At 72.4% G+C, this 55,132-nt stretch carries 55 protein-coding genes (2 of these 55 cut by a window edge); 29 read left to right on the top strand and 26 right to left on the bottom strand.

Annotated features, from left to right (window positions below; translation table 11 throughout):
* The 3 genes from HCK04_RS04815 to HCK04_RS04805 form a co-directional block, all read left to right on the top strand.
* On the top strand, positions 1 to 789 hold the 3' portion of the coding sequence (locus tag HCK04_RS04815; RefSeq protein ID WP_142645662.1) for an FAD-dependent monooxygenase. The gene continues 438 nt to the left of window position 1, outside the view; 789 of the gene's 1,227 nt are visible here — the last part of the coding sequence; its start codon lies beyond the left edge, outside the window; its stop codon occupies positions 787 to 789.
* A 370-nt stretch (positions 790 to 1,159) separates the two neighbouring features.
* Positions 1,160 to 2,383 (top strand): hypothetical protein, encoded by a 1,224-nt coding sequence (locus HCK04_RS04810; protein ID WP_260617116.1) that lies wholly within the window; start codon positions 1,160 to 1,162, stop codon positions 2,381 to 2,383.
* A gap of 22 nt (positions 2,384 to 2,405) precedes the next feature.
* Positions 2,406 to 2,804, top strand: coding sequence for a hypothetical protein (locus tag HCK04_RS04805; protein WP_142645661.1), 399 nt, complete (start codon positions 2,406 to 2,408; stop codon positions 2,802 to 2,804).
* A gap of 9 nt (positions 2,805 to 2,813) precedes the next feature.
* On the opposite strand, the gene HCK04_RS04800 is transcribed toward HCK04_RS04805, so the two are convergent.
* On the bottom strand, positions 2,814 to 3,233 hold the full coding sequence (locus tag HCK04_RS04800) for a hypothetical protein (protein WP_142645660.1): 420 nt from the start codon (positions 3,231 to 3,233) through the stop codon (positions 2,814 to 2,816).
* Positions 3,234 to 3,376: 143 nt separating this feature from the next.
* Here HCK04_RS04800 and HCK04_RS04795 point away from each other — a divergent pair, with 143 nt between their 5' ends.
* Genes HCK04_RS04795 through HCK04_RS04785 form a run of 3 tightly spaced genes read left to right on the top strand, consistent with a single transcriptional unit; the run spans position 3,377 to position 6,721 of the window.
* A complete protein-coding gene (locus tag HCK04_RS04795; protein ID WP_142645659.1) occupies positions 3,377 to 5,404 on the top strand; it encodes a GAF domain-containing sensor histidine kinase in 2,028 nt (675 codons plus the stop codon).
* Positions 5,401 to 6,039: a response regulator transcription factor gene (locus tag HCK04_RS04790; RefSeq protein WP_142645658.1), complete on the top strand. Its 639-nt coding sequence runs from the start codon at positions 5,401 to 5,403 to the stop codon at positions 6,037 to 6,039. The genes HCK04_RS04795 and HCK04_RS04790 overlap by 4 nt, the downstream gene beginning before the upstream one ends.
* 55 nt (positions 6,040 to 6,094) lie before the next feature.
* Positions 6,095 to 6,721, top strand: coding sequence for an FMN-binding negative transcriptional regulator (locus HCK04_RS04785; protein WP_142645657.1), 627 nt, complete (start codon positions 6,095 to 6,097; stop codon positions 6,719 to 6,721).
* A gap of 44 nt (positions 6,722 to 6,765) precedes the next feature.
* On the opposite strand, the gene HCK04_RS04780 is transcribed toward HCK04_RS04785, so the two are convergent.
* Positions 6,766 to 6,990, bottom strand: a complete 225-nt coding sequence (locus HCK04_RS04780; RefSeq protein WP_142645656.1) for a hypothetical protein — start codon at positions 6,988 to 6,990, stop codon at positions 6,766 to 6,768.
* Between the two features lie 438 nt (positions 6,991 to 7,428).
* Here HCK04_RS04780 and HCK04_RS04775 point away from each other — a divergent pair, with 438 nt between their 5' ends.
* A complete protein-coding gene (locus HCK04_RS04775) occupies positions 7,429 to 8,523 on the top strand; it encodes a winged helix DNA-binding domain-containing protein (RefSeq protein WP_142645655.1) in 1,095 nt (364 codons plus the stop codon).
* A 106-nt stretch (positions 8,524 to 8,629) separates the two neighbouring features.
* On the opposite strand, the gene HCK04_RS04770 is transcribed toward HCK04_RS04775, so the two are convergent.
* Both HCK04_RS04770 and HCK04_RS04765 read right to left on the bottom strand, forming a co-directional pair.
* Positions 8,630 to 9,382: an ABC transporter permease gene (locus HCK04_RS04770; protein ID WP_142645654.1), complete on the bottom strand. Its 753-nt coding sequence runs from the start codon at positions 9,380 to 9,382 to the stop codon at positions 8,630 to 8,632.
* A gap of 153 nt (positions 9,383 to 9,535) precedes the next feature.
* Positions 9,536 to 10,327, bottom strand: coding sequence for an ATP-binding cassette domain-containing protein (locus tag HCK04_RS04765; RefSeq protein ID WP_142645653.1), 792 nt, complete (start codon positions 10,325 to 10,327; stop codon positions 9,536 to 9,538).
* 163 nt (positions 10,328 to 10,490) lie between these two features.
* Between HCK04_RS04765 and HCK04_RS43385 the strand changes: the two genes are divergently transcribed.
* The gene (locus tag HCK04_RS43385; protein ID WP_168065657.1) at positions 10,491 to 11,669 is read left to right on the top strand and encodes a histidine kinase; all 1,179 of its coding nucleotides are present in this window, start codon (positions 10,491 to 10,493) and stop codon (positions 11,667 to 11,669) included.
* A complete protein-coding gene (locus tag HCK04_RS04755; RefSeq protein ID WP_260617115.1) occupies positions 11,644 to 12,291 on the top strand; it encodes a response regulator transcription factor in 648 nt (215 codons plus the stop codon). The genes HCK04_RS43385 and HCK04_RS04755 overlap by 26 nt, the downstream gene beginning before the upstream one ends.
* A gap of 231 nt (positions 12,292 to 12,522) precedes the next feature.
* On the opposite strand, the gene HCK04_RS04750 is transcribed toward HCK04_RS04755, so the two are convergent.
* The 3 genes from HCK04_RS04750 to HCK04_RS04740 all read right to left on the bottom strand — a co-directional run bounded on the left by HCK04_RS04750 (position 12,523) and on the right by HCK04_RS04740 (position 15,616).
* Complete coding sequence (locus HCK04_RS04750) at positions 12,523 to 13,506, bottom strand: aldo/keto reductase (RefSeq protein ID WP_142645650.1); 984 nt, start codon at positions 13,504 to 13,506, stop codon at positions 12,523 to 12,525.
* 17 nt (positions 13,507 to 13,523) lie between these two features.
* A complete protein-coding gene (locus tag HCK04_RS04745) occupies positions 13,524 to 14,561 on the bottom strand; it encodes an NAD-dependent epimerase/dehydratase family protein (protein WP_205829861.1) in 1,038 nt (345 codons plus the stop codon).
* A gap of 233 nt (positions 14,562 to 14,794) precedes the next feature.
* The gene (locus tag HCK04_RS04740) at positions 14,795 to 15,616 is read right to left on the bottom strand and encodes an alpha/beta hydrolase (RefSeq protein ID WP_142645648.1); all 822 of its coding nucleotides are present in this window, start codon (positions 15,614 to 15,616) and stop codon (positions 14,795 to 14,797) included.
* Between the two features lie 79 nt (positions 15,617 to 15,695).
* Here HCK04_RS04740 and HCK04_RS04735 point away from each other — a divergent pair, with 79 nt between their 5' ends.
* Entirely contained in the window at positions 15,696 to 16,157 is a 462-nt protein-coding gene (locus HCK04_RS04735) for a helix-turn-helix domain-containing protein (RefSeq protein ID WP_142645647.1), read from the top strand.
* Positions 16,158 to 16,294: 137 nt separating this feature from the next.
* Here HCK04_RS04735 and HCK04_RS04730 read toward each other — a convergent pair whose 3' ends face one another.
* On the bottom strand, positions 16,295 to 17,593 hold the full coding sequence (locus HCK04_RS04730; protein ID WP_142645646.1) for an endo-1,4-beta-xylanase: 1,299 nt from the start codon (positions 17,591 to 17,593) through the stop codon (positions 16,295 to 16,297).
* Positions 17,594 to 17,750: 157 nt separating this feature from the next.
* Positions 17,751 to 18,383 carry a maleylpyruvate isomerase family mycothiol-dependent enzyme gene (locus HCK04_RS04725; protein WP_142645645.1) on the bottom strand — a complete coding sequence of 211 codons (633 nt, stop codon included), beginning with the start codon at positions 18,381 to 18,383 and terminating at the stop codon, positions 17,751 to 17,753.
* Positions 18,384 to 18,527: 144 nt separating this feature from the next.
* On the opposite strand from HCK04_RS04725, the gene HCK04_RS04720 reads away from it, so the two are divergent.
* Together HCK04_RS04720 and HCK04_RS04715 are read left to right on the top strand one after the other, a co-directional pair.
* Positions 18,528 to 19,214, top strand: coding sequence for a TetR family transcriptional regulator (locus HCK04_RS04720; protein ID WP_142645644.1), 687 nt, complete (start codon positions 18,528 to 18,530; stop codon positions 19,212 to 19,214).
* The gene (locus HCK04_RS04715; RefSeq protein ID WP_142645643.1) at positions 19,211 to 20,254 is read left to right on the top strand and encodes a hypothetical protein; all 1,044 of its coding nucleotides are present in this window, start codon (positions 19,211 to 19,213) and stop codon (positions 20,252 to 20,254) included. Before HCK04_RS04720 ends, HCK04_RS04715 begins: the two co-directional genes overlap by 4 nt.
* A gap of 181 nt (positions 20,255 to 20,435) precedes the next feature.
* Here HCK04_RS04715 and HCK04_RS04710 read toward each other — a convergent pair whose 3' ends face one another.
* Together HCK04_RS04710 and HCK04_RS04705 are read right to left on the bottom strand one after the other, a co-directional pair.
* Entirely contained in the window at positions 20,436 to 21,674 is a 1,239-nt protein-coding gene (locus HCK04_RS04710; protein WP_142645642.1) for an RNA polymerase sigma factor, read from the bottom strand.
* A complete protein-coding gene (locus tag HCK04_RS04705; RefSeq protein WP_142645641.1) occupies positions 21,671 to 21,994 on the bottom strand; it encodes a YciI family protein in 324 nt (107 codons plus the stop codon). The genes HCK04_RS04710 and HCK04_RS04705 overlap by 4 nt, the downstream gene beginning before the upstream one ends.
* A 190-nt stretch (positions 21,995 to 22,184) precedes the next feature.
* On the opposite strand from HCK04_RS04705, the gene HCK04_RS04700 reads away from it, so the two are divergent.
* Positions 22,185 to 22,955 (top strand): sporulation protein, encoded by a 771-nt coding sequence (locus tag HCK04_RS04700; protein WP_260617114.1) that lies wholly within the window; start codon positions 22,185 to 22,187, stop codon positions 22,953 to 22,955.
* A 49-nt stretch (positions 22,956 to 23,004) separates the two neighbouring features.
* On the opposite strand, the gene HCK04_RS04695 is transcribed toward HCK04_RS04700, so the two are convergent.
* Positions 23,005 to 24,057, bottom strand: a complete 1,053-nt coding sequence (locus HCK04_RS04695; protein WP_240971028.1) for a cation diffusion facilitator family transporter — start codon at positions 24,055 to 24,057, stop codon at positions 23,005 to 23,007.
* A 21-nt stretch (positions 24,058 to 24,078) separates the two neighbouring features.
* Between HCK04_RS04695 and HCK04_RS41985 the strand changes: the two genes are divergently transcribed.
* The 3 genes from HCK04_RS41985 (at position 24,079) to HCK04_RS04685 (ending at position 26,892) form a co-directional block, all read left to right on the top strand.
* Positions 24,079 to 24,405, top strand: coding sequence for a hypothetical protein (locus tag HCK04_RS41985; RefSeq protein WP_240971003.1), 327 nt, complete (start codon positions 24,079 to 24,081; stop codon positions 24,403 to 24,405).
* Positions 24,406 to 24,758: 353 nt separating this feature from the next.
* On the top strand, positions 24,759 to 26,135 hold the full coding sequence (locus tag HCK04_RS04690) for an FAD-binding oxidoreductase (RefSeq protein ID WP_142645638.1): 1,377 nt from the start codon (positions 24,759 to 24,761) through the stop codon (positions 26,133 to 26,135).
* A gap of 10 nt (positions 26,136 to 26,145) precedes the next feature.
* Positions 26,146 to 26,892 carry a DUF429 domain-containing protein gene (locus HCK04_RS04685; protein ID WP_142645637.1) on the top strand — a complete coding sequence of 249 codons (747 nt, stop codon included), beginning with the start codon at positions 26,146 to 26,148 and terminating at the stop codon, positions 26,890 to 26,892.
* A gap of 58 nt (positions 26,893 to 26,950) precedes the next feature.
* Here HCK04_RS04685 and HCK04_RS04680 read toward each other — a convergent pair whose 3' ends face one another.
* Complete coding sequence (locus HCK04_RS04680) at positions 26,951 to 27,706, bottom strand: SRPBCC domain-containing protein (protein WP_142645636.1); 756 nt, start codon at positions 27,704 to 27,706, stop codon at positions 26,951 to 26,953.
* Complete coding sequence (locus HCK04_RS04675) at positions 27,706 to 28,308, bottom strand: helix-turn-helix domain-containing protein (protein ID WP_185948917.1); 603 nt, start codon at positions 28,306 to 28,308, stop codon at positions 27,706 to 27,708. Before HCK04_RS04675 ends, HCK04_RS04680 begins: the two co-directional genes overlap by 1 nt.
* A 130-nt stretch (positions 28,309 to 28,438) precedes the next feature.
* Between HCK04_RS04675 and HCK04_RS04670 the strand changes: the two genes are divergently transcribed.
* Complete coding sequence (locus HCK04_RS04670) at positions 28,439 to 28,954, top strand: hypothetical protein (RefSeq protein ID WP_142645635.1); 516 nt, start codon at positions 28,439 to 28,441, stop codon at positions 28,952 to 28,954.
* Here the strand turns inward: HCK04_RS04670 and HCK04_RS04665 are convergent.
* The 4 genes from HCK04_RS04665 to HCK04_RS04650 form a co-directional block, all read right to left on the bottom strand.
* Positions 28,945 to 29,715, bottom strand: coding sequence for a hypothetical protein (locus HCK04_RS04665; protein ID WP_142645634.1), 771 nt, complete (start codon positions 29,713 to 29,715; stop codon positions 28,945 to 28,947). The genes HCK04_RS04670 and HCK04_RS04665 overlap by 10 nt on opposite strands.
* A gap of 5 nt (positions 29,716 to 29,720) precedes the next feature.
* Complete coding sequence (locus HCK04_RS04660) at positions 29,721 to 31,856, bottom strand: hypothetical protein (RefSeq protein WP_142645633.1); 2,136 nt, start codon at positions 31,854 to 31,856, stop codon at positions 29,721 to 29,723.
* Positions 31,856 to 32,668, bottom strand: coding sequence for a hypothetical protein (locus tag HCK04_RS04655; RefSeq protein ID WP_142645632.1), 813 nt, complete (start codon positions 32,666 to 32,668; stop codon positions 31,856 to 31,858). The genes HCK04_RS04660 and HCK04_RS04655 overlap by 1 nt, the downstream gene beginning before the upstream one ends.
* Positions 32,669 to 32,744: 76 nt before the next feature.
* Positions 32,745 to 33,455 carry a Crp/Fnr family transcriptional regulator gene (locus HCK04_RS04650; protein WP_142645631.1) on the bottom strand — a complete coding sequence of 237 codons (711 nt, stop codon included), beginning with the start codon at positions 33,453 to 33,455 and terminating at the stop codon, positions 32,745 to 32,747.
* A gap of 170 nt (positions 33,456 to 33,625) precedes the next feature.
* Between HCK04_RS04650 and HCK04_RS04645 the strand changes: the two genes are divergently transcribed.
* From HCK04_RS04645 to HCK04_RS43380, 3 genes are all read left to right on the top strand, one after another.
* On the top strand, positions 33,626 to 34,243 hold the full coding sequence (locus HCK04_RS04645) for a hypothetical protein (RefSeq protein ID WP_142645630.1): 618 nt from the start codon (positions 33,626 to 33,628) through the stop codon (positions 34,241 to 34,243).
* Positions 34,244 to 34,265: 22 nt separating this feature from the next.
* A complete protein-coding gene (locus HCK04_RS04640; RefSeq protein ID WP_142645629.1) occupies positions 34,266 to 34,550 on the top strand; it encodes a hypothetical protein in 285 nt (94 codons plus the stop codon).
* A 157-nt stretch (positions 34,551 to 34,707) separates the two neighbouring features.
* On the top strand, positions 34,708 to 36,888 hold the full coding sequence (locus HCK04_RS43380; protein ID WP_142645628.1) for a S8 family serine peptidase: 2,181 nt from the start codon (positions 34,708 to 34,710) through the stop codon (positions 36,886 to 36,888).
* Positions 36,889 to 37,195: 307 nt separating this feature from the next.
* Here HCK04_RS43380 and HCK04_RS04630 read toward each other — a convergent pair whose 3' ends face one another.
* A complete protein-coding gene (locus HCK04_RS04630; protein WP_142645627.1) occupies positions 37,196 to 37,465 on the bottom strand; it encodes a DUF1876 domain-containing protein in 270 nt (89 codons plus the stop codon).
* Between the two features lie 157 nt (positions 37,466 to 37,622).
* Here HCK04_RS04630 and HCK04_RS04625 point away from each other — a divergent pair, with 157 nt between their 5' ends.
* Positions 37,623 to 38,483 carry a universal stress protein gene (locus HCK04_RS04625; RefSeq protein ID WP_142645626.1) on the top strand — a complete coding sequence of 287 codons (861 nt, stop codon included), beginning with the start codon at positions 37,623 to 37,625 and terminating at the stop codon, positions 38,481 to 38,483.
* 333 nt (positions 38,484 to 38,816) lie between these two features.
* On the opposite strand, the gene HCK04_RS04620 is transcribed toward HCK04_RS04625, so the two are convergent.
* Positions 38,817 to 39,248 carry an Hsp20/alpha crystallin family protein gene (locus HCK04_RS04620; RefSeq protein WP_142645625.1) on the bottom strand — a complete coding sequence of 144 codons (432 nt, stop codon included), beginning with the start codon at positions 39,246 to 39,248 and terminating at the stop codon, positions 38,817 to 38,819.
* Between the two features lie 101 nt (positions 39,249 to 39,349).
* Between HCK04_RS04620 and HCK04_RS04615 the strand changes: the two genes are divergently transcribed.
* Both HCK04_RS04615 and HCK04_RS04610 read left to right on the top strand, forming a co-directional pair.
* The gene (locus HCK04_RS04615) at positions 39,350 to 40,033 is read left to right on the top strand and encodes a methyltransferase domain-containing protein (RefSeq protein WP_142645624.1); all 684 of its coding nucleotides are present in this window, start codon (positions 39,350 to 39,352) and stop codon (positions 40,031 to 40,033) included.
* A gap of 40 nt (positions 40,034 to 40,073) precedes the next feature.
* Complete coding sequence (locus HCK04_RS04610) at positions 40,074 to 40,472, top strand: cupin domain-containing protein (RefSeq protein WP_142645623.1); 399 nt, start codon at positions 40,074 to 40,076, stop codon at positions 40,470 to 40,472.
* Here the strand turns inward: HCK04_RS04610 and HCK04_RS04605 are convergent, their stop codons facing one another.
* Positions 40,473 to 41,015 (bottom strand): dephospho-CoA kinase, encoded by a 543-nt coding sequence (locus HCK04_RS04605; RefSeq protein ID WP_142645622.1) that lies wholly within the window; start codon positions 41,013 to 41,015, stop codon positions 40,473 to 40,475. It abuts the gene before it with no gap.
* 329 nt (positions 41,016 to 41,344) lie between these two features.
* Positions 41,345 to 41,635, bottom strand: a complete 291-nt coding sequence (locus HCK04_RS04600; RefSeq protein WP_142645621.1) for a hypothetical protein — start codon at positions 41,633 to 41,635, stop codon at positions 41,345 to 41,347.
* Positions 41,636 to 41,788: 153 nt separating this feature from the next.
* Here HCK04_RS04600 and ppgK point away from each other — a divergent pair, with 153 nt between their 5' ends.
* From ppgK to hrpA, 3 genes are all read left to right on the top strand, one after another.
* Entirely contained in the window at positions 41,789 to 42,547 is a 759-nt protein-coding gene (gene ppgK, locus HCK04_RS04595) for a polyphosphate--glucose phosphotransferase (protein WP_142645620.1), read from the top strand.
* 201 nt (positions 42,548 to 42,748) lie between these two features.
* Positions 42,749 to 43,252, top strand: coding sequence for a winged helix-turn-helix domain-containing protein (locus tag HCK04_RS43375; protein WP_142645619.1), 504 nt, complete (start codon positions 42,749 to 42,751; stop codon positions 43,250 to 43,252).
* Between the two features lie 72 nt (positions 43,253 to 43,324).
* Entirely contained in the window at positions 43,325 to 47,374 is a 4,050-nt protein-coding gene (gene hrpA / locus HCK04_RS04585) for an ATP-dependent RNA helicase HrpA (RefSeq protein ID WP_142645618.1), read from the top strand.
* Positions 47,375 to 47,552: 178 nt separating this feature from the next.
* Here hrpA and HCK04_RS04580 read toward each other — a convergent pair whose 3' ends face one another.
* The gene (locus HCK04_RS04580) at positions 47,553 to 49,082 is read right to left on the bottom strand and encodes a gamma-glutamyltransferase (protein WP_142645617.1); all 1,530 of its coding nucleotides are present in this window, start codon (positions 49,080 to 49,082) and stop codon (positions 47,553 to 47,555) included.
* A gap of 64 nt (positions 49,083 to 49,146) precedes the next feature.
* On the opposite strand from HCK04_RS04580, the gene HCK04_RS04575 reads away from it, so the two are divergent.
* Positions 49,147 to 49,800, top strand: coding sequence for an HAD family hydrolase (locus tag HCK04_RS04575; RefSeq protein ID WP_142645616.1), 654 nt, complete (start codon positions 49,147 to 49,149; stop codon positions 49,798 to 49,800).
* Positions 49,801 to 50,118: 318 nt separating this feature from the next.
* On the opposite strand, the gene HCK04_RS04570 is transcribed toward HCK04_RS04575, so the two are convergent.
* Entirely contained in the window at positions 50,119 to 50,691 is a 573-nt protein-coding gene (locus HCK04_RS04570; RefSeq protein ID WP_142645615.1) for a hemerythrin domain-containing protein, read from the bottom strand.
* A 131-nt stretch (positions 50,692 to 50,822) separates the two neighbouring features.
* On the opposite strand from HCK04_RS04570, the gene HCK04_RS04565 reads away from it, so the two are divergent.
* Positions 50,823 to 51,884, top strand: coding sequence for a LacI family DNA-binding transcriptional regulator (locus HCK04_RS04565; RefSeq protein ID WP_142645614.1), 1,062 nt, complete (start codon positions 50,823 to 50,825; stop codon positions 51,882 to 51,884).
* Here the strand turns inward: HCK04_RS04565 and HCK04_RS04560 are convergent.
* Together HCK04_RS04560 and HCK04_RS04555 are read right to left on the bottom strand one after the other, a co-directional pair.
* Positions 51,868 to 53,385: a serine/threonine-protein kinase gene (locus tag HCK04_RS04560; RefSeq protein ID WP_205829859.1), complete on the bottom strand. Its 1,518-nt coding sequence runs from the start codon at positions 53,383 to 53,385 to the stop codon at positions 51,868 to 51,870. The genes HCK04_RS04565 and HCK04_RS04560 overlap by 17 nt on opposite strands.
* A gap of 35 nt (positions 53,386 to 53,420) precedes the next feature.
* Positions 53,421 to 54,734 (bottom strand): SGNH/GDSL hydrolase family protein, encoded by a 1,314-nt coding sequence (locus tag HCK04_RS04555; protein ID WP_142645612.1) that lies wholly within the window; start codon positions 54,732 to 54,734, stop codon positions 53,421 to 53,423.
* A gap of 277 nt (positions 54,735 to 55,011) precedes the next feature.
* Here HCK04_RS04555 and HCK04_RS04550 point away from each other — a divergent pair, with 277 nt between their 5' ends.
* A protein-coding gene (locus HCK04_RS04550; RefSeq protein WP_142645611.1) for a tyrosine-protein phosphatase crosses the window boundary here: on the top strand, positions 55,012 to 55,132 show its 5' end (the start). 677 nt of this gene lie beyond the right edge of the window; the window shows 121 of its 798 coding nt (coding positions 1-121); its start codon is at positions 55,012 to 55,014; its stop codon lies off the right edge, out of view.

The following is a 55,132-nucleotide window of genomic DNA, read 5'->3' as shown; positions in this document are numbered from 1 at the left end:
GGCCACGGGGTCGACGTCACCTTCAAGGGGGGCGGCAGCCGCACCTTCGACCTGGTGATCGCCGCGGACGGCATGCACTCGCACACCCGGGAGCTGGTGTTCGGACCGGAGGAGCCGTTCCACCGCTACCTCGGCTACTCCTTCGGCATCCTCTCCATGCCCAACCTCCTCGGTCTCAAGAACGAGGTCGCGATGTGGAACGACCCGGGCAGGGCCGCGGCCTTCTACGCGACCGGTGACGAGGTGAACGCCCTCCTGACCTTCGCCTATCCCGAGACGCCGTTCCACGCCTTCGGCAACCTGCAGGCCCAGCGCGATCTGATCAGCGAGATCTTCGCCGGTGTCGGCTGGGTGGTGCCGGACATGCTGGCCGCGCTGCGGGAGGCGGACGACCTGTTCTTCGACGCGGTCGCCCAGATCCGCGCGCCCCGCTGGTCCAGTGGCCGTGTCGCGCTGGTCGGCGACTCCGCGTTCGCGCCGTCGTTCCTCACCGGGCAGGGCACCAGCCTCGCCCTCGTCGGCGCCTACATGCTCGCGGCCTCCCTCGCGCATGGGGACTACGTGGAGGGCTTCGCCGCCTACGAGCGCGACACCCGTGGTTTCGTCACCGCGAACCAGGACCTGGTCGGTGAGGGCCGCATCACCCTCATGCCGACCACCGCCGAGGACCTGAGGCGGCGCGACGAGAGGCTGCGCAATCTCAGCGAGATGCCGCCCTCGGAGGGGAATCCGGTCCATTCGGCGCTCGTCCTGCCCGAACCCCCGGTCGTGGAACGGCCGTCGCGGTAGGCCATCGCTCCCGCCTCCTCAGCCGCGCCGTCTCCTCCGCCGGGCTGTCTCCCAGCCGGGATGCCGTTCAGCGGGCGCTCGCTTCACCGGGCGCTGCAACTTTCATCCGGGGCGCCGGTCGCTCCGGCTCGTCACGGGTGAAACCCGAGGTCATCGCGGCTCGCGCGGACGGCTCCGGAGCCCGCTCTGGCGCGGCGCCGCGCGTGATTGACATCATTGCCGATCATGGGCGCGGCCGCCCGCCGCGTACGGCCCAGAGGGAGTGACAGCGGTCCGGGAGGCGGGCCCGCTTCGGGGCGGTAAGGCACCGTGCTCCGAAGCGGTGGGGCACCGCGCGGCGATGACCGGCGGGCGCGAGAGGAGACGGCACGTGACGGCTTTCGTCCAGGAAGCTGAGCACGACCCCGAACGCGGGGAGCGACCCGGGCCGGACGAGGAGGCTCCGGGGCAGACGGGTCTCCCCGGCGGCGAGACCGCCGCCGAACCGCTGTGGCGCAGCGCCACCGTCCGCGACGCCCTGCTGCTGTGGGTGGGCACCAGGGCGGGCATGCTCCTCGTGGCGCTCTACGGCGTGCTGATCGTCTCCGGTCAGAACCACGCCCCGCTGCTGGAGCGGTGGAAGTTCTGGGACGTCGACCTGTTCCGGAAGATCGCGCAGTTCGGCTACGACGGCGACCCCAACCTGGAGCCCGACCCGGGGCTGCCGGCGTTCTTCCCCGGCCTGCCGCTGGCGCTGCGGCTGGTGCACCTGGTGGTGGACGACTGGACGCTGGCCGGGCTGATCATCTCCTTCGTCGCCGGTGCGGTGGCCGTCGTGGCGCTGGCCAGGCTCGCCGACCTGGAGGGGCCCGCGGGTGCGGGGCGCTGGGCCGTACTGGCGCTGCTGCTGTGTCCCCCCGCCGTCTTCCTGTTCGCAGGCTATTCCGAGGCGCTCTTCCTCGCCTTCGCGCTGCCCGCCTGGCTGGCGGCCCGCCGCCGCGCCTGGCCGCTGGCCTGTGCCCTGGCCGCCGGGGCGTCCTGCGTACGGATCACCGGCCTGTTCCTGGCCGTCGCGCTGATCGTCGAGTTCGTGGTGAGCCGCATCAGGAGGGACGGCTGGGCGGGCTGGTGGCGGGGGGCCTGGCTGGCGCTGCCGTTCGCGCCGATCCTCGCGTACGCCGCCTACCAGTACTCCCGTACGGGGGACTGGCTGGCCTGGAACAACGCGCAGCTGACCGGGTGGGGACGCAAACCCGTCTGGCCCTGGGAGGCGTTCCGCACCACGTGGGACTCGACCGGCGGTGACGAGGGGTTCGGGCCGATGTTCCGGCTGGAGATCGCGGCGGCCATCGTGGGGGTGCTGCTGCTCGTCTGGCTGCTGGTCACCCGCCGCTGGGCCGAGTTCGTCTACGTCGGGCTGCAGCTGGGCGCGCTGGTGACCTCCACGTTCTACATGTCGATCCCCAGGTCGGCGCTGCTGTGGTGGCCGTTGTGGGTGCTGATCGGCAGGGCGGGCGCCCGACATCGATCCGTGATCATCGTGTACGCCGCGGTGATCGGGCCGCTCATGGTGCCGATGCTGATGTCCTTCCTCAACAGCTCCTGGACCGGCTGAGCCGCCACCCCGCCCTGTCATTGTGGGCTCGACGCACGCCTTCGGCGGGCTGACGGAGACGATGGAGGCGCTCGCCCGGTTCGTACGGCCCGGCGGCCTCGCACTCGTGGGGGAGGGCTACTGGGAACGCCCTCCCGCTCCCGAGGTCGCCGAGGCGATCGGCGAATATCCGGACCTCGCGGGCACGGTGGAGCGCGCCGAGTCCAAGGGATGGCTGACCGTATACGCCCACGTGAGCGACCTGGCGGAATGGGACGAGTACGAGTGGTCGTGGACCGGCACGCTGGCGCGCTGGGCCGCGGACAACCCGGGGCCCGATGGTGAGCAGGCCCTCGCCGTGATGCGGGAGCATCGCGACATGTGGCTCGGCGGCTATCGAGGGAGCCTCGGTTTCGTCACCCTGCTCCTGCGGCGCATCTGACGCCGGGCGTCAGCGGCGCGGCAGCCGTACGAGGTGGAACGCCGCGAGGACCCCGACTCCGAGGTGGGCCGTGACGAGGGCGATCTGGAAGACCCGCTGACCGGTCGTGAGGTCGGCGGCGTAGCCGCCGTCGTAGAAGCCGGACACGAAGGCGAGCACTCCGGCGAGGGCGAGGAGGGCCGAGGCGGGAACGGCGATGCCGCGGCGACGCCGGGTCGCGCCGGCGACGAGCAGGACCTGCGCGATCATCATCGGGATCGGCGCCGACAGCCGGGCCTGTGGCCCGAGGGCGTCGAGCAGGGTCGGGCTGAGGCCCGCGGACAGGGAGATGACCGCGCCGGCGACGTCCATGGCGAGCAGCACGCCCACCCCTGCGACGAGCGCGGTCGAGAGAGCGGCGGGTTTGACGGTGGGGGTGGTGGCGGACATGACCTTCCCTCGAAGAGCGCCGTGGATGAGTGCGGTTCAAGGATCCGGCGGGCGACGTCCTGCCGGCATGAGCCGCCGGTCCCGCGTGGGACGGGACATCTCGTCCCGTGACGACGGGACTCACGGATGGCAACATGCCCCTCATGACGGACAGATCGGTCCGGCGCGCCGCAATGGCGGCGGGCACGCTGCTCGTCCTGGTCATCGGGACGCTGGTCGTCGAGCCCAGGCTGCGGCAGCTCGGTGTGACGGGGATCGTCGAACGGTTCGACGCCTTCCGCGCGGTCGCGGCGCTGTCGTTCGGCGTGCCCGGCCTGTTCGTGGTGGCGCAGCGGCCGGGCAGCCGGGTCGGCTGGGTGATGGTGGCCGTCGGGACGTCCCAGGGGCTCGGGCTCGCCCTCGGGGCGTACGGCCTGCTCGGCATCAACGTCGGTTTCAACGGCGGTGACGGCGACAGCGGCCTGCCGGGGGACGACTGGGCGATGTGGGTGTCCAACTCGCTGTGGGTCCCCGCCTACCTCCTCGTCCCGACGATCTTCCTGCTGATCTTCCCGGACGGCCGCCTGCCCTCCCGCCGCTGGTGGCCCGCGCTCGCCGCGGCGTACGCCGGTATCGGGGTGAACACGCTCGACTGGATGCTCCGTCCGGTGACCTACGAGCAGGTCCCCGGGCTGTTCCCCCAGGGGTACGCCGGTGTGCTGGCCGGGCTCACCGGGGTGCCGGACGCCCTCATGGCGGTGGGCATGGTGTGCACGATCGGCGCGGTGCTCGCCGCGGTCGCCTCACTCGTCTGTCGTTACCGGTCGGCGGGCGAGGAGGTGCGACGCCGCCTCCAATGGGTGCTGGCCGCCGCGCTGCTGACGGTGACCCTGCTCGGCGTCGCTCTGGTCGTGCCGTGGGGGCCGGTCATCGTGACGCTCGCCGCCGTTCCGCTGCCGGTGGCGGTGTCGGTCGCGGTCGTCGCGCACCGCCTGTGGGACCTCGATCTCCTGCTGTCGCGCGCGCTCGCGTTCGGCGCCGTCACCGTGCTCCTGCTCGGCGCGTACGCCCTGGTCGCGGCCACGCTCGGAAACGCGATCGGCGCCGGGGCGTCCGCGTTGATCGTGGCGCTCGCGGTGCACCCTCTCTATCTGCGGGCGTCCGCCGCCGCGAACCGCCTCGTGTACGGCGATCGTGAGGACCCGGCGCGTGCGCTGCGCCGGCTCGGCGTGCGGCTCTCGGACGCGGGCGCGCCCGGTGACCTGCTGGAACGGGTGGCCGCGGAGGTCGGGCGGGTCCTGCGTATCCACTACGTGGCCGTCGAGGAGCCGGACGGAATCGTGGCCTCCTGGGGTCGCTTCGGCGGCCCCGACGCGGCGGAGAGCCGCCCTGGTGAGTCCGACACGACCGAGCGTGTTCCGCTTCTCTACCAGGGCGAGCGGGTCGGCACGCTGGTGCTGGGCGAACGGCTGCGCCCCAAGGACCGTGCGCTGCTGGCGCAGCTCGCGCCGCACGTCGCGGTGGCCGTACGGGCGCATCGCCTCGGGGCCGATCTCGAACGCTCGCATGGGCGCCTGCTGGCGGCCCGGCAGGAGGAGCGCGACCGGTTGCTCTACGAGCTCCACGACGGGCTCGGCCCGACCCTGGCGGCCCTCGCGCTGCAGGTGGACCGCGGCCGGCGCCTGGTCGACACCGATCCCGAGGGGGCCAAGCAGGTGATGGAGGAGCTGTCGGGCCGAATCCGCGGCACGGTCGAGAACGTCCGTGCGATCGTCAACGACCTGCGCCCGCCGCCCCTGGACACCCTGGGGCTCACGGGCGCGCTGGCCGAGCTCGGCCGGGGCTTCGCGGGTGACCTCCAGGTCGAGGTGGAGGCCCCGCCCGACCTGCCCGCTCTTCCGCCGCCGGTCGAGCTGGCCGCCTACCGGATCGCGGCCGAGGCCATGACGAACGCCGTACGGCACGCGATGGCGTCCCGGTGCACGGTGAGCCTGCGGGCGGGCGACGCGCCGGGCGTCCTGGAGCTGCGGGTCGACGACGACGGCGTTGGAGTGGGGGCTCCCGTCCGCCACGGGTTCGGCCTCGCCTCCATGCGGCGCCGGTCGGAGGAGCTCAACGGCACCTTCGAGCTGCTCGACCAGGCCGGGGCGGGCACGCACCTGGTCGTACGGCTTCCACTGGCGGTCCGATGATCCGCGTCATGGTGGTGGAGGACCACCCGGTGTTCGCCGAAGGGCTGGTCGCGCTCTTCCGCGACCTGCCCGAGGTGGAGGTCGCGGGAGTGGCGAGCACCGGCGAGGCGGCCGTCGAGCTGGTGGACCAGGTCGCTCCCGATGTCGTCCTGATGGACCTGCACCTGCCGGGTATGAGCGGGATCGAGGCGACCTCCCGCATCACCGCCCGGCATCCCGGCGTGGCCGTGCTGGCCCTGACCATGCTTTCCGACGACGCGTCGATCCTCGCCGCCGTACGGGCCGGCGCCCGCGGCTACCTGCTCAAGGAAGCGACGCCCGCGGACATCGTGCGCTCGCTGGAAGCGGTGGCTTCGGGCCAGGTCGTGTTCGGCGCGGCGACCGGAAACCGGGTGCTGGCCGCTCTCACCGCGCCGGCCGTGCGGCCCCGGCCGGTGCCCGAGCTGACGGAACGCGAACTGGAGGTCCTCGACCTCGTCGCCGCCGGTCTCACCAACCACGCCATCGCGCGGCGCCTCTATTTGAGTGAGAAGACTGTGCGCAACCACGTGTCGAACATCTTCGCCAAGCTCGGCGTCTCCGACCGCGCCGCGGCGGTGGCGCGCGCCAGGGACGCCGGCCTCGGCGAGCGGTAGTAGGGCCGGGGACCTGGCCCCTGAGGTGTGCCGCGGCCGTGCGTACAGTGAAGGGGTGTTGATCCACCCCTGGGACGCCGGCACGGACGAGGAGGCGCTGGCCTTCGTCCGCGCGAACGAGTTCGGCCATCTCATCGCGTCCGGACGTGACCGCGACGTGCCTGTGGTCGTGCCGACGCAGTTCCTCCTCGCCGACGCGTCCACGATCCTGCTGCACCTCGCCCGGCCGAACCCCATCTGGCCGGCGATCGAGGAGAACCCCGCCGTGGTCATGGCCGTGGCCGGTGACTGGGCGTACGTCGAGGGAGCGTGGAAGGCGCTGCCCGACGCCGGTGAGGACCCCCGGCTCGGCGTCCCCACGACCTACTACGCGGCCGTCCAGCTGGTCTGCCACGCGGAGATCGTCGACGACCCGGACGGCAAGCTCGGCATCCTGCGTGCCCAGCTCGCCCACCTGGACCACGACCTCGCCGATCCCGCCGAGCATCACCGGCGCCTGCCGGGCATCCGCGGGCTCCGGCTGACCGTCCAGAAGATCAACGGCAAGTTCAAGTTCGGCGGGAACGTGGACGAGGCCCACCGCAGGTACGTCGCGGAACGCCTCGCGGAGCGGGGCGGCCCCGGCGACCGCGCCGCCCGCGACCACCTCCTGCGCCGCCTCGGCCGCGAACACCACCCCTGAGCCGCCGCAACCGGCCCTCGATGGGGAGTCTCAGGCGTCTCCGATCAGGGCGAAGGCGAACGCGAGACGGCGATCCGGCCATCCTCGCGGATCCTGACGTGGGCGCCGCCCTCCGACGTCATCACGATCTCCTCGCCGGACCGCCATTCGAGCGAGCGGGGGCCCCGGGCGCGGTCGGACAGCTCGGGGCCGGAAAGCATGTTGTCGAGGGCGCCGTGCAGCAACCGTTCGGCCGCCCGGCCGGCGACGTCCTTGAGGCTGCCGCTCACCGTCCACCTCCTGCGCGGGCGCGACGTAGCAGAGCAGGCGCTGCTGTGCGGCGTCCTCGAAGAGGGTCGGCTCCGGAGCGGCGGGCAGTCCTGTGAGCTGCCTTGAGGCGACGTACGCGCACGGGGCGAAGACCCTGTCGGACTTCCCTCCGCGGGGCACCCGTATCGCACGGGCTCCCCGAGTGGCCGTTCTGCGCTTGGGCGTCACCGGGCGTTCCACCGCGCTCACGACGAACTCCCAGACGTCCGTCCAGGCGACGGGTTCCACCGGCGGCTCGGCCGCTTTCCCGGCGGTTCTGCGGAACACCACGACTGCCTCCCGATCCCTCCGTCCGTTCGGGGAGCGACAACTCCAGCCCCGAGATCGCGGAGGCGGAGAACCCGCGTGATCGTCCACGAGGTGGGCGACTTGTCGTACCCGGGGTGTAGAAGTGTGGCGTGGCTGCTGAGACGACCTGGGCGCAGGTGCTCGCCTGGAGGCTGAGACGGCAGTTCGTCGAGCCCGCGGGCGGCGCGGACGCGGTGGCGATCGCCCGGCGGCTGTGCGGGGTGCAGGCGCAGGTCGCCTCGTCGGCGGCGCTGGCCGTGGCCGTACGGCACGCGAGCCCGCGTCCGGGAGAGATCGAGGACGCCCTGTGGCGGGACCGCACGCTGGTCAAGACCTGGACGATGCGCGGCACGCTCCATATCCTCCCCGCCGACGAATTCCCCGCCTACCGCGCCGCCCTCGGGGCGCTCCGGTTCTGGGAGAGAGCCTCCTGGCAGCGTGGCCACGGGGTGTCCGCGCGGGAGATCGCGGCTCTCCTGGACGCCGTTCCGCAGGCGTTGTCCGGCCGGTCGCTGACCCGCGAGGAACTGGTCGAGGCGGTCATCGAGGTGACCGGGGACGCCCATCTGCGCGAGGCCCTCACGTCCGGCTGGGGCGCGCTGCTCAAGCCGCTCAGCTTCCTGGGCGAGCTGTGTCACGGCCCGCCGCGCGACCGCAGGGTCACCTTCACCAGCCCGGCCGACTGGCTACCGGGCGGCCGGGAGGAGGCGCTCTCGCCGGAGGAAGGGGGAGTGCGGGTGCTCCGCGCGTTCCTCGGCGCCCACTGCCCGGCCACACCCCAAATGTTCGACGCGTGGCTGTTCCGCGGCCTCACGCCCAAGGCCGTGCTGCGGGGCTGGTTCGGGGAGCTGGAGGGCGAGCTCGCCCAGGTCGAGGTGGAGGGCATGCCCGCCGTGCTGCCGGCGGAGCTGCTCGACGACCTGCTGGCCTGCCCGCCGTCCGAGGGCGTGCATCTGCTACCCGGCTTCGACCAGTTCATCCTGGGCGCGCCGCGCGACCTGGAGCCGCTCCTGCCGAAGTCCGTACGGCCCAAGGTGAGCCGGGCTGCGGGGTGGATCTCGCCTGTGGTGATCCACCGGGGCCGGGTGGCGGGCGTGTGGGAGGCCAAGGAGGGGCGGCCGGTAGTCGAGCTCTTCGAACCGGTGCCGGAGCATCCCCTGGCCGCGGAGACCGACCGCGTCGCGATGCTTCTCGACGGGCTGTAGCCACGGGCGGGGCGCGGCAGGTCAGGCACCTGACCGCGGAGGCCGATCGCCATGCTCCTCGTCGGGCTGCAGCCCACGGCCGGACCGTAGCCGGGGCCGCGGCAGGTCAGGCCACCTCCTTGCGGAGCACGCGGACCACGCCGGCGGCCATGGGCAGGGCGATCCAGAAGACGGCCGACGTGGCGAGCCGGGCTCCCTCGCCCCAGGTCATGTCGCCACTCGCGAGAGGGGCGGCGGTGGTGTTGAGGTCGAGCCACTCGGCGAGGGCGGCACCGGCCGAGCCGAGCCTGCCGACGACGGCCCACAGGACCGGCGTGGACAGGCTGATCACGATCGCGGCGGGCGCGTTGAGGAGCAGCGTGCCGAGGGCGAGGCCCTGCGCGGCGACGAGCACGTTCACGCCGGCCCAGCCGAGCAGCCAGAGCGGCTGGACGTCCCAGTCGGCGGGGCCGCCGCCTACCCGGGCCACGACGGCCGTCACCGGCAGCGCGACCAGCATGGCGAGCAGCGAGAGCGCCACCGCCGCGACCAGTGGCGGCACGCTCTTGGCGGCGAGGACGCGATGGCGGCGCGGTTCGAGCGCGAAGGTGGTCAGCGCCGTGCGATGCGCCCACTCCCCGGTCATGGTGAGGATGGCGAGCACCGGGAGCAGGGTGCCGAGGGCGATCCCGGCGGTGGCCGCCAGGGTCTGCGGCTTCGGCCCGGCGACCGTGCCGCGCGCGGCGACCGACGCGACCACCAGGCCGACCATGACCGCAGTGATGATCTTTCCACTGCGGGTGTCGGCGATCTTGCGCGCTTCGACCGCGAGCAGCCTGCGGAAGGGGATCGGGCGGTCGGCGTTCACTGTGTCGTCCATCGAGTTGTCCATCGTGTCGTTCTCCGTGACGGGGCTCGGCGCGGCCCCACGATGTCGTTGGGGTGGCAGTCGGTGGGCGCCCCGGCCCCGTGTGGGTGGGGTGGTGGTCGGTGTGGGCGTCCTGGCTGGTGTCGTTGGGATGGCGGGCGTGGGTCATGCGGCGCCCCGGCCCGCGTCACCGCCCGGATGCGCGCCGGCGCCGGGGAACGTGCCTCTGCGCGGGTACGTGCCGGCGCCGGGGCCACGGTCGGTGTGCGCGGTCAGTTCGAGGAAGGTCTGTTCGAGACCGCGTCCCCGGCTCAGCTCCTCGACCGTGCCCTGGGCGAGCACGCGTCCCCGGCCGATCATCACGATGTGGTCCGCCACCTGCTCCACCTCGTGCAGCAGGTGAGAGCTGAGCAGCACGGCGCAGCCGGAGTCCGCGAGGTGGCGCAGCAGCCCGCGCATCCAGTGGATGCCCTGAGGGTCGAGGCCGTTGGCGGGTTCGTCCAGGACGAGCACCTCGGGGTCGCCGAGCAGGGCGTGCGCGATGCCGAGCCGCTGCCGCATCCCGAGCGAGTAGCCGCCGATCGTCCGCCGGCTCTCCCGTTCGGTCAGGCCCACCAGGTCGAGCACCTCGCCGACCCGCGTCCTCGGCAGCCCGAGAGTCATCGCGCCCAGCGTCAGGACCTCCCTGCCGGTGTGACCCGGATGCCGGGCCCCCGCGTCCAGCAAGGTGCCGACCCGCAGCCCCGGGCAGCCCATCTCGGCGTACGGCAGGCCGAGCACGGTCGCCGAACCGGAGGTGGGGCGGGCGAGTCCCACCAGGATGCGCAGGGCGGTCGACTTCCCGGCGCCGTTGGGCCCGAGGAAGCCGGTGACGCTCCCGGCCCCGACGGTGAAGGACACGTCGTCGAGCGCCCGCACCTTCCCGTACATCTTGCTGACGTTTCTGAACTCGATCACGCCGTCCAGTCCACCGCGAGGACGGACGCCGCCGCATCGGACCGGGGTCCGGCGCGTCTCGACGCGGGGCCGGGCATGTCGCCCCGGAGCGATACCCGGGGTTGTCCACAGGTCGACCCAGGTCGCTGAAAGCTGTCCGATGCGGTCCCTAAGCTGTGGGGCTGTGCACGGCCGACCGGACTACCAGCCACCCCTCGACAGGCAGGGGGTCGCGCTGCGTTACCTGTGCGCCGTGGTGCCGATGCTCTTCAACGGCACGGTGCTGGTCTGGCTCGTCCTGCACGACGGCGGCCGTCTCCCGCAGGTGCTGATCGACGCGACGCTCGGCCTGACCGGGCTGGTCCTGATGGGATGGCGGCGCCGGTGGCCGTGGCAGATCGCGCTGTTGACCGCCCTGCTGACCACGTTCTCGTCCACGGCGGCCGGGCCCGCCTACGTCGCGTACGTGTCCCTGGTGACCCATCGCCGATGGAGCCGGACGATCCCGGTCGCGGCGGCGTCCGCGGTGTTCCTGGCGGTCGGCGGGGCTGTCGGCGGCATCGACCAGGCCACGTACGTCTCCTCGGTGACGGGGCTGACGATTCTCGGCGGGCTGACCGTGTTCGGCCTCTACCTGCGCGGACGCCGCGATCTGGAGCTGTCCCTGCGCGAGCGGGCGCGGGCCGCCGAGCGTGAGCAGCGGCAGCGCATCGACCAGGCGCGGCTGGCGGAACGCGTCAAGATCGCCCAGGAGATGCACGACGTGCTCGCGCACCGGATCTCCCTGCTGGCGATGCTGGCCGGCGGCCTGGCCTATCGCACCGACCTCGGCCCGGAGCAGACGCGCGAGGCCGCGCTGGCCATCCAGGAGAACGCGCATCAATCGCTCAACGAGCTGCGCACGGTGCTGCGCACGCTCCGCGACGACGGCGCGGTGGAGGCGCCGCAGCCCGACCTGACCCATTTGGAGGCGCTGTTCGGCGAGGTGCGCGCCGCCGGCCAGCGCGTCGAGGTGGACGACAACATCGACGGCCGGGAGTCGCTGCCCGCGCACACCGGCCGGCACGCCTACCGGATCGTGCAGGAGGCGCTGACCAACGCGCGCAAGCACGCGCCGGGCACCAGCGTCACCGCCGAGCTCGGCGGGCGGCCGGGGGAGGGGCTGCGGATCCGGGTGACGAACCCCGTGCGCCCCGGCGCGGCCCCCGGCCCCGGCGGCAGGCTGGGCCTGGTGGGCCTGGCGGAGCGCACGAGGATGGCCGGCGGCACCCTCAGTCATACGATCCAGGACGGGCGATTCATCCTTGATGTCCGATTGCCATGGGAGGCTGCGGATCGTGACCCGGCTGGTGATAGTCGATGACGACGCGATGGTGCGGACCGGGCTGCGCCTGATCCTCGGCGGCGAACCCGACCTCGACATCGTCGGGGAGGCCGAGGACGGGCTGCGCGCGATGGACGTGATCCGCGACCTGCGTCCCGACGTGGTGCTGCTGGACGTCCGGATGCCCAACCAGGACGGGCTGACGACCACCGAACTGCTGCGGGCCAGGCCCGGCCCGCCGCGGATCCTCGTGCTCACGACGTTCGACGCCGACGACATGGTGCTGCGGGCCCTGCGGCTCGGGGCCGACGGCTTCCTGCTGAAGGACACCCCGCCGCCCCGGATGATCGAGGCGGTCCGCGCCGTGGCGAAGGGCGATCCGGTGCTGTCGCCGAGCGTCGCCCGGCAGGTGATCGCCGCGGCGACCGGCGGATCCGGGCCGTTCCTCCCGACGGCGAGAGAGGAGTTGAGCCGGCTCACCGAGCGCGAGCTCGAAGTCGCGGTCGAGGTGGCCCACGGCAGGTCGAACGCCGAGATCGCCGCACGTCTCTACATGAGCGTCGCGACGGTGAAGGCGAACATCACCCGGATCTTCGCCAAGCTCGGCACCGACAACCGCGTCCAGGTGGCTATGAAGGTGCGCGACGCTGGTCTCCTGTGACCACACCTCCTCGCCCCAAGGCCGGTCCCCGGGTGGCCCGTCTCCGTGCGGCCCGGCCCGTCTCTGTGCGGACCGTCCCCGGGTGGCCCGTCTCCGTGCGGCCTGTCGCCGCGTAGTTCGGAGCGGTCGCGCCCACCGGCCCCCCTGCGGCGGGCCGTGACGGCCGCGACGGCGCTGGGTGCCGGCCGGGCGCGCGGCCGACACGGCGGCGACGGGGAAGCCGGGCCGGGGTCAGTCGAGCCAGGCGGGGGGAGAGGGCAGGTGCCGGTCGAGCTCGTTCCACAGGCCGGGCGGGATCGGGGTGGTGGCGAGGCGCAGCGTCTCCTCCATCCGCTCGGGTTCCGAGAGGCCGACGATGGTGGACGCCACCCTGGGGTCGCGCAGCGAGAACTGCAGCGCGGCGGCGGCGAGCGGCACGCCGTGCTCGTCGCACGTCCGTTGCATGGCGCGGACCGACTCCCGGACGGCCTCGGCGGTCTCCCGATAGCAGTAGCGGGGCTGGGCGTCGGGCCCCTTGACCAGCATCCCGCCGCCGTACGGCGCGCCGTTGACGAAGGCGACCCCGCGTTCGAAGGCGTCGTCGAGCAGCGGATCGGCCTCGCGGTTCACCAGCGTCCAGCGGTTGTGGCTGATCACGGCGTCGAACACGCCGGTCGCGACGAAGTCGCGCAACAGTCCGATCGGGCCTGCCGCGATGCCGATGTGGTCGGCGACGCCGGCGTCGCGCAGCGCCACCAGCGCCTCCACCGCCCCGCCGGGGCTCATGGCCTCCTCGAACGTGATGTGGTATTCGGGGTCGTGCAGATAGAGCAGCGGCACGTTGTCGACGCCGAGCCGTTCGAGGCTCTCCTCGGCCGAACGGCGGACGCGCTCGCCGGAGAAGTCACCGGTGTCGGGGTCCGCGTCGACCTTGGTGGCCAGGACGAACCCGTCGGGGACGCCGCCGCGGTCGCGGACCACGGCGCCGATGCGCCGCTCCGCGCTGCCGTTGCCGTAGTTGTTCGAGGTGTCGAGGAAGTTGAACGGCCCGTCGAACACGGCTTCCACCGTGGCCCGCGCACGCTGCTCGCCGACCTCGTATCCGTACAGTCCCGGCATGTTCGCCAGAGGGCTGGTGCCGACGCAGATCGGCGTCACCGCCAGGCCGGTGCGCCCGAACGGCCGGCGCACCGACGGGTCGGGGACCGTCAGGCCGTCGAGCGAGTCGAGGGGCATCAGAGGGTGTCCTTCCGTCACGAGCCGTCGCCCTGACCGGGCGCCAGCCGGGCCACGGCCGCCGAGGCGAGCCGGTGTCCTTCCGCCAGCCGGGCCAGCACCGCGTCGGTCGCGGCGTCGGGCCGGGTCTCCTCCGCGTGGGCGGACCGCCAGGCGTGCAGCCGCCGCGCCCCCTCCGGCCAGGTGACGACCGGCCGGAACGACGGGACGAACCGCCTGATCTTCGTGGTGTCGAACACGGCGGTGTGCTGGAGGTCGCCCACGATCAGGTCGGACCAGAACCATTCGGGCGCGATCCGCGGCAGGAACTCGGCGGGCAGGTGGAGCAGCCGGGCCGGCGTAGCGACCGTCCGCCCGATGACCTCGTAGATCTCGTTCCAGGTCAGCGCCTCGTCGGAGGTGATGTGGAAGTCCTCACCGATCGCCTGCCAGGCGCCGATCAGACCGACGAGGCCGACGGCGAAGTCGTCGGCGTGCGTGAGGGTCCACAGGTTGGTGCCGTCGCCGGCCACCACGATCTCGTCGCCGCGGGCGACACGGTCCCACGCCGTCCAGTCGCCGGGCAGCGGCGGGTGCGCGTCGTCGTAGGTGTGCGAGGGGCGGACGATCGTCACGGGGAAGTCGCGCTCGTCGTAGGCGCGGCGCAGGACGTCCTCGGCCGCGATCTTGTCGCGGGCGTACGCGAGGTAGGGGTTGCGCCGGGTGGTCGACTCGGTGATCGGCGCCCGCCGCACCGGCTTGTGGTAGATGGACGCGCTGCTGATGTAGACGTACTGGGCGGTATGGCCGTCGAGCAGGTCCACCATCGCCGCCGCGTCCCCGGCCGTGAAGCCGAGGAAGTCGACGACGCAGTCGTACGCGCTCCCGGCCAGCATGCGGCGCAACGCGTCGTGGTCCCGCACGTCGGCGGTGAGCGAGGTGACGCCCTCGGGCAGGGGACGGCGCCGGGCGGTCTGGCCCCGGTTGAGCACGTGGACGTCAAGGCCCCGGCGCACCGACTCGGCCACACAGGCCGAGCTGATCGTTCCGGTGCCACCGATGTAGAGGACCTTCACGCGGACTCCGAGTCGTGTGGCAGTGGCGGGCCGTGCCGCACCCGGGGTGCCGGCCGACCCGGAAACTTTCGGGAAAATTGTGAAAATTGTCGATTTCCGGGAGCAACTTAGAGCGCGGCGTCATCCAACGTCAAGAGCGTGCGCCACCGGGCAGCCCAGGGCCGGTCCACTTGCCTTTGACGTCCGTACGGAGCCGTCTCGCCACCATTGTGGAGGACGGCACCTTCCGCCGTTCAACCGGGCAGCAGCTCGCGGATGCGCGCGGCGTACGCACGGGGGTGTGTGGTGTTGCCGTTGTGCCCGCCGGGAAATTCCTTCGCCTCGACCCCGAGGAGCGCGGCGAGCTCCCGCGCGCACCGGTAGTCGAAGACGTGCCGGGGCGTGGTGCGGCCGAAGGCCGGGATGACGCGGACCGGCGTGTCCCTGAGCGCGGCGACGTCCAGCGTGTCGCGGGCGATCGCGGTGAAGTCGTTGCGGATGAAGAAGTCGAAGCCGGCCCGCCGCCGGTCGTCCAGCGCAAGCGGGGTCAGCCCGGGCTCGGTGTCCTGGGCGACGGGGTCGATGCCCAGCACCTCGGCGATCTTTGCGACCGTGTCGGCGAGCCCGCGCTCACGGTAGAGGTCCTGCAGCTCCTCCAGCTCGCGTACGTGATGGACGCGTTCGGCGGCGACGGGGAGGAGCGAGGGGACCACCGGCTCGTGCGCGATCAGGGTGGCGAGCCGTTCGGGATGCTCGACGGCCAGGTGCAGCCCGATGGCCGCGCCGAAGCTGCAGCCGAGCATGTGCACCGGCCGGTCGGTCACGGCGGAGAGCAGGCGGTGGACGTCGTCCACGTGGTCGGCCATGGTCGCGCCGCGGCCGGGGTCGTCGAGGCTGCTGCGCGACAGGCCGCGCCGGTCGTAGGTGATGACGGTGTGGTCTCCGGCGAGGTGGCGGACCAGGTCGGCGGTGCGGCCCGCGTCGCCCTCCCCGCTCTGCGAGATGAGGAGCATGGGCCCGGCGCCGTGCACTTCGTAGTAGATGGCGGCGCCGTTCGTGCGGAGCATGCCGTTCATGGGGTCGTCCTCTCGGATCGGATGATCCGGACAATATTCCATCAAATTTGATGCATCAAGTTTGATGTATTGTGGAGCGGTGAACGGAGTCGACCTCTTCCTGCTCGGCAGGACCCTGATGAAGATCGGCGAAGAGGCCATGCCGGTCGGGGACGTCACCCCGTCGAAGGCCGCGCAGGCCGCCAGTGTCCGGACCGTGCTGGTGGTCGTCGCGGACCTGCGCGCCCACCCGGAGACCTCCGTGGGGGAGATCGCGGCCCGCACGGGTCTGCCGCAGAGTGCGGTGTCGGGAGCCGTCACCCGGCTGAAGGAGGCCGGGGCGGTCGTGACGGCCCCCGATCCGGCCGACCGCCGCCGGGTCCTGATCAAGCGGGCGCCCGGGCAGCCGGCGCGCGTGGAGGCGGTGCGGGCGGCCGGGATCGAGGGGCCCCTCGCCGCGGCGCTGGGCACCGACGACCCGGCGCAGGTCGCCGAGGTCGTCGCGGCGCTCGAATTCCTCGCCGGCCGCCTCGCGCCGGGAACGGCCGCCCGCCGTCCCTGACCCCGGAGACCGGGCGGCTTCCACAACGCCCGCCGTCCCTGACGCCGATGGACCGCTTCCGGGCAGGTCACCCGCCCGCCCCGAGAGCGGGCCTTCCGGGGCAGGGCTCAGAGGGACACGGCTCAGAGGGACACGGCTCAGAGGGACACGGAGACGTTGGCGTCTCCGGGCTCGTCCAGCGTGAACGTGACCGTCCGGCCGCCGGCCGTGATCTCGTACTCGCCGAGGAAGCCGTCGAACCGGACCCGGCCGTCCGCGTCGGTGACCATCGTCGTCGGAGACAGCCACCACTCGCCCTTGATGAGCGAGCGCAGCGCGTCGTACGACGGCTTGGGGGTGCCGTCGGCGCGGACGAAGCCGCCCGGCGCGCCGAGCCAGCCGCCGTCCGACAGGCCCCAGTAGGTCATGGCCTCCACGGCCGGGTGGGACAGCAGGGTCTTGTAGTGACGCACGACCTCGTCGGCCTGGCGGGCCTCGCCCTCGGGCGTGGTCGGCCACTCGGGGATCTGGTAGTCGTTCAGGTCCACGATCTCCTCCGGCATGATGTGGCCGGAGACGATCGTCGTCTCGGTGAAGTGGATGGGCAGGCCATACCGCGCGAAGCGGTCGATCGTCGCGAGCGTCTTCTCCTCGCCCCAGTAGCCCTGGTGCATGTGGCTCTGCAGGCCGAGTACGTCGATCTTGATGCCCGCCTCGAGTACGCCCTCGATCAGGCACTCGTACGCCGCGGACATGTCGAAGTCGTTGAGCAGCAGCGTGGCGTGGGGATTGGCCTCGCGGGCCGCGTCGAAGACCATGCGGACCATCGGGATCCGGCCGATCTCCCGGCAGATCCGGGTGATGCCGTTGTCGTACTTGTCGAAGATCGGCATGATGACGACCTCGTTGATGACGTCCCACATGTCGATGACGCCGGCGAAGTCGGTCATTTCGCGCCGGATCCGCTCCACCTGGGCCTTGGCGATCTCGGCGTTCGACAGGTCCATCAGCCAGCCGGCGGTCTCGGTGTGCCAGGCGAGCGGGTGGCCCTTGACGACGACGCCGCGGTCGGCGAACCACCGCGCAGTGGTGAGCAGCCGCTCGGTGTTCGGCCGGCCCCGGACCGGCTCGAAATGTCCCCAGTAGAAGGGCAGCGTGGCGAAGTTGAACAGGTCGAACCACAGGTCGGCGACCTGCTGGGATCCGGCCGCCGGAGCCTCGCCGAGCGACGGCCGCCCGCCGGTGTCCGTGGTGGTCTCGCCGTTGGCCAGGGGAATGAAGTCGAACCCGATGCAGCCGAACAGGAACTTGTGCCGGCGCTGCGCGACGACCACCTCCTGGCCGGCGAGGGGCGCGCCGTTCGCGCTCACGGTGAGAGTGGCACCCGCGGTGCGGTGCTTCCTGATCAGCGGGTCGGGGGCGACGGCTCCGGAGACGGAAGCGGGGTGGGACGACATCGAGCGGCCTCCAGCGATCTCAAGGCGGAGAAGTCCCCTCCGGGAGCCTCTTCGCCCCGGCCGGAGAGGTCTGTGATCCCGAGCACGTTAGCGCTCTTGCCGCTCGAAAGTGCACAGACCGCTCCATCCGATGCGATCAACGGCCGGAGTGGCGCGTTCAGTGGACGAAGTGGGTGAAGCGGGCGGCGGGCTCGCCGCGCAGCCGTCCCTCGGGCAGTCGGCGCCCGCACAGGACCAGCACCAGGTCCTGGGCCGCGCCGGACAACGGGGTGCCCGTTCCGAGCGACCAGTCGACGTCGTCGGCGCGCAGCTCCACGCCGTCCAGGTCGACGCCGAAATATCTGCGGCTCCGCGGGGACAGCGCGTTGTCGAGCAGGACGCGCAGGCGGTCGCCCGGCACCCGCCGGTCGATCCCGAGCGCCACGGTGACGTCCATGCCGTGGATGACGTCGTGCGACAGCGCGCCCGCGTAGCCGCCGCCCGGAGGCCGCCAGGGGTGCTCGGCGTTGTCCCGCAGGCAGGCGGTCAGCTCGCGCGGGCCGAGAGCCGCCGCATCCTGGCGGGCGAGGCGGTCGGCCAGCCGGTCGAAGTTGCCGCGGGCCCTGACGAGACCGGCCACCACGCTCAGCCCGGAGTGCCGGTAGGGCATCGTCATGTGGGCCACCACCTCACGCACCCGCCACCCCGCGCACAGCGAGGGCGCGTCCCAGGACTGCTGCGGCAGCTCGCTCAGCAGGTCGGCCAGTTCGCGGCGTTCGGCCGCGATCTGCCGCCGGATCTCGGTGTCCATTCGTTCGTCGCCTTCCGGTCGTGTCCGTCCGTACGCCCACCCGACGAACGGGCGCGCACCGGATGGACACCTGCCTGCCGTACGCGCATTGATTGCGTGGCACGCATCTTGTGCGTGTCACGCAATCCCTCGTAAGGTCGCCGCGTGAACGACGACGGCATGGACCTTCGGGCCCGCAACAAGCAGGCCACCCGGGAGGCGATCGGCCGGGCCGCGCTGCGCCTGGCCATCGAGCGGGGTCCCCACGGGCTCGCTCTCGTGCGGGTTCACGACATCGCCACGGCGGCGGGCGTGTCGCCCCGCACCTACAACAACTACTTCTCCAGCAGGGAGGAGGCGATCTGCGCCTTCCAGGCCGACCAGTCAAGGCGTGCCGGGCAGGCGCTGCGCGCGCGGCCCGCCGAGGAGCCGCTGGACCAGGCGGTCACCGCGGCCGTGATCGATCTCTACACCGACCCCGAGCCCGACAAGGCGGGCCTTCGGATGATCATGATGACGCCCGAGCTGGAAGGTGAGGCGCTCAAGGCGTTCAGCATGGCGGAGGGGCCGCTCGCCGAGGCGATCGCGGCGCGCACCGGCACCGATCTCGCGCGCGACGTGTATCCCGCCGTCATGGCCGCCGCGGTCACCGGCGCCGTACGCGTGGCCGGACGGCACTGGCTCGAACCGGGGAACACCGAGCCCTTCGCCGCCGTCCTGCGCCGCACCCTGTCCTGCGTCTTCTCCGCCACGCCGCCCGCGCCGCCCGAACCCTCCGCGCCGTCCCAACCCTCCGCGCCGCCCAGGGCCCGCGCGGTCTCTGAACGTCCGGAAAGGAACAACGGAAGATGAACGGCAAGGGCATCAACTTCGACACCGGCTTCGCGGACGCGGCCGCCCGCGCCGCCGGGCGCAGCACCCGGGAGCCGTTCGACCTCGACGTGGTCGAACGGGAGATGCGCGTCATCCGTGAGGATCTGCACTGCACCGCCGTACGGATCACGGGCGGCGACCCCGGACGGCTCAAGGCGGCGGCCACCCGCGCCGCCGCCGCCGGCCTGGACGTCTGGCTGTGCCCGTTCGCCTGCGACATCACCACCGCCGAGCTGCTCGCCGTGATCGCCGACTGCGCCGAGCACGCCGAGCGGCTGCGCCGCGAGGGCGCCGAGGTCGTGCTGGCCACCGGCTCGGAGGTGAGCCTGTTCACCGACGGGTTCCTGCCCGGCGCCACGTTCGCGGACCGGATGCCCCTGCTGGCCCGGCCGGAGACCCTGCACGAGGCGCTCCCCCTGCTGCCCGGCCGCGTCAACGCCTTCCTCCGTGAGGCGGTCGCGGTCGCCCGCGAGCGGTTCGGCGGCCGGATCGGCTACTGCTCGATTCCTCTCGAACAGGTGGACTGGACGCCCTTCGACGTCATCGCCACCGACGCCGGCTATCGGTCGGCCGCCACCGCGGCCCACTATCGGGACAACATCCGCGCCCTGGTCGCACAGGGAAAGGCGCAGGGCAAGCCGGTGGCGATCACCGAGTTCGGCTGTGTCACCCACCGTGGCGCGGCCGACCTGGGCGAGCGCGGCGACTCGATCGTCGAGTGGGGCAAGGACGGGGCGCCGGCCGGTCTGACCGGCGACCATGTCCGCGACGAGCACGAGCAGGCGGCCTATCTCCGCGAGGTGCTGGGAATCCTCGACGACGAGGGAGTGTACGCCGCCTTCTGGTACACCTTCGCCCGGTATGACCTGCCCCACCGGGACGATCCCCGTACGGACTTCGACATGGCCAGTTGCGGCGTGGTGAAGGTGCTGGAGGACCGCCAGGGCACGGCCTACCCCGGCATGCCCTGGGAACCGAAGGCCGCGTTCGCGGCCCTGGCGGACTGCTACCGAGCCTGACACCTGAGCCTGAGACCTGAGCCTGACACCCGGGTCCGGCACCCGGGCCTGGCGCACGGGCCTGGCACCCGGACCTGACATCCGGGCCTGGCACCTGGGCCTGGCGCACGGGCCTGGCGCACGGGCCTGACGCCCGGGCCGTCCAGCCGACGCCGTCAGCCGGCGGCTTCAACCGGCGCGCTCAGCCGAGGGCGGCGAGGCGGCGGGCGAGGTAGCGGCGCTCGGCCTCGGTGGTGGCCAGACCGGCCGCCTCCCGGTAGGCGTCGGCGGCCTCGGCCGTACGGCCCAGGCGGCGCAGCAGGTCGGCGCGGGCGGCGGGCAGCAGGTGATAGCCGGCCAGGGCGCCCGTTTCCCGCAGGGCGTCGACCAGCGCCAGGCCCGCGGCCGGGCCGTACGCCATGCCGACCGCGACGGCGCGGTTCAGCTCCACAACGGGCGAGGGGACCAACCGGGCGAGCCGCTCGTACAGGACGGCGATCTGCGCCCAGTCGGTGTCCTCCGGGCGGGCCGCCGTGGCGTGGCAGGCGGCGATGGCGGCCTGCACCTGGTAGGGGCCGGGCCGCCCCCGTCGCAGCGTGCCGTCCAGCAGGGACACGCCCTCGGCGATCTGGGCGGTGTCCCACCGGCCGCGGTCCTGGTCCTCCAGCACCACCAGGTCGCCGGCCTCGTCGAGGCGGGCGGCGCGGCGCGCGTGGTGCAGCAGCATCAGCGCGAGCAGGCCCGCCGCCTCCGGCTCGTCCGGCATCAGCCGCACCAGCACCCGGGCCAGCCGGATCGCCTCGTCCGCGAGGTCGTGCCGTACGAGGTCGGCGCCGGCCGTCGCCGAGTAGCCCTCGTTGAACAGCAGATAGAGCACGGCGAGCACCGCCGGGAGGCGCTCGGGCAGCAGGTGGGCGGGCGGCACCCGGTAGGGGATGCCCGCATGCCTGATCTTCTGCTTGGCCCGGGCCAGCCGCTTGGCCATCGCCTGCTCCCCCACCAGGAACGCACGCGCGATCTCGGCCGTGCCGAGCCCGGCCAGGGTGCGCAGGGTCAGCGCCACCCTGGCCTCCAGCGCGAGCGCCGGATGGCAGCAGGTGAAGATCAGCCGCAACCGGTCGTCCGGCACGTCCGGCTCGTCGTCGCCGAAGGCGTCGTCACCCGTCCTGAGCACGCCCGCGACCTCCCGTAGCTTGGCCGCGCCGGTGGCCTCGCGGCGTAGCAGGTCAACCGCCCGGTTGCGCGCGGCGGTGGTCAGCCACGCCCCGGGCCTGCGCGGCACGCCGTCGCGCCGCCAGGTGCGCAGGGCCAGCGCGAAGGCGTCCTGCGCGCACTCCTCGGCCAGGTCCCAGTCGCCGGTCCAGCGGATGAGGGTGGCCACGACCTGCCCCCACTCCTCCCGGAAGGCCCGGTCGACGGCGGCCTCGATCGGCGGCGTCACAGGTCGAGGAGCGGCCGGATCTCGATCGTGCCGTACGCCGCGGCGGGATGGGCGGCGGCGATCTCGATGGCCTCGTCCAGGTCGGCGCACTCGATCAGGCAGAATCCGCCGAGCTGCTCCTTGGTCTCGGCGAACGGCCCGTCCGACAGCAGCACCTCGCCCTCGCGCACCCGCAGCGTGGTGGCGTCGCTCGGCGGGCGCAGCCCGGCGCCTCCCCGGAGCACGCCGCGCTCGGCCATCTTCTCCGACCACCCGCCGCACCCGTCGTCGGCGTGCTCCGCCGCCGACTCGTCGCCGCAGATCAGCAGCACGTATTTCATGCGTCCTCCTCGGGGCCGGTATCCCATCATGTCCCCACGACGAACCGACGAACGGCGACGGCCGGAACGGACACCCGAGGGCGGACGTCTTCCTCGGCCTGCTCGCCTCACGACGGCGTACGTACGGGAACCGGGCGGCCGGGACAGGTCGTTGGCAGCGGTGAACGACCCGCGACCAAGGGAGTGATCGGTGTTCCGCAAGCTGATGGCCGCGCTCGGGGCCGGCGTGGAGGTCGACACGGTGCTGCGCGACCCGCACGTGCGTCCGGGAGAGACCCTGTACGGCGAGGTCCGTTTCAGGGGCGGGTCGTCCGACCACAAGGTGGACGGGATCACCGTCGACTTCACCGCCGTCGTGGAGGTCGAGCGCGGCGACCAGGAACACCACGCGACCTACAGCTTCCTGCGGGCGCCGGTGTCCGGGCCGTTCGAGCTGCGGGCGGGGGAGGCCCGCGCGCTGCCGTTCGCGATCCCGGTGCCGTGGGAGACACCGGTCAGCGCGGTCGGCGGGCGTCCGTTGCCGGGCATGCGGCTCGGCGTGGCCACCGAGCTGGCGCTCGCGGGCGCGCTCGACAAGGGCGACCTCGACCCGCTGTACGTCAACCCGCTGCCCGCGCAGGACCACCTGCTGGGGGCGCTCGTCCGCATGGGGTTCCACTTCAAGCGGGCCGACCTGGAGCGCGGCACCCTCCGGGGCTCGACCATGCCGTTCTACCAGGAGATCGAGTATCACGCCGGTGCGGAGTGGCGCCGCCACTTCAGCGAGCTGGAGCTGACCTTCATCGCCGGACCGCACTCGATGGACGTGGTCCTGGAAGCCGACAAGAGGGGCGGCTTCCTCACCTCAAGCCACGACGTCTACAACCGCTTCCGCGTCGGGTACGGCGACCACCCCGGCAGGGTGGAGCAGGCGCTGCGCGACGGCCTCACCGCGATGGCCCGGCGCCGCGGCTGGTTCTGACCTCCGTACGGAAAAGCGCCCACCGAACGCCGGGCGTGTCGTGCGCGGGTCAGCCGGCGGGGTGCCGGACGACACCGGCCGGGGAATGGTCGTGCCGGTGACCGTCGAGGCCGGCCGAGGGCTGGTCGTGCCGGTGGCCCCCGAGGCCGGCCGGAGGACGGTCGCGCCGGTGGCCGTCGCCGCCAACGTGGGGTCGATCGTGGCGATGGCCGTCGAGGACGGCGTGGTGGTCCACGCCGTCGTGAGGCAGCGGATCGGCGTGCACGATCGCGGCCGTCAGCCGGGGGACGGCGTGGATCAGGTTGTGCTCGGCCTCGGCCGCGACCCGGTGCGCCTCCACCACCGTGGCGGCCGGATCGACGACGACCTCGCACTCGGCCCTGAGCCGGTGACCGATCCAGCGCAGCCGCACCTGGCCCAGGCCGAGCACGCCGGGCGTGCCCCGCAGGGTCGCCTCGGCGAGGTCCACGAGAGCGGGGTCGACGGCGTCCATCAGCCGCCGGTACACCTCACGCGCCGCCTGCCGCAGCACCATCAGGATCGCGACCGTGATGAGCAGGCCGACGGCGGGGTCGGCCCAGGTCCAGCCGAGGGCCGCTCCTCCGGCTCCGGCGAGGACGGCCAGTGAGGTGAAGCCGTCGGTGCGGGCGTGCAGCCCGTCGGCGACGAGGGCGGCCGAGCCGATCTCACGCCCGACCCGGATGCGGTGGCGGGCGACCAGCTCGTTCCCGGCGAAGCCCACGAGCGCCGCCGCCGCGACGGCCCCCAGGTGGGAGACCTCTCGCGGCTCCAGGAGCCGTCCGATCGCGGCGTACGCGGCGGCGATCGAGGAGGCGGCGATCGTCACGACGATGACGACGCCCGCCAGGTCCTCGGCCCGCCCGTAGCCGTAGGTGTAGCGGCGGGTGGGCGGACGGCGGCCGAGCAGGAACGCGATCCCGAGCGGCACGGCGGTCAGGGCGTCGGCCGCGTTGTGCAGGGTGTCGCCCAGCAGCGCCACCGACCCCGACAGCGCCACCACGGCCGCCTGGACCACCGTGGTCGCGCCGAGACCGGCCAGCGACACCCACAGCGCCCGCATCCCCCGGGCGGACGACTCCATCACCGAATCGATCTTGTCCGCGTGCTCGTGCGAGTGGGGGCGCAACAGGTGCGCCACCCGCGCACGAAGCGCCGCCGCACCGCGTCCATGCCCATGCCCATGGCCGTGCCCGTGCTCGTGTCCATGCCCATGGCCGTGTCCGTGCTCGTGCTCGTGTCCGTGCTCGTGCTCGTGTCCGTGGCCATGCCCGGGGGTGACCTGTCGCCGGCTCATGGCACCCACGATGGCGCGAAAAACCCGTCGCAGCATCTCGACAAGAGCTGGGGCGGCGCAGTTGCGAACACCCCGCACCTGCCGAGCCTCCGGAACTCCTTCACGGTGCTCCGCGTCACGCTGCCGGGCCGGTGATGCCGGCTCCCGCCGGCCGGTGTGCGGCCGCACCTCGCGCAGCAGCAGTGTTCCCCGCGACGTTCCCCGCGACGTTCCCCGCGACGTTCCCCGCGACGTTCCCCGCGACGTTCCCCGCGACGTTCCCCGCGACGTTCCCGGCTACGTTCCCGGCGACGCGGCGCACCCCTCCGGCGCTTGTCCGACGGCGGCGGCATCGCCCCAGCATGGGGGTGTCGTCACGAGAATCTCCTTCTGTCTCTAGGCTCTCACCGGCACGTCGCCGAACCCCCGGCCCGGCAGGTGCAAGAGAACACCAAGACGCGGCTGCGACAACTGTCACTGTCACAGCAAGCGACATCAGAAGGACGGACATGCACAGCACCATCGAAGACGCGCTGCGGGGACAGGTCGCCGGCCGGGTCCTGGTCGCGGGACAGGACGGGTTCGAGGAGGAGGCCGCCGGGTTCAACCTCGCCGTGCGCCACCGGCCCGCCGTGATCGTCGCGGCGCGGGACGCCGGCGACGTGGCAGCGGCCGTACGGCTCGCCGCCGCGCACGGGCTGCCCGTGGCCGTGCAGGCGACCGGCCACGGCGCCGTGCAGGCGGCCGACGGCGCGGTCCTGATCAGCACCCGCGCGATGCGCGAGGTCGTGGTGGACCCCTCCGCCCGCACCGCCACGATCGCGGCCGGCTGCACGTGGGGCGAGGTCATCGCCGCCGCCGCGCCGTACGGCCTGGCCCCGGTGTGCGGCTCGGCGACCGGCGTCGGCGTGGTCGGCTTCACGCTCGGCGGCGGCATCGGGCCGATCGCCCGCACTTTCGGGTTCGCGGCCGACCACGTGCGGGAGCTCACCGTCGTCACCGGTGACGGTGTGGTGCGCACCGCCGACGCGGTCCGCGAGCCCGACCTGTTCTGGGCGCTGCGCGGCGGCAAGGCAGGGTTCGGCGTCGTCACCTCGATCACCGTGGACCTGCTGCCGCTCACCGGCCTGTACGGCGGCGGCCTGTTCTACGCGGCCGAGGACGCCGGGCGGGTCCTGCACGCCTACCGCGGCTGGGCCGGCACGCTGCCGGAGACCACCGGCACGTCGGTCGCGCTGCTGCGCCTGCCCCCGCTGCCCGAGCTGCCGCCGCAGCTCAGCGGCAGGTTCGTCGTCCACCTGCGGGTCGCCCACGTGGGGGAGGGACAGGAGGCCGAGGCGCTGCTGGCCCCCATGCGGGCCGTGGCCGAGCCGGTGCTCGACGCCGTCGGGCCCCTGCCGTACACGGCGATCGACTCCATCCACCAGGACCCGACGCAGCCCATGCCGGTCGTGGAGCGGGGCGCGCTGCTGCGCGAGCTGACGGCCGAGACCGTGGACGCGCTGCTCTCGGCCGCCGGCCCGGCCGCGCAGGTTCCGCTCGCCGTGGTCGAGCTGCGCCAGCTCGGCGGCGCGCTCGCCCGTCAGCCCGCGGAGCCCAACGCCGTGGGCGGGCGCGACGCCGCCTTCACGCTGCTGGCCGTCGGCGCGCCGGTGCCGGAGCTGATGGACACGGCCGTCCCCGCGGCCGTACGGGCCGTGATCGAGGCCCTCGCGCCCTGGTCGACCGGCGGCGCGCAGATCAACTTCCAGGGTGGCGCGCTGGCTCCCGAGCAGATCTCGCGGGCCTGGCCGGAGGAGACGCTGCGGCGGCTGGCGAAGCTGCGCGAGGTCTACGACCCGGCGAACCTGTTCCGCTTCGGCCACGTCGTCCCCCGGCAGGGCTGAGCATGGTCGTGTGAAGAATGCTCGTGTGCTCGGCGTCGACGCGTGCAGGGCGGGCTGGATCGGGGTGATCCCGCCCGCCGGGGGCGGCGGTGCGGCGCGTGCCTGCTTCGCGCCGCGCATCGCGGACCTGGTCGCCCAGGCCGACGTGGACGGCGAGGTCGCCGTCGTGGCGGTGGACATGCCGATCGGCCTGCCCGACGGTCTCCCCGGCGGACCCGGCGGCCCTGGCCCTGGGAGCCGGGGCCGGGGCCGCCGCCGGGCGGACGTGCTGGCGCGGGCGGAGCTCGGCCCCCGGTGGCGGTCGGTGTTCATGACCCCGGCGCGTGCCGCGATCGAGGCGGACGACTACGCCACGGCCGTGGCCGTCAACCGTCGGCTGACCGGCGAGGGCGTCTCCCGCCAGGCGTACGGGCTCAGGGAGAAGCTGCTGGAGGTCGAGCGCTGGGTGCGGGAGACGGGCAGGCGCGTCGTGGAGATCCACCCCGAGCTGAGCTTCGCCCGGCTCGCCGGGGCGCCCCTGCCGCACCCGAAGACGACGTGGGCGGGCGCCGAACGGCGATGCGAACTGCTGGCATCGGCGGGCGTCGTGCTCGCGGGCGACCTCGGCCCGGCCGGGGCGGCGGCCGGAGTGGACGATGTGCTCGACGCGGGCGCCGCCGCCTGGACGGCCCTGCGGGTGGCGTCCGGGGAGGCGCGGCCGCTGCCCGATCCTCCCGAGGTCTTCTCCGACGGCATCCCCTGTGCCATCTGGGCCTGAGCACGGAGCCGTACGCCGCGCGCCCCAGAGGCGCGGCGTACGGCCGGGCTCACGAGGGTCAGGGGAAGAGCCGGGAAAGCCAGGACCGCCAGGCGGCCTCGACCTGCTCCTGGTCGGCGTCCTCGGCGAAGACATGGTGTCCGAGGACCACCACGTTCCCCCGCTTCGGGCCGGAGTGGATGAACCGGTAGAGCCCGTCGGCGGTCCGCACGCCGAGGAAGCCCGGGAAGCCGGTGTAGTCGACCACCCCGTCCTCCGGCGGCAGCCCGTCCACCGCGAGCCGTACGGGGTCGCCCAGCCGGACCGTGGCAGGCAGGCCCAGCGCGTCCTTGATCGCCGCCCAGGCCGGCTCGCTCTCGGCCGCCTGGGGGCGTGCGGCGGACACGACCGTGACCGGGCGCCCGCGGAAGTAGGTGAGGTATTGGACCAGCTTGTGCAGGTACATGTCCCAGCCGACGCCCATCGCCTCGAACTCGGTCTCCCAGTCGTCGCCGAGGAAGCCGTGCTGCACCAGGCGCAGGACCGTGCTGCCGTGCTCGCGCCCCTCGATGAGATATTCCATCGCCGTGAACGTGCCGTCGGGGTTCTCGTCACTGCGGAACGCGAACCGCTTGCCGGGCTCGTACGAGGTCACGGTGGTGCTCTCGCTGTTGCCGAACATGGTGAACCGGCCGCGGCCGCCCTCGACGGGCTCGATCTCGGTGCGTCCCATGAACCAGGAGTCCACCCCCGGACCGGTGGCGATCGCCTCCCAGACCTGGTCGGGGGTCGCGTCCAGCTCGATTTCCTTGTGCAGCTCGAACTCGTGCGGCACTAGCGCTCCTCGGTGTCGGCCGTCCGGGGGACGGCGGGATGGACGGCGACGACCAGACGGTGCTCGCGCCCGCCTTCGGCCGAGTCGTCGTGATACTTGGTCACGAGCGCGGCCACGGCGGCCGACAGCTCCTCGGCGAACGCGGCGCGGTCGGCGGCGGAGGCGAAGCGCACCCTGCCGTCGATGGCGAACGTCGCGAGCTTCTTGCGTGCCTGGGACGCTCCCACGATCAGCGTGCCCACGTCGCGTACGAGCTGGGCGGCGAGCGCCAGCAGCCACCGCGCCGACAGCCGGTCGGGTGAGCGCGACGGGTCGGGCGCGACCGACGCGAGCGCGGCGGGGGAGATCACGAACGACGCCGCCGTCGCCCGCATGACCCGTTCGTTGACGTTGCCCTTGCGGCGCTCCTCGACCAGCTCGACGAGGCCGTGCCGCTCCAGGGTCTTGAGGTGGTAGTTCACCTTCTGCCTCGGCAGCCCCACCTTGGCCGCCAGCATCGTCGCCGAGTTGGGTTCCGTAAGCTCGGCGAGCAACCGCGCCCGCATCGGATCGAGCGACGCCTCCGCCGCGGCCGGGTCCTCGATCACCGCCACGTCTTTCATGCCCAAAGCATCGCTCCCGACAAACTAATTTGTCAAGGCAAACAGAGATGTCGGTGTTGAACCCGCACTCATGCGGTCCTACGTAGCCGGATCGGCGATTCACTCGAAGACGACGATCAGGAGGGTTCGTATGGGCAGGCGCAAGGACGAATTGACCCCCGTCGAGGCGTTGACGGTGGCGCTCACCACGGTCGGCACCTTTCAGGGATACGTGCAGCATGCCGACGCCAAGGTCGCCACCGTCACCACCGTGCATCTCGGGGCGGCGGCGGTGGCGGCGACGCAGATGGGGGCGCTGGCCGGCCTGCGCGCGCCGGGAGCGCCCATCGCCCTGGGAGTGGTCGCCGTTGTGCTGGTCACGCTCTACGTCGCAGGCTTCCTCGTCGCCGGCTATCACCTCGTGCAGGGCTTACGTCCTCGCCTGGACGGGCCTGCCGGGCCCAACAGGTTCGGCCTGGCCGGTCCGGGAAGCGGACCGTCGCGGGTGAGCGCCCCACAGCAGGAACGGGAGGCGTGGCTCCTCGCAGGCACGCTGGCCGAACTGAGCCGTGAGAAGCACCGCAGGGTGGGACGAGCGCTGCCGTGGACGGCCCTCATGCTCGTCGCCACCCTGCTGTGGCTCGCCCTGGGAGCCCTCTATGGCTGACCGAAGCCGCTCGGCAGCAGCGGATCGGGGTCGAGGGGTGGAACCGCCAATCCCAGCGCGGTCATCGCACCCCGCAGCGCAGTCTCGCTGCCGAGCAGCAAGTCCAGGAGGTTGCCCCTCTCATGGAGGGTCATCAGCTTGTCGAGCTTCTGGATGAAGTGAGCGGCCGTGTCCTCGCTCTTGTCCAGCATCTCCGCGATGATCTCGGCCTTGGCCTGCGGTTGTTCGGCCAGGCGCATGGCATATCTGGTCAGCTCGCTCGTGCGGGCCCCGGTGAGGAACCGTTCCCAGGCGGCCCGGACCTCTTCGGCCGTCTCCGCCCGACGTTTCGCCTCCGCGACATCGCAGTCGATCTCGTAGAGACGGCGTGCCCGTGCCTGTTGCAGGGCACGCAACTCCTCGCAGGGCCGCACCTCCGCCTGCGCCGTCCATCGCAGGAGCACCCGCCTGTTATGTACCGGAAGCCCTCGGAGAAGAACGTTCAGCGCGTCGTTCACCTCGTGCTCGGCGCTCTCCGGGTGGTACGGCGAGTGCCGCCGTGTGATCGCCCGCGTCTCGGCCCGTACGCGTCCCTGGACATGGTCGCGCTCGGCGGCGTCAGGACCTTCCGGCCGGCGCCTGCCGCTCGCGGACCAGGACAGCGTGACCGTAACGTCGAAGTCGAAGACGTCCCCTCGCGTCGGGGCGGTGAACGAGAACTCGCTCACGTTCTCCGCCGTGTCGAGGCCCCTGGCGGGCATGTGGTATCGGATGAGCCACATGACGTTCAACTCCCTTCGATGAGCGCCGCGACCCGGGCGGCGACTTCGGCGTCGACTTTTCCAATCCGGCTCCAGAGCCGGAGATGGAAGGACAGGGACATCCGCAGCTCCCCGGGCGGCCGGGTAAGCACCTCGGAGAGGACGCGCCGGACTCCGGCGTCCGCCTCCCACCTGCCGAGCCAGTCGCTCAGCAGGTCCCACGCCTCCGGTGTGAGCGCTGCGTCTTCTCCGCGGGTGACGCCGTGGAGAAGGATGTGGCGCCACAGCGCCACGAGATCGTCTGCCGCGCCGGGATCCGCAGCCAGGTCGATGACCCGGATCGCGTCGGGGGACGCGAGCAGTCGCACGAACGCGAGGGCGGCGGCTCGGCCCGGCCACTTCGACTCGGGATCGGCCGACCATTCCACGAGGGCGGAGATGATCCTCCGGGTGTTCTCCGGGACCTCGGCGTTCTCGGTGTCCTGATGGATCTGGGAGACGGCGCGGGCGACGCTCTCGGCGAGAACGTAGCCCGACGTCTTCGCGATGTCGCGGAGAACGCGCAGGGCCTCCTCGACATGGCGTGCTCCCAGCCACGAACCGCAGGCGCGGATCACCACGGATTGGGCTCTTCGGCCGTTGCGGGCCCAGCGGCCCAGGCACTCGAGAACCCTCGGCTCCACCTGCGGGTCGCGGGCCGCCGAGACGAGCGCCCAGGCGGCCAGTTCGCGTCGCTCGAACTCTTTGCTGTCCCGCCACTCCTCGAGGAAGCGGTCACAGATGGCGTGGAAGTCGTAGGTGGCCAGAAGCCCGATGGCCTCGGCCGCCTTCATCCGCGTGCCGAACTCTTCGTTCTCCGTCAGCTGGTGCAGCCACGCCAGCAGTGGCTCGTGGATCGTGGGCTGCTCCTCCCAGACGACCCGCAGGATCGAACCGGCCATCGGGGGCTCGTCGAACTCGACGACCTGCCCGTCGCCGCCCTGCCCCGTCTCCTTGACCCTGATACCCGTGTCCTCGGTCCAGTCGCTGAGCCACTCCCACATGTGGTGCCGTCGCGGCTGCTCGACGGTCGTCTGCCGAGCCAGTTCCTCCTCGATGAGAGTCGCCAGCCTCAGGGTCTGCGTGGCGACGACGGCCGCCGCTGATCCGCTGAGAACAGAGCCGGCGATCAGGAAGCTGCGCGCCCTCCGGGGCGTCTCCCTGGCGAGCAGAGTCCTCGCTCTGAGGCGTCTCTGTTCGGGCAGCGCCTCCAGGATCTCGCCGACGGACCGGCCGCGCAGGAGGCCGGTCGCCACCTGCAGGGCCAGAGCGCGCGCCTCGCGAGGACGCCGGTAGCGCGCCAGCTTCTCCCGGACGAGTTCGTCGGCCGCCGTCTTGTCGGCCCGCTCCTGGGGGTGGGCCTCGCCGCCCTCGCACAGCTCGTGGACCAGCCAGTTGGCGAACACGTTGTCCAGCGGAGGCGGCTCGTGTCGCACGGTCCAGTCGTGCTCGGGGAACCCGGGGCCGGCCAGAACGACGATGCGGGCCCCGGCCCGCTCGGCGACTCTGCACAGGTGTCCGAGCACCTGGTCGGCATGGCCGCTCCAGGTGGCGTCGTCACCCCCTGTCACGATGTACCCCGTCGCGTCGCGTAGGTCGGCGGCGACGAGGCGTAAAGGGTCCCGCCCGAGATGAAGCCAGGCGAGACGCCCGTCGTCACCGGTCCACCGGGCCAGGGCGGCCAGAGCGGCAGTGGGCTGCCCGCTGTGCGGTTCTCCGCGCAGGAGCAGCACATGCTCGTCGTGAAGACGCCGAGACAGCATGCCGGAGGACTCGGTCGGCGCATGGCAGCGACGGACGATGCCGACAGTACGGGCGGGAACCCCGACCGTACGCACCGCCTTGTCGTCCTGGGACCAGCCGATGAAGTACTGGTCCCGCCCTGCGGCGTTGACCGTGCCGCCGTCGGAAGCTCGGTGGGAGGCTCCCGCGATGTCGTCGCCGCCGATAACGGTGTCGGCGTAGAGGGCGTCCAGATTCTGCGCGGAGATCCTGCTTTGCTTCCTCTGATCGCTGAGCTCCTCGCGCAGGTCACGCTGGGTGCTCTGCTCCGCGACTCTGCCGGGCTTGTGCTCCTTTCCGCCGGGCTCCGGTTCGCGAGTGGGGGCTTCGGGCTCAGCCATCATCGCCCCTCGTGCCAGGGGTGGGTGTGCTGATCTCCGCCGACGACGTTGACGGTGCCGCCGCCGCTCGCACGGTGCGAGGAACCGCCGATCTGGTCGCCGTAGACGATCGCGGAGGCACGCGGCAGATCTCTGCCGTGGTCCTCGGCAGCCTCAGCATGGCCCGTATCGGGCGTCTCCGGGCCCTCGGGATCGAGAAGGTCCAGGGCGCCGAGCCCGCCGACATCGTGACCGGGCACGTGCAGGTACGCGGTGCAGGAGTGCTCCTTCACCTTCACCTGGACGGGCCGGTAGGCACCCGGCTCGCCCAGCCCCTGGCTGATGTAGTCGTCGTATACGCGGTCGGAGACGATGAGCGCCAGGTCGGCGGCCGGGCAGGCGTCGAGGGCCCGCCGCACCGGGGCGGAGTCGAGGAGCCGGGCTTGTTGTACGGCGTGGCCGCCGGCGACCCCGTTGGCGGCGCCCAGATGAACGGGACCGAAGTGGACGGCCATGCGCAGGCGCATGCGGGTCCAGAACTGCCCGGCGTGGCGCCGGTTGTACAGGCCGAGCTGCCCGTCCAGCTCGCGGACGAACCCGCCGACCAGAACACCGAGGTGCGCGTGGGGCGGGAGCCAGGAGAACTCGCCGTCCCCTTGAGGCTGACGCTCGGCCCACGCCGACCTGTCGAGACCGGCCTCGGCCGCGGCGGCGTCGAGCACCCGGACGAGGGCTTCCTGGAGGTGGAGTTGCTGCTGGTCGTTGCGCCCGCTGTACTTCTCGATGTCCACCGCGATCATCGCGTGCGAGGTGGGCATGGGAGGGTGACTCATCGTGCCTCCTGACTGGGGTGTCGGCCGGACCACGATGACTCCGGCGGGCTTCACCGAGCCCGCATTGATGCGGCTTTCAACCGGGAGATTGGAGCCGCAGGTCGGCGAAGTCGGTCAGGGCGTCGAGGTCCCTGATGACCACGCCCCGGTGCCGTTGCCGCACGAGGCCGCGGGCGGTCAGGTCGTGTATCGCCTTCTGCACCGTGCGTTCCTTGATACCGATGAGCTCGCCCAGTTCGGCCTGGGTGACCGGCACTCCGATGTCGATGCCTTCACGGTGGGGCCGCCCGTGCCGTACGGCGAGATCGACCAGGATCCGGGCCAGGCAGACGTCGGCCTCGTATCCCGCGAAGTCGAGACGCCGGCGGTTCGCGAACCGCAAACGGTCGATCGCGACCTTGCTGAGGACGGCGGCGACTTCGGGGGAGCGGGAGAGATGAGCGGTGAAGATGGAACCCTTCAGCACACAGACGAGGGATCGCTTACAGGTGGTCACCGTGGCCGCTCGCGGGTGGTCCGTCAGTGCGGCCATCTCGCCCACGACGTCGCCGTCCGCCCGGATCGACAGGAGCGTCCTGGAGCCGTTCTCCGCGAGCGCCGTGACCTTCACCAGCGCGTCGACCAGCAGGTAGACCGAATGTCCTGGGTCGCCCTCCCGGATCAGGACGTGCCGGTTCGGATACGTCAGCAGGGAGCCGAGACGGAGGAGTTCCTCACGTGCTCGGGCCGGAAGCAGGCCGAGGAACGATCCACGTAACCAGGTGCGCCGCTCAGCGCTCTGTGTCATACCGCCACCTCCAAGCCGGAGTATGACCGGCGCGGTTCGTCACGTCACCGAGCCCGAGTGCCAAATCGGCCTTATCTACTCATTACGCCTATAACGTTGTGCGACGGATCTGTCACGCGATGTAATCACATCGGCGATGGGTCGGACCTACTGGCTCCGAAGGAGTGAATATGACGTTCACAGCTATGAACCCCACGACCATGGCGACCACGCTGGGGTACGGCGCTCAGCACCAGATCTCGCCCCTGCAGCAGCTCGGCCAGCAGATCCCGGGCATGCAGCACCAGCTGTCGCCGCTCGCGATGCTTCAGCAGCAGGAGGAGCAGATCCTCCCGCAGGAGCACCTCGTGAGCCCGGTGACCTTCTGGACCAAGGTCGCGCGGTGCAGCGTGCGTTACGGCGCTCCCGCGGCCCGCCAGATGCTGGAGGGTGTGCTCTACCAGCACCAGATCCGCGAGCAGATCCAGCAGCAGGTTCAGCAGCAGGTGCTCCCGCCGCAGGTTCTGCAGGCCCTCCAGGCCATCCAGGCCCAGGCCCAGCAGCTCCCGCAGGTTTACGGCCAGCCGTACGCCGCCCAGGCGTACGCGCAGCACCCCGGCCAGCAGGCCCTGCAGCTCGGCATTCAGCCCGTCATGCCCCAGCACCTCCAGGCGGCGTACGGGCAGCAGGTGCCGCTGACCATGCAGCCGCTGTCGCAGGTCTACGGCCAGGGCTACGGCCAGGGTTACGGCCAGCTGCACCAGCAGGCCGCTCAGCAGGTCCCGGTGCCGGCCGGTGCCGCACTCTGATCGGAGGAACACCGTGGAGTCGATGGGTCCCGGGATGGGTCCGGTGACGCCCCCGGCCGTGGGAGTCGCGATGGGGCATCCGGCGCCGGTCGCGCCGCTTCAGGCGCACTGCGCCATGACGCTCCAGCAGCTGTACGGCTGGCTGCAGGCGTCACTCCCGCAGGCGCCCCAGGTCGCGGGGATCGTCCCGCTGCTGGTGCAGGCGGTACAGCTGTACCGGGCCGGGAGGTACGACGCGTGCCTGGCGCAGATCCAGTTCGCGCTCGGCGCCGTCGCCCCCGGACGGCCCATGGTTCCACTGCTGTGACGTGATCACCTCGGTGGCCCGGACCGGTCGGCGGCCGGTCCGGGCCCCCGCCGTCCCGAGACCGGCGAAATGTGATGACAGAGCCTGAACTGCCGTTCGTGCCCCCACGGGGCGCGGCCGGCCACACCAGCCTGAGCTGGGGAGAGTCGAGACGTTTGTGACCAGTAACGACAAGCCCAAGGACGGAAGCGAGGAGCCGCGCCCGGCGTCCCCGCGGGGGCGGCAGGCGTCCCGTCAGGCGCCGCAGCCGGTGGAGCCCCGGCCACGGCGCTACATGGTGGCCGCGCTGCCCCAGCCGCATCCGGCGGCGCCGGGAGCGGCCGTGCCGGCTCTCGACGGCGACACGGTGCGCAGGCTTCTGGAGGACGACCCCGAGGTGCGCGTGTTGCGCCGCCTGCGGGGAACGGCGGGGAACCCGGGGGCTCAGGCTCCCGGGTTCCCCGCTGTGGTCGTGGCGGAGATGACCGCGGAGCACGTCGAGGCACTGCGGCGGCAGTATCCGCAGCTCTACTTCGAACGCGACCGGCTCCTCACCTACAGCGACGTGCCCCAGCCGCCGCGCAGGCGGCGGTCCGCCCCGGCGGTGGTGCCGCCGGGCGTGGAGAGCACGTTCACCTTCCTGGTCAGGGACGCGGACGGCACGCCGCTGCCCGGCGCGAGCATCCTGGTGACCGGGCACGGCTGGCCCGCCCAGACGTCCACGGGGGCCGACGGCCGCGCGGTGATCACGGTGGTCGGGGAGACTCCGGAGTCGATCAACGGGGTGACGGTCCGGCCGCGCTCCGGCTACTGGAGCGTCCACATCGACCGCCCGGCGCTGTCCACGACCCGGGACAACCTGATCGAGCCGGTACGCCTGTCGGAGACCTTCGCCGGGTTCCCCGGCAGGCAGGTCTTCGGCTGGGGCCAGCAGGCGATGAACCTCGACCGCCTGCCGCCCACGCTGCGCGGCGCGGGGGTCAGGATCGCGATCATCGACTCCGGGGCCGACGTACGGCACCCCGACCTGCGCGACCGCGTCCACGCCGGTGTCGACCTCGTCGGCGGCGAGCCGGACGGCTGGTCCGTCGACGCCGCCTACCACGGCTCCCACTGCGCGGCCGTCGTCTCGGGGGCCGACGACGGCCGCGGTGTCGTCGGCTTCGCCGTCGAGGCCGAGGTGCACGTCTGCAAGATCTTCCCGGGCGGGCGGTTCAGCGACCTGATCGAGGCGCTCGACTACTGCGTCGAGCAGCGGATCGACGTCGTCAACCTGAGCCTGGCGAGCAGGCATCACTCGCCGCTCGTCGCCGCGAAGATCGACCAGGCGCGCGAGGCGGGGGTGGCGTGCGTGGTGGCCGCCGGCAACGACGGCGGGCCGGTCGGCTTCCCGGGCATCCTGCCGGGCGTGCTGACCGTCGCGGCCGTCGGCAAGGCGGACGCGTTCCCACCCGGCACCGCCCACGAGGCCGAGATCCGCGGGCCGGTGACCGGCGACGGCTTCTTCTCGCCGCGCTTCACCTGTCATGGTCCCGAGATCGACGTGTGCGCCCCGGGTGTGGCCGTCCTGTCGGCCGTACCGCCGGACGGGTACGCCGCGCTGGACGGCACCTCCATGGCCGCGCCGCACGTCGCCGGCCTCGCGGCCCTGGTGCTCGCCCACCACGGCGACTTCCGCGGCCCCTTCAGCGGACGGGACGCACGGCGGGTCGACCACCTCTTCCACATCATCAAGTCGAGTTGCGTGCCGCTGAACCTCGGCGACCTCCACCGCACCGGCGCGGGGATGCCGAACGCGCTGCGCGCCCTCGCCCCGGCCCTCGCGCAGATCACGCCGGAGCCGATCGAGGCCGGCACGCTGCTCGGTCAGCTCACCGCCGAGATGACCGGCGCGGGACTGCTCGTGCCGGCGGCCGGGGGACCGGACGGCGAAGCCGGGCACACGGGCCAGGACGGCCAGGCGGGCCCGGGGGCGCAGCCCGGCATGGCCCCGCAGGCCGCGTACGGCGTGGGTGCCTCGCCCAACGGGCCGGTGCCCGGCGGTCTCGTCACCGGGGGCCGGCGCGGGCGCACCACGTCGACCGGCGGCACCTCGTCGTCAACGGGCCGGGGCGGCACGGGAAGCCGGGGCAAGCGCGGGGGGACGGCCGCCGACCGCCCGTACGCCATCGGACCCGGCGGGGGCCGGACGCCTGGCCGCGCGGCGGGCGACGTCCCGGGGCCTCCCCGTACGGCCAACGGCACGCCGGCCGGCGGGACCGGCCCGGCCGGAGGCGAGCAGGCCGCCATGGCCTGGCTGAGGGAGGAGATGCGGGCCGCTGGGCTCCTCGGCGACGACCCGGCCGACCCCGCGGAATGACACACCGAGATGTAAGACGCCGTGCACTGTGACGCCATGTGATGTGACGCCGTGCACTGTGACGCCATGTGATGTGACGCCGTGCACTGTGACGCCATGTGATGTGACGCCATGTGATGTGACGCCGTGCGGTTTGGCGCCGTGTGATGCGACGCCGTGCACTGCGACGGCGTGGAACGAGGGCATGGGGCGTGGACTCCCGGGGGACTCCGGCGGAGCCCCCGGGTGCCGGCTCTCCGCTACAGGTCCGCTCTCCGGCGGCGTCCTCCGGCAGGCACAGGCCGCCGCCGGAGAGCGGGCCACGGTCTCAGTACGACTCGTAGGCGGGACCGGCGAGCTGCGCCACGTCCTCCGCGCCGTCCCCGATGAGCTTCGCCCCCAGGTCGGCGAGGGCCCGTCCGGCCGCCAGCTCGTCACCGATCTCGGGCACGGGCCGGTCGGCCGGGTTGCGGCGAGCTCGGCCGACGCTCTCGTGGCGTCGTCCCGCGGGCGTGTAGAGCACGGCGGTCGCGGTGGTGACGTCGTCGTTGTCGTCCTCGTTGACGAAGATTTCGACGGTCCAGCGTTTCGATTCCATGTCGGACCACCTCCAGGACTCCAGCATCCCTCTCGGCCGAGTGGCTCCGGCAGCGGCCCCGGGCTGAGGACCTACGACCCTGGAGGGCCATGGCCGCCGGTGGTCACATGGAGAAGGGCTCCAGGCCGGAAGGCCGGTGAGGAAGGAAGGAGCGCCCATGTCCGGCCCGATCATCGTCGGCACCGACGGTTCGCCCGCCGCGACGGCCGCCGTGCGGTGGGCCGCGGACGACGCCGCCCGCCGCGGCTGCCCGCTGCGCTTCGTCTCGGTCGTGGACCACTGGGCCTACGGCATCCCGAAGTTCCCCACCTCGGGCGGCGACCCGCTCACCGCGCACGCCGAGCGGGCGCTGGCCGCCGCCGAGGCCGTGGCCCGCGAACGGCAGCCGGACGTCAAGGTCAGTACGGAGATCATCGAGGGCATCCCCTCCCGCGTCCTGCGGGACAAGGCCAAGGAGGCCGTCGAGATCGTGCTCGGCAGCCGGGGACTGGGCGGCTTCGCCGGCATCGTCCTCGGGTCGGTCAGCACCAACGTCGCCGGGCACGCCCCCTGCCCGGTCGTCGTCGTACGGCCAGGCTGGAGCGGCGAGCGAGGGGAGATCGCGGTGGGCGTGGACGACTCGCCCGAATGCGAGCCCGCCCTGGCGTACGCCTTCGAGCAGGCCAGGGCACAGGGCACCACGCTGCGGGCCGTGCACGCCTGGCACCTGCCCGCCCATCCGCTCGCGCCCGAGATCACCTATGACGTGGAAGAGGTGCGCGAGGCACATCAGCGCGTCACGCGCGAGAAGCCGGCGGACCAGCGGAAGCGGTATCCCGACGTGCCGGTGCGTGAGGAGCTCGCCTACGGGCATCCGGTCGACGCGCTCGTCCAGGCGTCACGCGCGGCGGGCCTGCTCGTGGTCGGCTCCCACGGCAGGGGCGCGGTGGGCTCGGCGATGCTCGGCTCGGTCAGCAGGGGAGTGCTGCACCACGCCGAGTGCCCCGTCGCCGTCGTACGGTCCCCGTCGGCGTCCTGAACCGTGCCCTGAACCTGCCCTGAACCTGCCCTGAACCGAACGAGCCGCCGGAGCCGGCCGGCCGTGAAACCGGACGAAGTGAGCCGGAGTGAGCCCCGAGCGGAGCGCGCCGCGCCTCAAAGCAGGCCCGTGCACGGCGAGCGGGCGAGCCCTGAGCCGTGGCAGTGCGTGCCGTGCCCGGGTGAGTGAGACGCCTGCGCCGCCCGCGACCGTGTGTGCCGCCTCTTGAAGCGAAGCACGAGAAAGCGAGCGGGCGCCGCCGGGCGAACGTCGAGCGGACGAACCCGGGCCCGCCCGCGCGACGCGGACGGGCCCGGTGTTAGCCGCCTCAGCTCAGCTCTTCTTCTTTCCCGGCATTTCGACGGGGATGCGCTTGCGCTCCTCCTTCTCTTGGGCGAGCCGCACGCTCACCTCGAGGATCCCCTTGTCATAGGTGGCCTTCACGTCGTTCTCGTCCACGTTCGGCGGCAGCATGACCGACCGGGTGAAGGATCCGTACCGGAACTCGGTGCGGTGCGCCTGCCGCTCCTCGTGGCGCCGCTCCGCGTGGATGGTCAGCATGCCGTTCGACACGCTGATCTCCACGTCCTTGTCCGGGTCGATCCCGGGCAGTTCGGCGCGCAGCACGTATCGGCCGTTCTCTACGTAGTCCTCAAGCCGCATCTGCTGTCCGGCCATCGGCCGGAGCGCGGCCAGCGGTGCCTCCAGCAGGTCGAACAGGTCGGGAACGAGACCCCTGGACTCGCGTCTCGTCGGAAGGCTCATGCCTGTCACCTCCGGTCCGGAGAACTCATCATTAACGACATACCCGGAAGAAATCGGACAAATCGCCACGATTGGACCGCCCGTGATGCAGGATGGTGATCATGCCGCCAGAACGCATCTATCAAGGCACCGGCCCCGGTCCGATCACTCCGGACGGGTGCGCCGTCGATTACTACGCGATGCTCACGCCCGACGGCGAACCCGAGATCGTCCACGCCGCGATACCGGAGGGCGCCGCGATCCTCGAACTCGGCGCGGGAGCGGGCCGGATCACCCGCGCCCTGCTCGCGCTCGGTCACGAGGTGGTCGCCGTGGACGAGTCGCCCGAGATGCTCGCGCACATCAACGGGGCGGAGACGGTCCTGTCCCGCATCCAGGACCTGTCCCTGGCCCGGATGTTCGACGTGGTCCTGCTGATGTCGTACGTGATCGACACCGCCGACGACGACCTGTGCCGGGCGTTCCTGCGGACCTGCCGCCGCCACGTCGCCCCGGACGGGTGCGTGATCCTCCAGCGCCAGCCGCCCGAGTGGTACGACACGGTGGAGCCGTCGGAGAGGCGCCGCGACGGACGGGTGATCCGCATGAGGGACGTGAGCCGGCCCGAGCCGGATCTGCTCGCCGCGACGATGGAGTATGTCGTGGGGGACCGGCGGTGGACGCACACGTACGTCAGCAGGCGCCGTACGGACGCCCGGTTCGAGGAATTACTGTGCGAGGCCGGGCTCACGATGGAGGGCTTCCTCCACGGCGACCGGCGATGGGTGCGGGCGGTGGCGGCATGACGCGACCGGCCCGTGGTGAAAGCGGTGAAAGGAGTGCGCGATGAGGTTCGTACGCGAAGGTGACATCAAGGCCGTCCGGCCGGGGCCGGAAAGGTTCACCGGCGGCGTGTGGGAGGCCCCGACGCTGGAGGAGGCGGAGCCGGACGGCCTGCGTGCCCAGCGATTCTCCTACGACCCGCAGGCCCGCTCGGGCTGGCACACCCACGACGGGGAGCAGGCGTTGTACGTGCTGTCGGGACGCGGGGTGGTGACGCGCTGGGGCGAGACGACCGGCACGCGCATCGGGCCGGGCGACTGGGTCCACGTGCAGCCGGGCGAGAAGCACTGGCACGGCGCCGTCGACGACGACACGCTGGTGCACATCGCCGTCACGGCGAGCGGCGCGACGCACTGGCACGGGCCGGTGACCGACGAGGAGTATCGCGCCGGTCTCGGCTGATCAGCCGGTGACGATGACGAGGCCGGCCCGGGAGCGCACGTCGTGGCGGGCGTAGTACCGCTCCTCCTGCTCGGCCCAGCGCCGCCAGTGGGGCGCGTACAGTTCACCGTCGCGGGCGAGCGCCCGCGCCCTGCGGATCTCCTCACCGGCCTCCAGCCACACCAGCCCGCTGAGGTACGGCTCCGCCTCGCGGGCGCCGCAGCCCACGCCTTCGATCACGACCGTGTCCGACTCGGGGAGCTCGTGCCATTCGGCGTACCGGCCCCGCGTCCAGTCGTAGCGCCGCCAGCGTGCCCGGCCCCCTCTGCCCAGGGGACGCAGCACCCACTCCAGCAGGGCGTCCACCCCGGCCTGCAGGCCGTCCCAGCCGTCGTACAGGTCGTCCATGCGGACGACCGGCGCGTCGAGCTCCGTGGCCACTGCGGCGGCCAGCGTCGACTTGCCCGCACCCGAGCGTCCCTCGACGGCCAGGACACGGGTGCCGGCCACGCGGGCGGGCCGCGTGCGCAGCCAGCGCGCGACGGCGGCGGGATCGGGGGTCACGCGCGCCGAGCCTAACGGAGCGTCGGCGTGCCGGATCCCGTCGCCTCCGCGTGCCGGCCGCCTGCTCGCAGGAGCGGTGGCGCGCGCGGCCGGACGCGCGGCTCATTCTCCGAGGCCGCTCAGAAGCCGCTCGGAAGTCGCTCGGAAGTCGCTCGGCTGCCGCTCCAAGGTCGTGGTCGGGATGCCCAGGGCCCGAGCGGGACGCCGGGACCGGCGCGCGGTGCCCGCCGCGGCCACGACACTTCCCGGCGACGCCGGGAGCACGCGAAGCGGCCCGGAGGGACCGGCCGGTCCCTCCGGGCCGCTCGCGGAAACCCTGACCCGGCCCGCTACACGCCGGCGCGGGTGGGGCGGCGGATGTCGCTGCTCTGCTCCTGCCACTCGGGGGTCTCCCGCCCCTTCTCCTCGGTCATCTCCTCGATGCGCAGGGCGATTCCGATCGCGAAGAAGGTCGGCGCCCACTCGCCGACGAACAGCGCCCAGCGGTCGGCGCGCTCGATGCCGGCCGCCTCGAATTTGTTCGAGATGATCCAGGAGGCGATCGACATGCCGATCGACCCCATAGCGGCGCCGTACATCACGCTGGAGCGCAGTCCCATTTTGTGGAGTGTGCTGATCATGCGTGTCCCCCTTGTGGTGTTTTGCCCCGATTCGGGGCGTACCCGGCCTGACCTTCCGTAACCCGGCCGGTCCCGCGAGGCCGTGCGATACTCGCGACCGCGCATGAGGCGGCGGCGGCCGGGTAGCCGTCCGGCCGTACCAGGAGGGGAGTCATGGAAGTTCTGGGCATCGACATCGGCGGTTCCGGGATCAAGGGCGCCACGGTGGACACGGCCGCCGGTGCGCTCACCCGGGAGCGCCTGCGCATCCCCACGCCGCGGCCCGCCGTGCCGGGGGCCGTCGCCCAGGCCGTACGCGAGATCGTGACGCACTTCGACTGGTCCGGCCCGATGGGCGTCACCTTCCCCGGAGTGGTCCTCGACGGGGTCGTCAGAACGGCGGCCAACGTGGACAGGTCGTGGATCGGCGTGAGTGGCTCTGACCTGTTCGGGAAGCAGGCGGTGGTGCTCAACGACGCGGACGCCGCCGGTGTCGCCGAGATGACCTTCGGCGCGGGGCGGGGCCGGCGCGGGGTCGTGCTCGTGCTGACCTTCGGCACCGGCATCGGCAGCGCGCTCTTCGTGGACGGCGTGCTGGTGCCCAACACCGAGTTCGGCCACATCGAGATCCGTGGCAAGGAGGCCGAGCACCGCGCCTCCGACCGGGTGCGCGAGGAGAAGGACCTGAGCTGGGAGAAGTGGGCCCGGCGCGTGGAGGAGTACCTGCGGCGCATGCGCGACCTGCTGTCGCCCACCCTGATCGTCATCGGTGGCGGCGTGAGCAAGAAGGCCGCCAAGTTCCTGCCGTACATCGACCTCGGGGACACCCCGGTGGTGCCCGCCGTGCTGCGCAACGAGGCCGGGATCATCGGCGCGGCGATGGCCGCGGCGGAGGCGGCGCGCACGCCCGTGGCATCCGCGGGGCATCCCTGAGCATCCCCCGACATTCCTTGAGTGATATAAGTCCCTTATTCCTACCTGGACAGCGGGTAATGTCACTGTCATGATGGCCTCATGAACTCCTCGGGGAGGTTGACCCAGCGCCGGCACATCGACCTGCTGCGCGTCTGCGCCGCCGCCTGTTGACGACCGCGGTCACCACCGTCCGGTACGCCACGAGGCAAGGAGAGGGACATGTCCCACCAGAACGTGATCGACTTTGTGGAACGAAGGCGCGAGCAGGGCCATGAGCCCCCTGATCTCGGGCAGGGGTCCGTGCTCGGCGTGCTGCCGGTGCCGGAGACCGGCGCCGCGCTGATGATCGTGGGCTACCTGGTGCCCGCCGGGGTCGCGGCGGAGGCGCCGGAGCAGCCGGCCGCCGTCCTGCAGAGGCGGGCGGCCGCGGCCGAGGAGGACCTGGTCCTCGACCGGGCCGCGCGGGTGGCCCGGGCGGGCGGCGAGGAGATCGAGCTGACCTTCCGGGAGTTCGAGCTGCTCGACTACCTCAGCTCGGCCCCCGGCCGGGTCTACAACCGCCGCCAGCTCATGGCTGCCGTCTGGGACCGGTACGACGACGAGGGCGGCCGTACGGTCGACGTGCACATCCTTCGGCTGCGCCGCAAGCTGGGCCGGCACGCGGGCCGTATCGTGACCGTCCGCAACGTGGGGTACAAGTACCAGCCGGCGCGCCGCCACTGACACCACCCCGGAAGGGCCGCCGGAAAACCGCTGGCAGATCGGCGGGGGGCGTTGCCTATCCTTGAGCATGGAATGAACACGCTCGCCGATCTCCAGGCCCGCCTCCCCGACCTGATGCTGCGCGACCAGCGCAGGCTGCGCCGCCGTCTCGACGGCATGCGCCGGGTCCGCGACCGCGCCGCCCGCCAGTCCGTCGTCCAGGAGATCGCGGGGGACGTGGAGGCCGCGGAACTCCGCGTGGCCGCGCGCCGCGCCGCCGTCCCCGCTATCAGCTATCCACCCGAGCTGCCGGTCAGCCGGCACAAGGACGACCTGCTCACCGCGATCAGGGACCACCAGGTCGTCATCGTCGCCGGCGAGACCGGCTCGGGGAAGACCACCCAGATCCCCAAGATCTGCCTGGAGCTCGGCCGGGGGGTCCACGGGGTCATCGGCCACACCCAGCCGCGCCGCATCGCCGCCCGCACGGTCGCCGAGCGCATCGCCGAGGAGCTGTCGATCGAGCTGGGGGAGGCGGTCGGCTACAAGGTCCGCTTCACCGACCACTCCAGCGACGGGACGCTGGTCAAGCTGATGACCGACGGCATCCTGCTCGCCGAGATGCAGACCGACCCGCTGCTGCTGCAGTACGACACGCTGATCATCGACGAGGCGCACGAACGCAGCCTCAACATCGACTTCATCCTCGGCTATCTCAAGCAGCTCCTCCCCAGACGGCCCGATCTGAAGGTCGTCATCACCTCCGCGACCATCGACCCCGAGCGGTTCGCCCGGCACTTCGCCCAGCCGGGCGGGGAGCCGGCGCCCGTGATCGAGGTGTCCGGGCGCACCTATCCCGTGGAGGTCCGCTACCGCCCGGTCGACGAGGACGACGACCAGACCCAGGCCATCGTCGACGCCGTCGACGAGCTGTGCGCCGAGGGGCCGGGCGACATCCTGGTCTTCCTCAGCGGCGAGCGGGAGATCCGCGACACCGCCGACGCGCTCAAGGGCCGTCCCGAGGAGGTCCTCCCGCTTTACGCGCGGCTGTCGGCCGCCGAGCAGCACCGGGTCTTCCAGCCCCACCGGGGCAGGCGGATCGTGCTGGCCACCAACGTCGCCGAGACCTCGCTGACCGTTCCCGGCATCAAATACGTGGTCGACCCGGGCACGGCGCGGATCTCCCGCTACAGCCACCGGCTGAAGGTCCAGCGGCTGCCGATCGAGCCGATCTCCCAGGCGTCGGCCAACCAGCGCAAGGGCCGCTGTGGCCGTACGTCGGACGGCGTGTGCATCCGGCTCTACTCCGAGGAGGACTTCCTCTCCCGGCCGGAGTTCACCGATCCCGAGATCCTCCGTACGAACCTGGCGAGCGTCATCCTGCAGATGACGTCGCTGGGCCTGGGGGACATCGCGGCGTTCCCGTTCGTGGAGCCGCCGGACAGCCGTCAGGTGAGGGACGGCGTCAACCTGCTGCTCGAACTCGGCGCCCTTGAGGACAAGGGCGCCGACAGGGGCGCGGGCCAGGAGACCGACAGGGGCGACGGCCGGGAGGCGGACAAGGGCACAGGCCGGGAGACGAGGAGGGACGCAGGCCGGGATTCCGGGAAGGGCGCGGCCCGCGATTCCGGGAAGCGGGAGGCGAGGAAGGGCCCGCAGCTCACGCCGCTCGGGCGCAAGCTGGCCCAGCTCCCGGTGGACCCCCGCCTCGCCCGGATGGTGCTGGAGGCCGACAAGAACGGCTGCGCCCGCGAGGTGATGATCATCGCGGCCGCGCTGTCGATCCAGGACCCGCGCGAGCGGCCGGCCGACAAGCAGCAGGCGGCCGACGAGAAGCACCGCCGCTTCGCCGACAAGGAATCGGACTTCCTGACCTATCTCAACCTCTGGAACTACCTGCGCGAAAAGCAGAAGGAGCTGTCGTCGAGCGCGTTCCGGCGGCTGTGCAAGGCCGAGTTCCTCAACTACCTGCGCGTACGCGAGTGGCAGGACATCGACAGCCAGCTCCGCCAGGTGGCCAGGACGCTGAACGTCGTGCCCAACAGCGTTCCCGCCGATCCCCAGCGGATCCACCAGTCGCTGCTGGCCGGCCTGCTGTCGCACATCGGGGTCAAGGACGTCGTCGAGAAGCGCAGGCAGGAGGGCCGCAGGCCGATCACGGAGTACATCGGTGCCCGCAACGCGCGCTTCGCGATTTTCCCCGGCTCGGCCCTGGCCAAGGCGCAGCCGCAGTGGGTGATGTCGGCCGAGCTGGTGGAGACCTCCCGGCTGTGGGCCCGGGTCAACGCCAAGATCGAGCCCGGCTGGATCGAGCCCCTCGCGCAGCACCTGGTCAAACGCACCTACAGCGAGCCGCACTGGGAGAAGGACCAGGCCGCCGTCGTCGCGCTGGAGAAGGTCACGCTGTACGGCGTGCCGATCGTGACCGAGCGGAAGGTCAACTACGGCCGCATCGACCCCGAGCTGAGCCGGGAGCTGTTCATCCGGCACGCGCTGGTCGACGGCGACTGGCGCACCCACCACAAGTTCTTCCACGAGAACCGCAAGCTGCTCGAAGAGGTCGAGCGGCTGGAGGAGAAGGCCCGCCGCCGCGACATCCTCGTGGACGACGAGACGCTGTTCGACTTCTACGACCAGCGGATCCCCGCCGACGTGGTCTCGGGCAGGCACTTCGACAGCTGGTGGAAGAAGGTGTCGCGGGAGACGCCCGACCTGCTGACGTTCTCGCCGGAGATGCTGGTCAACGACAGCGCCGGGGTCAGCGCCAGGGACTACCCCGACGCCTGGCGGCAGAACGGCCAGCGGATGCGGCTGACCTACCGCTTCGAGCCCGGCGCGGTGGAGACGGGCGAGGCCGACGGCGTGACCGTCCACATCCCGCTCGCGGTGCTCAACCAGGTCGACCCGACCGGCTTCGACTGGCAGATCCCCGGCCTGCGCGAGGACCTCGTCACCGCGCTCATCCGGTCGCTGCCGAAGAACCTGCGCCGCAACTTCGTGCCCGCCCCCAACTACGCCAAGGCCGTGCTGGAACGCGTACGGCCCGGGGGCGAGCCGATCCTGGAGGCGCTGGAGCGCGAGCTGCGGGTGCTGACCGGGGTGGAGGTGCCGCGCGACGCGTGGGCCCTCGACCAGCTCCCCGCCCACCTGCGGATCACCTACCGGGTGATCGACGACCGCAAGCGCACGGTGGACGAGGACAAGGACCTGGAGGCGCTCAAGCGGCGGCTCGCGCCGAAGCTGCGCGCCACGCTGTCGAAGGCCGCCGACGACCTCGAACGCGACGGCCTGCACGGCTGGACGATCGGCACGCTGCCGCAGGTGTTCGAGCAGGGCAGGCTGCGGGCCTACCCGGCCCTGGTGGACGAGGGCACGAGCGTCGCGGTCCGGATGTTCGAGACCGTGCGCGAGCGCGACCGGGCCATGTGGGCGGGCACCAGGAGGCTGCTGCTGCTCAACGTGGTCAGCCCGGCCAAGTCCATCCTGCGCACCCTGACCACCGCGCAGAAGCTCGCGCTCAGCCGCAGCCCGCACGGCGGGGCCGCCGCCCTGTTCGACGACTGCACGGCGTGCGCCGCCGACAAGCTCATGGCCCAGGCGGGCGGGCCCGTCTGGGACGAGGCCGGGTTCGAGCGGCTGCGCGACCACGTGCGCGCCTCGCTGTTCGAGACGACCGAGGAGGTCGTCTCCCGGGTGGAGCGCGTGCTGGCGGTCTGGCACGCCGCGCAGAACCGGCTCGGCGCGCTGGGCGGCGGGGCGGCCGACCTCAAGGCCGACATCGCCGACCAGCTCGACGGGCTGGTGCACGACGGGTTCGTCACCGAGACGGGATACGACCGGCTGCCCGACGTGCACCGCTATCTGCGGGCGGTCGAGCGCCGGCTCGACAAGCTCCCCGACGACCCCCGCCGCGACCGCGAGTGGATGCACCGCGTGCACGACATCGAGGACGAGTATCGCGACCTGCTCGACCGGCTGAAGCCCGAGGAGCGGGACGCCGCGGCCGTACGGGACATCCGGTGGATGATCGAGGAGCTGCGGGTGAGCTTCTTCGCCCAGCAGCTCGGCACTCCCACGCCGATCTCGGAGAAGCGCATCCGCAAGGCCATGCAGCAGGTCGAGTCCGCCGCCCGGGTCGGCTGACCCGAGCGCCGGGCCCCCTGCCGCCGGAACTCGGCGGCAGAGGTGCTCAGCGGCAGGGGCCCCGGCGAAGCGACTGAGCGAGACGACTCAGCGACACCGCTCGCCGACACCGCTCGCCGACACCGCTCGCCGACACCGCTCGCCGACACGGTGCGGCGACACGGTGCGGCGATACCGCTCAGCGGCCGAGTGCGGCGCCGATCAGCGCGCGGGGGTCGGCCGCCCCGGCGAGCACGCCCGACGGGAGCCGGTCGATCATGTGGGCGTGGCCGAAGCCGGAGCCCCACTCCACCGGCTCGACCGTGTGCCCGCGCTCGCGCAGGCCGTCGGCCCACGGCGCGCCCTCCTCGACCTCCACGACGGGGGCGGACCGCCAGGTGTCGAAGCCGGTGCCGCTGCCGAGCGCCCAGCGGGGGGCGCCGATCGCCTCGCCGGGCGTCTGGTCGTGGGCGAGCAGCCGGGTGACGAGCTGCAGCAGGATCTGCGGCTGCGCGTCGCCGCCCATCGTGCCGATGACCGTGCGCAGCGCCCCGTCCGGCCGGGTGATCAGCGCCGGGCACAGCGTGTGGGGCGGCCGCCGGCCCGGGCCGTACTCCGCGGGGTGGCCGGGCGTGAGCGAGAAGCCGATGCCGCGGTTGTGCAGGTTGATCCCGGTGTTGGGCTCGAAGAGCAGGCTGCCGAAGCCCGAGGCGTTCGACTGGATGAGCGAGACGCCCATGCCGTCGCCGTCGACTACGCACAGGTACGTCGTGTCGCCCGGCCCGGCGGGAGCGTCGGGCACGGGGGAGCGCCGCTCGGTGTCGATCATCGCGCGGCGCGCGGCGGCCGTGCCGAGCGGCGCGACGGCGGCCTCGTGCAGGACGTCCAGGCGGTCGTGCCCGGCCGCCCTGGCCGCCTCCACCAGCAGATGGGCCCAGCGCGGGTCGGCCGGGTCGGCGGGCCGATCCAGTTCGGCGAGGATCTCCAGGGCAAGCAGGAGCAGGTAGCCCTGGGAGTTCGGCGGAACGGTCCAGACCCGGTGCCCGAACGCCTCGACGCTCAGCGGCTCCACCCAGTCGGCGTTCGGCCGGGCCAGGTCCTCCTCGGTGTATTCACCGCGGCCCAGCTCCAGCAGGCCCTTGCCGAACTCGCCCTGGTAGAACGCCGCGCGGCCGCCCTCGGCGAGCGCGGTGAGCGCCCTGGCGACGCCGGGCCTGCGGATCACGTCCCCGGCGCGGCGGACGGCCGCGAAGTCCCGGGCTCCGGCCAGCGAGCCGATGAACTCCCCGCCCGGGGCGAGCAGCGGCGAGGCGGGGAAGCCCTCCGTCGCGAGGCGGATCGCGGGGGCCAGCAGGTCGCCGAGCGGCAGGCGGGCCCACCGCTCGCGCAGCGCCAGCCACCCGTCGGCGCAGCCGGGCACCGGCACCGAGCGGATGTCGTACAGGTGGGGCATCCGGTCGAGGCCCTCGGCGCGCAGCCGGTCGGGATCGGCGCCCGAGCCCGCCCGGCCCGAGGCGTTGAGCGCGCTCACGGCGCCGTCGTGGACGAGGGCGAACAGGTCGCCGCCGAGACCGCACATATGGGGGGCGGTGACCGCCAGTACGGCGTTGGCGGCGATGGCCGCATCCACCGCGTTCCCGCCCTTGTCCAGCATGGCGACCCCCGCCGCCGAGGCCAGATGATCGACTGTGCACACCATGCCGTTCAGGGCATACCGAGTCTCGCTCACGTTGGGCGATGTTACGGCACACCGTAGAGTTGCGGCCGTAACAGGACGAAAGGGAGAGGCGGTTATGGTCCGGGCGCTCGTGTTCGACGTGGGAGAGACGCTCATCGACGAGACCCGGATCTGGTCCCGGTGGGCCGACCGGCTGGGCGTGCCGCGCCTGACCTTCATGGGGGTCCTCGGCGGCATGGCCGCGCTCGACCGCAGCCACCGGGAGGCGTTCGAGCTGATCAGGCCGAGGATCGACCTCGACGCCGAGATCGAGGCGTGGCGGCGCGAGGACCCCGACGGGCTGCGCGAGAACTTCGACGCCGAGGACCTCTACCCGGACGTGCGGCACGCCCTGGCGGCCCTGCGGGAGGCCGGCTACGACCTGATCGTCGCGGGCAACCAGCCGCCCCAGGCGTACGACGCGCTGGTCGCGATGGACCTGCCGGTGGACGCGATCCACACCTCGGCGGGATGGGGGGTGGAGAAGCCCGACCCCGGGTTCTTCGCCAAGGTCGCGGCCGTCTGCGGGCATGAGCCGGGGGAGATCCTCTACGTCGGCGACCGTCTCGACAACGACGTCCTGCCGGCCGCGCGTGCCGGGATGCGTACGGCCCTGCTGCGCCGGGGACCCTGGGGCTACCTGCACTCCGAGCGCCCGGACGCCGCCCGGGCCGACCTCGTTGCCGACGGCCTCACCGATCTCGTCCGCCTGGTCCCCACCCTCACCTGACCTCCGAAGCTGCCAGGGTATTCGGGCATGGAGCGGTCCGGCCGATGCTGTCCCAAGGAGGGGGCGGCCGCCGCTGCGGATACTCCGAAAGATCTCCCGAACATGCTCTGTTGTATTACGATCACTTTCCGTGCCCGTTGATGTCGGCAGAAATCAGCTACGCGCGAGCTTCTCCCTCCAGAGAGGTGCCTGGCCTACACGCCGAGCGGTCTCGTCGTCAGCGCGGCCGGCCCCGACCCGAGGTGGGAACCCATGATCGCGGCGCTGTACGCCTGCCTGTGACGGCCGGCCGGGGAACCGGCGGCGCCGCGACCCGGTTCAGCTCTGCGCCTGCTTCTGCTGCTTGACGGCGGAGACCAGCTCGTCCTTGGTCATCCCCGACGCGGCGTCGACGCCCAGCTCCTTGGCCTGGTGCAGCAGCTCGTCCTTCGTCCGCGAGCGCGGCTTGATCGGCGCGGCGAGCACCTCGGCCTTCCGCTTGCTGAACGCCTTGCCGAGCCGCACCCGCTCCTCGAAGGGGACGGCCTTCTCCAGCACCGGGAGGATGTCGTGCTCCTCTTCCTCGACGTGGTGCGTCACCGCCTCGATCAGCTCGTGCAGCAGTGTCTCGAACTCGGGGCTCTCCGGGGCGGTCTCCAGGAGCCGGGAGATCATCTCCTCGGCCTCGTGGTGCTCCTCGGCTCCGTGGTGGACCTCCTCCTTCTCGTCGGGCCGCCGCCTGGCGAGCACGGGGTAGACCTCGTCCTCCTCGCCCTCGCTGTGGGCGATGAACTTCGCCGCCAGCTCCGCGAGGAGAGCCGGCCGGTTCTCCGGCATCTTCCGGAGCCGTTCGAACAGCGACTCCACGTCGCGGTGATCTTCCTTGATCAGGCTGATGACGTCGGTTGCCATGGGTTTCCTCCTGTGCGTGGACGCGCTCGCACTACCCGAGGTCACCGCGCTCACACCGGAGATGCCGAGATGAGCGTTTCGCAGCCGTTCGTACGCGGATGACGGCGGACCGTGTCCCGTAGACTCGGCTCATGATCGAGGGAGGCCGGTCGCGCAGGCTCCGAGGCCCTCGGCGCGGCGACCTCAGCGTCGCCGCGATCGCCGAGCTCGCCGGGGTCTCACCGCCGACGGTCTCGAAGGTGCTGCACGGCCGGACCGGCGTGGGGGAGAGCACCCGGCAGCGGGTGGAGGCGCTCCTGCGCGAGCACGGGTTCCGCAGGCAGGTGCCCGCCGGGTCGGCGTACGGCCTGGAGGTGGTGTGCAGCAACATGCTGGGCTCCATCGCCGTCGAGATCATGCGGGGCGTCGAGCAGGTCGCGGCCACCCGTCAGCTCTTCGTCGGCTTCACCGACGTACGTTCACGAGTCACGGCGGGCCTGCCCTGGGTGGAACCCCTGTTGCTGCGGCAGCCGGTGGGGGTGATCGCCGTCGTCTCCGGATTCACCACCGAGCACCGCGACCTGTTCGAGGCCGCGGGCGTCCCCCTCGTGGCGCTGGACCCCACCGGGGACGTGCATCCCACGCCGTCGGTGGGATCGACCGGCTGGAGCGGTGCGCTCGCGGCCACCCGGCACCTGCTCGACCTGGGGCACCGGCGGATCGGCGTGATCACCGGGCCGGCCGACTTCCTGGCCTCGCGGGCGCGCCTCGACGGCGTCCGCGCCGCCCTGGACACCGCGGGCGTCCCGTTCGACAAACGGCTCATGCGTGACGGGCCGTTCCTGTACGAGTACGGCCGGGACCTCGGGGCGGAGCTGCTGGCCCTGCCCGACCCTCCGACGGCCATCGTGTGCGGCAACGACCTGCAGGCGTTCGGCGTCTACGAGGCCGCCCGGCTCGCCGGTCTGCGCATCCCCGACGACCTCAGCGTCGTCGGGTTCGACGACATCGAGCACTGCGCCTGGGTGGCGCCGCCGTTGACGACGGTACGCCAGCCGTTCTTCGAGATCGGCGCCACCGCCGCGCGGATGGTGCTGGCGCTGGCCGACGGGGAACGGCCGTCCGAGACGCTCGTCGAGCTCGGCACCACCCTCGTGGTGCGCGACAGCACGGCCCCGCCCCGCCGGAACGCCAGGATCAGGAGTCCTTGGTGAGGGTCCCCTCGTAGGCGAACAGGCCGAGGTCGTCGGTGTGGCGATAGGCGAGGGCGTTCCCCCGCCGGGTGAGCACGACGTCGCCGGGGACGCACTTCGGGACGTCCTCCAGCCGGAACGTGAGCGCCGAGCCGGACGCCCCCGTCAGCCGCAGCGTGCCGTCGCAGGAGTTCGCCGGCTCCTTCCATCTGCCGGACGGCTCGCCGGCCTTCAGCTCGATCTCGATGTCGTACTCGCTCGTGAGGAGACCGGCGGTGGGTGCGATGTGCCCCCGCCACTTTCCCTCGAACGCCTGGGGGATGCCCGCGGGCGCGGATGCGGTCGCCGGGTCCGTCCCGCCGCCGTATCCGCCCGCGTCTGTCGTCGTGGCACCGGTCGGCGCCGGGCTCGCCGCCTCCGTGCTCTGGACGTACGAGGGCGCGGTCGGCAGGGGCGTGGGGGACGGCCCGCCGGACATCGCGGCCAGGCGCGGCACCAGCAGCGCGGCGGTGATCCCGAGAGCCACCACGGCGGCGCCGGCCCCGGCCAGGACCCGCAGGCGCGACCCGCCCCGGCCGCCCCCGGGCATGGTGTCCGCCGCTCCGCCTCCGGGGGCGGTATGCGCTCCGGCCGGGCTCGCCGACGGCGAGGTCGCCGAAGTCGGATCGTACGGCTGCGCGGGCCCGCCGGGAGAGACGTTCGCCGCCGCCCCCGTACGCCCCGGGACGGTCGGGGTGCCGACCAGTTCGAGCAGCAGGTCGCGGGCGGTGGGGCGGACGGCGGGATCCTTGGCGAGGCAGCGTTCGACCAGCGCCCGCAGGGGCGGGGGCACCGGCGTCAGATCGGGGAAGGTCGTCATGATCCGGTGCAGCACGGCGGCGACGTTCCCGGCGCCGAACGCCGCCCTGCCGGAGGCGGCGAAGACGATCGTCGCGCCCCACGCGAACACGTCGGAGGCGGGAGAGGCCGGATGCCCCGCGATCTGCTCGGGCGCCAGGTAGGCCGGGGTGCCCACCGGGCCCGCGGTCATCGTCTCGCTCTCGTCGTGGCGGGCGATGCCGAAGTCGACCACGCGGGGGCCGTCCGGCCCCAGCAGCACGTTGGCCGGCTTGAAGTCGCGGTGCACGATGCCCGCGCCGTGGATCGCCGCCAGCGCGGTCGCCGTCCCCACCGCGAGCCGTTCCAGCTCGCCCCCGCGCAGCGGGCCCGACGCCGCCACCCGCTGCTGCAGCGAGGGGCCATCGACGAACTCGCTCACGACGTACGGCTCGCGCCCGTCCACCATCGCCGTGATCACCCTGGCGGTGCAGAAGGGGGCGACGCTGCGCAGGACGTCGAGCTCGCGCGCCAGCCGTGCCCGGACGACGGGGTCGAGCCCGGTCTTGAGCACCTTGACCGCGACCGGGGCGCCGTCCGGGGCGTGTCCCAGATAGACGACGCCTTGGCCGCCCTCGCCGAGACGGCCGCTGATACGGAACCCGCCGAGCGTGCGCGGGTCGTCTGGCTCAAGGGGGGCGACCATGGTCACACGGTAGCGACCCCGTGGCCGTTCCGGGATCAGAGCATGCGGAGGTTCACCGCGTCGGCGAGCGCGAGCCGCCCGGCGTCACTGAGGTGCAGGTGGTCACCCGAGTCGTACGGGACGGCGAGCTGCTCGGGGAAGTCGGGGTCGCGTACGGCCCGGTCGAAGTCGAGCACGCCGTCGAACATCTTGCTCGTGCGGATCCACGTGTTCAGCCGCTGCCGGAGCTCCTCGCGCTCCGGGGTCCAGGTGCCGAAACCGTAGAACGGGGTGAGCGTCGCGACCAGCACCTTGACCTTGCGGGCGTGCGCCGCCTGGACCAGCCGCTTGTATCCGTAAACGAGCGGCTTGATCGAGGTGTACTCGCCCCGGGAGATGTCGTTGATCCCCTCGTAGATCACCACCGTGCGCACCCCGGGCTGGCTGAGCGCGTCGCGGTAGAACCGGCTGACCCCGCTCGGGCCGACGTTGGAGTGCAGCAGCCGGTTTCCGGCGATGCCGGCGTTGAGCACGCCCAGCCGCCGCGACTGCGACTGGCGGGCCAGCCGCTGCCGCAGATAGTCGGTCCAGCGGCGGTTGGCGTCGACGGCCTGGCCGGTGCCGTCGGTGATCGAGTCGCCGAACGCGACCACCGAGCCGATCGTGGTCGCGCCCGCCTCGACCGCGATCCGGTCGAGGAAGTACCACTGGGTGCTCGTGTAGGTGAAGCCCTCGCCGCTCTCCTCCGCCGCGAAGTCCCCCGGCTCGGACAGGTAGGTGGTGCTGTAGGCGCGTTCGTGCCCGGTCACGCCCCTGACCGTGCCGGGCAGGTGGAGGCTGACGACCAGGGCCGATCCGCCGGCGACCCGGCCCGGGATCGGATCGCTCCAGACGGCCTGGCCCGGCGGCACCTTGACCGAGGTGCGCTTGCGGAAGGTCACCGGCCGGTTGGTGCCCGCGATGATCTCGGCGCCGTACGCCTGGACGCCCACGTGGACGTCGGCGAACGTCACCGGCGCCGCCCCGAAGAGGTTGGACAGACGCAGGCGCATGCCGGTGCCGCCGACGCTGGCGCGCACGACCATGCGTATGGTCTGCCCGCCGAGGGCCGCGCTGATCCGGTCGGTCGCGGTGGTCCAGGCGCCGACCAGGCGGTGCTGCGCGCGCGAGTCGTCACCGGGCCTCGGCGCGGCCGTACGCCGCGGGGCGGCCGCCGCCGCGAGCCCCCGGACGGCGGAGGGCGTGGCGGTCGCGGTGCGCGCGGCCGTGAGGGACTCCGCGTGGACCGGCGCCATGGGAAGCGCCACGGTCACGCCGCTGACGGCGAGGGCGAGAGCGGCCATGGTCAACCGGTGCGCCGGCCGTGCCATCCGGGATCCTCCATCTGGGTGTCGCTGGGGGCGGTCCGTCGCGGCCACGCTTCCGATCGCTCCGCCGAGCCCGTTGATCGAAAAGCGTCCGCGAGGCCATACATTACGGCTGTTTGGCGATGACCGGGTGAGAAGTTGACCGTCAGGGGTAAGAGTCGGCAGCTCGTCCGCCTTGGAAGGGACTTTTAGGTCATTATCGGGATCGATGCGACGGATGGTGCAGATATTCACTCTGCACTCATTCTTCCGTCATAGCGGGCCGGTTAGGCTCGGCTCGATGAATGCATACGAGCGTTGGATCGTTCTGGAAGGCGCGGCGAACGTACGGGACCTCGGCGGCCTGCCCACGGTGGACGGCGGGACCACGGCGCCCGGCCGGATCCTGCGGGCCGACAACC

The organism is Microbispora sp. CL1-1, from assembly GCF_012034195.1.
Taxonomy (GTDB): domain Bacteria; phylum Actinomycetota; class Actinomycetes; order Streptosporangiales; family Streptosporangiaceae; genus Microbispora.
This window is presented reverse-complemented; position numbering and strand designations above follow the sequence as displayed.

What these genes read in the sequence shown, in the direction of transcription:
- HCK04_RS04565 (WP_142645614.1), top strand. Translation starts at nt 50,823, where the DNA reads ATGATCGAGGGAGGCCGGTCGCGCAGGCTCCGAGGCCCTCGGCGCGGC.
- HCK04_RS04675 (WP_185948917.1), bottom strand. Translation starts at nt 28,308, where the DNA reads ATGAAAGACGTGGCGGTGATCGAGGACCCGGCCGCGGCGGAGGCGTCG.
- HCK04_RS04660 (WP_142645633.1), bottom strand. Translation starts at nt 31,856, where the DNA reads ATGGCTGAGCCCGAAGCCCCCACTCGCGAACCGGAGCCCGGCGGAAAG.
- HCK04_RS04790 (WP_142645658.1), top strand. Translation starts at nt 5,401, where the DNA reads ATGATCCGCGTCATGGTGGTGGAGGACCACCCGGTGTTCGCCGAAGGG.
- HCK04_RS04650 (WP_142645631.1), bottom strand. Translation starts at nt 33,455, where the DNA reads ATGACACAGAGCGCTGAGCGGCGCACCTGGTTACGTGGATCGTTCCTC.
- HCK04_RS04800 (WP_142645660.1), bottom strand. Translation starts at nt 3,233, where the DNA reads ATGTCCGCCACCACCCCCACCGTCAAACCCGCCGCTCTCTCGACCGCG.
- HCK04_RS04575 (WP_142645616.1), top strand. Translation starts at nt 49,147, where the DNA reads ATGGTCCGGGCGCTCGTGTTCGACGTGGGAGAGACGCTCATCGACGAG.
- HCK04_RS04570 (WP_142645615.1), bottom strand. Translation starts at nt 50,691, where the DNA reads ATGGCAACCGACGTCATCAGCCTGATCAAGGAAGATCACCGCGACGTG.
- HCK04_RS04795 (WP_142645659.1), top strand. Translation starts at nt 3,377, where the DNA reads ATGACGGACAGATCGGTCCGGCGCGCCGCAATGGCGGCGGGCACGCTG.
- HCK04_RS04705 (WP_142645641.1), bottom strand. Translation starts at nt 21,994, where the DNA reads ATGAAATACGTGCTGCTGATCTGCGGCGACGAGTCGGCGGCGGAGCAC.
- HCK04_RS04620 (WP_142645625.1), bottom strand. Translation starts at nt 39,248, where the DNA reads ATGAGCCTTCCGACGAGACGCGAGTCCAGGGGTCTCGTTCCCGACCTG.
- HCK04_RS04730 (WP_142645646.1), bottom strand. Translation starts at nt 17,593, where the DNA reads ATGTCGTCCCACCCCGCTTCCGTCTCCGGAGCCGTCGCCCCCGACCCG.
- hrpA (WP_142645618.1), top strand. Translation starts at nt 43,325, where the DNA reads ATGAACACGCTCGCCGATCTCCAGGCCCGCCTCCCCGACCTGATGCTG.
- HCK04_RS04695 (WP_240971028.1), bottom strand. Translation starts at nt 24,057, where the DNA reads ATGGAGTCGTCCGCCCGGGGGATGCGGGCGCTGTGGGTGTCGCTGGCC.
- HCK04_RS04715 (WP_142645643.1), top strand. Translation starts at nt 19,211, where the DNA reads ATGAACGGCAAGGGCATCAACTTCGACACCGGCTTCGCGGACGCGGCC.
- HCK04_RS43375 (WP_142645619.1), top strand. Translation starts at nt 42,749, where the DNA reads ATGTCCCACCAGAACGTGATCGACTTTGTGGAACGAAGGCGCGAGCAG.
- HCK04_RS04640 (WP_142645629.1), top strand. Translation starts at nt 34,266, where the DNA reads ATGGGTCCCGGGATGGGTCCGGTGACGCCCCCGGCCGTGGGAGTCGCG.
- HCK04_RS04630 (WP_142645627.1), bottom strand. Translation starts at nt 37,465, where the DNA reads ATGGAATCGAAACGCTGGACCGTCGAAATCTTCGTCAACGAGGACGAC.
- HCK04_RS04610 (WP_142645623.1), top strand. Translation starts at nt 40,074, where the DNA reads ATGAGGTTCGTACGCGAAGGTGACATCAAGGCCGTCCGGCCGGGGCCG.
- HCK04_RS04625 (WP_142645626.1), top strand. Translation starts at nt 37,623, where the DNA reads ATGTCCGGCCCGATCATCGTCGGCACCGACGGTTCGCCCGCCGCGACG.
- HCK04_RS04725 (WP_142645645.1), bottom strand. Translation starts at nt 18,383, where the DNA reads ATGGACACCGAGATCCGGCGGCAGATCGCGGCCGAACGCCGCGAACTG.
- HCK04_RS04600 (WP_142645621.1), bottom strand. Translation starts at nt 41,635, where the DNA reads ATGATCAGCACACTCCACAAAATGGGACTGCGCTCCAGCGTGATGTAC.
- HCK04_RS04690 (WP_142645638.1), top strand. Translation starts at nt 24,759, where the DNA reads ATGCACAGCACCATCGAAGACGCGCTGCGGGGACAGGTCGCCGGCCGG.
- HCK04_RS04740 (WP_142645648.1), bottom strand. Translation starts at nt 15,616, where the DNA reads ATGAACGGCATGCTCCGCACGAACGGCGCCGCCATCTACTACGAAGTG.
- HCK04_RS04665 (WP_142645634.1), bottom strand. Translation starts at nt 29,715, where the DNA reads ATGTGGCTCATCCGATACCACATGCCCGCCAGGGGCCTCGACACGGCG.
- HCK04_RS04555 (WP_142645612.1), bottom strand. Translation starts at nt 54,734, where the DNA reads ATGGCACGGCCGGCGCACCGGTTGACCATGGCCGCTCTCGCCCTCGCC.
- HCK04_RS04645 (WP_142645630.1), top strand. Translation starts at nt 33,626, where the DNA reads ATGACGTTCACAGCTATGAACCCCACGACCATGGCGACCACGCTGGGG.
- HCK04_RS04670 (WP_142645635.1), top strand. Translation starts at nt 28,439, where the DNA reads ATGGGCAGGCGCAAGGACGAATTGACCCCCGTCGAGGCGTTGACGGTG.
- HCK04_RS04750 (WP_142645650.1), bottom strand. Translation starts at nt 13,506, where the DNA reads ATGCCCCTCGACTCGCTCGACGGCCTGACGGTCCCCGACCCGTCGGTG.
- HCK04_RS04770 (WP_142645654.1), bottom strand. Translation starts at nt 9,382, where the DNA reads ATGGACGACACAGTGAACGCCGACCGCCCGATCCCCTTCCGCAGGCTG.
- ppgK (WP_142645620.1), top strand. Translation starts at nt 41,789, where the DNA reads ATGGAAGTTCTGGGCATCGACATCGGCGGTTCCGGGATCAAGGGCGCC.
- HCK04_RS04655 (WP_142645632.1), bottom strand. Translation starts at nt 32,668, where the DNA reads ATGAGTCACCCTCCCATGCCCACCTCGCACGCGATGATCGCGGTGGAC.
- HCK04_RS04615 (WP_142645624.1), top strand. Translation starts at nt 39,350, where the DNA reads ATGCCGCCAGAACGCATCTATCAAGGCACCGGCCCCGGTCCGATCACT.
- HCK04_RS04560 (WP_205829859.1), bottom strand. Translation starts at nt 53,385, where the DNA reads ATGGTCGCCCCCCTTGAGCCAGACGACCCGCGCACGCTCGGCGGGTTC.